Annotated in this window: 67 protein-coding genes and 2 pseudogenes (1 of these 69 running past the window's edge); 32 read left to right on the plus strand and 37 right to left on the minus strand. The window is 55.7% G+C overall.

Annotated features, from left to right (window positions below):
• Both MWC30_RS13815 and MWC30_RS13820 read left to right on the plus strand, forming a co-directional pair.
• Nucleotides 1-452 (plus strand): proton-conducting transporter membrane subunit (locus MWC30_RS13815; RefSeq protein ID WP_260100665.1); only part of this gene is annotated, 452 nt, incomplete at its 5' end.
• A 369-nt stretch (nt 453-821) separates the two neighbouring features.
• Nucleotides 822-1,838 carry a Tim44 domain-containing protein gene (locus tag MWC30_RS13820; RefSeq protein WP_244084782.1) on the plus strand — a complete coding sequence of 339 codons (1,017 nt, stop codon included), beginning with the start codon at nt 822-824 and terminating at the stop codon, nt 1,836-1,838.
• Here the strand turns inward: MWC30_RS13820 and MWC30_RS13825 are convergent.
• From MWC30_RS13825 to rpsB, 10 genes are all read right to left on the minus strand, one after another.
• Nucleotides 1,809-2,471 carry a YkgJ family cysteine cluster protein gene (locus tag MWC30_RS13825; protein ID WP_244084783.1) on the minus strand — a complete coding sequence of 221 codons (663 nt, stop codon included), beginning with the start codon at nt 2,469-2,471 and terminating at the stop codon, nt 1,809-1,811. The two genes, MWC30_RS13820 and MWC30_RS13825, sit on opposite strands and share 30 nt — an antisense overlap.
• Nucleotides 2,464-3,162, minus strand: coding sequence for a tRNA (adenosine(37)-N6)-threonylcarbamoyltransferase complex dimerization subunit type 1 TsaB (gene tsaB / locus MWC30_RS13830; RefSeq protein WP_244084784.1), 699 nt, complete (start codon nt 3,160-3,162; stop codon nt 2,464-2,466). Before tsaB ends, MWC30_RS13825 begins: the two co-directional genes overlap by 8 nt.
• A gap of 23 nt (nt 3,163-3,185) precedes the next feature.
• The gene (rseP, locus tag MWC30_RS13835) at nt 3,186-4,274 is read right to left on the minus strand and encodes an RIP metalloprotease RseP (protein ID WP_244084785.1); all 1,089 of its coding nucleotides are present in this window, start codon (nt 4,272-4,274) and stop codon (nt 3,186-3,188) included.
• Nucleotides 4,268-5,440 carry a 1-deoxy-D-xylulose-5-phosphate reductoisomerase gene (locus MWC30_RS13840; RefSeq protein WP_368860857.1) on the minus strand — a complete coding sequence of 391 codons (1,173 nt, stop codon included), beginning with the start codon at nt 5,438-5,440 and terminating at the stop codon, nt 4,268-4,270. The genes rseP and MWC30_RS13840 overlap by 7 nt, the downstream gene beginning before the upstream one ends.
• Nucleotides 5,441-5,452: 12 nt before the next feature.
• Nucleotides 5,453-6,316, minus strand: coding sequence for a phosphatidate cytidylyltransferase (locus MWC30_RS13845; RefSeq protein WP_306423199.1), 864 nt, complete (start codon nt 6,314-6,316; stop codon nt 5,453-5,455).
• Nucleotides 6,317-6,389: 73 nt separating this feature from the next.
• Nucleotides 6,390-7,136: an isoprenyl transferase gene (locus MWC30_RS13850; protein ID WP_244084788.1), complete on the minus strand. Its 747-nt coding sequence runs from the start codon at nt 7,134-7,136 to the stop codon at nt 6,390-6,392.
• Between the two features lie 2 nt (nt 7,137-7,138).
• On the minus strand, nt 7,139-7,696 hold the full coding sequence (frr, locus tag MWC30_RS13855) for a ribosome recycling factor (protein WP_244084789.1): 558 nt from the start codon (nt 7,694-7,696) through the stop codon (nt 7,139-7,141).
• Nucleotides 7,686-8,426 (minus strand): UMP kinase, encoded by a 741-nt coding sequence (gene pyrH / locus MWC30_RS13860; protein WP_244084790.1) that lies wholly within the window; start codon nt 8,424-8,426, stop codon nt 7,686-7,688. The genes frr and pyrH overlap by 11 nt, the downstream gene beginning before the upstream one ends.
• A gap of 162 nt (nt 8,427-8,588) precedes the next feature.
• Nucleotides 8,589-9,182 carry a translation elongation factor Ts gene (tsf, locus tag MWC30_RS13865; protein WP_244084791.1) on the minus strand — a complete coding sequence of 198 codons (594 nt, stop codon included), beginning with the start codon at nt 9,180-9,182 and terminating at the stop codon, nt 8,589-8,591.
• Between the two features lie 29 nt (nt 9,183-9,211).
• Entirely contained in the window at nt 9,212-10,027 is an 816-nt protein-coding gene (gene rpsB, locus MWC30_RS13870; protein WP_244084792.1) for a 30S ribosomal protein S2, read from the minus strand.
• Nucleotides 10,028-10,339: 312 nt separating this feature from the next.
• Between rpsB and MWC30_RS13875 the strand changes: the two genes are divergently transcribed.
• The 4 genes from MWC30_RS13875 (at nt 10,340) to MWC30_RS13890 (ending at nt 14,234) form a co-directional block, all read left to right on the plus strand.
• Nucleotides 10,340-10,885: a ferritin family protein gene (locus tag MWC30_RS13875; protein WP_244084793.1), complete on the plus strand. Its 546-nt coding sequence runs from the start codon at nt 10,340-10,342 to the stop codon at nt 10,883-10,885.
• A 259-nt stretch (nt 10,886-11,144) separates the two neighbouring features.
• Nucleotides 11,145-11,333: a hypothetical protein gene (locus MWC30_RS13880; RefSeq protein ID WP_244084794.1), complete on the plus strand. Its 189-nt coding sequence runs from the start codon at nt 11,145-11,147 to the stop codon at nt 11,331-11,333.
• A gap of 547 nt (nt 11,334-11,880) precedes the next feature.
• Nucleotides 11,881-13,941, plus strand: coding sequence for a thioredoxin domain-containing protein (locus tag MWC30_RS13885; protein WP_244084795.1), 2,061 nt, complete (start codon nt 11,881-11,883; stop codon nt 13,939-13,941).
• Nucleotides 13,942-13,961: 20 nt separating this feature from the next.
• A complete protein-coding gene (locus MWC30_RS13890; RefSeq protein WP_244084796.1) occupies nt 13,962-14,234 on the plus strand; it encodes a hypothetical protein in 273 nt (90 codons plus the stop codon).
• Between the two features lie 123 nt (nt 14,235-14,357).
• On the opposite strand, the gene MWC30_RS13895 is transcribed toward MWC30_RS13890, so the two are convergent.
• Genes MWC30_RS13895 through MWC30_RS13905 form a run of 3 tightly spaced genes read right to left on the minus strand, consistent with a single transcriptional unit; the run spans nt 14,358 to nt 16,382 of the window.
• Nucleotides 14,358-15,287, minus strand: a complete 930-nt coding sequence (locus MWC30_RS13895; protein WP_244084797.1) for a YkgJ family cysteine cluster protein — start codon at nt 15,285-15,287, stop codon at nt 14,358-14,360.
• 11 nt (nt 15,288-15,298) lie between these two features.
• Nucleotides 15,299-15,568, minus strand: a complete 270-nt coding sequence (locus MWC30_RS13900) for a hypothetical protein (RefSeq protein WP_244084798.1) — start codon at nt 15,566-15,568, stop codon at nt 15,299-15,301.
• Entirely contained in the window at nt 15,525-16,382 is an 858-nt protein-coding gene (locus tag MWC30_RS13905) for a hypothetical protein (RefSeq protein ID WP_244084799.1), read from the minus strand. Before MWC30_RS13905 ends, MWC30_RS13900 begins: the two co-directional genes overlap by 44 nt.
• 260 nt (nt 16,383-16,642) lie before the next feature.
• On the opposite strand from MWC30_RS13905, the gene MWC30_RS13910 reads away from it, so the two are divergent.
• On the plus strand, nt 16,643-16,900 hold the full coding sequence (locus MWC30_RS13910; protein ID WP_244084800.1) for a zinc ribbon domain-containing protein: 258 nt from the start codon (nt 16,643-16,645) through the stop codon (nt 16,898-16,900).
• 27 nt (nt 16,901-16,927) lie between these two features.
• Here the strand turns inward: MWC30_RS13910 and MWC30_RS13915 are convergent, their stop codons facing one another.
• The 3 genes from MWC30_RS13915 to MWC30_RS13925 are packed head-to-tail and all read right to left on the minus strand — an operon-like array spanning nt 16,928 to nt 17,677.
• Nucleotides 16,928-17,083, minus strand: a complete 156-nt coding sequence (locus tag MWC30_RS13915; protein WP_244084801.1) for a hypothetical protein — start codon at nt 17,081-17,083, stop codon at nt 16,928-16,930.
• Entirely contained in the window at nt 17,076-17,402 is a 327-nt protein-coding gene (locus tag MWC30_RS13920) for a type II toxin-antitoxin system RelE/ParE family toxin (protein ID WP_244084802.1), read from the minus strand. The genes MWC30_RS13915 and MWC30_RS13920 overlap by 8 nt, the downstream gene beginning before the upstream one ends.
• Nucleotides 17,402-17,677 carry a type II toxin-antitoxin system Phd/YefM family antitoxin gene (locus MWC30_RS13925; protein ID WP_244084803.1) on the minus strand — a complete coding sequence of 92 codons (276 nt, stop codon included), beginning with the start codon at nt 17,675-17,677 and terminating at the stop codon, nt 17,402-17,404. Before MWC30_RS13925 ends, MWC30_RS13920 begins: the two co-directional genes overlap by 1 nt.
• A 128-nt stretch (nt 17,678-17,805) precedes the next feature.
• Here MWC30_RS13925 and MWC30_RS13930 point away from each other — a divergent pair, with 128 nt between their 5' ends.
• The 9 genes from MWC30_RS13930 to MWC30_RS13965 all read left to right on the plus strand — a co-directional run bounded on the left by MWC30_RS13930 (nt 17,806) and on the right by MWC30_RS13965 (nt 22,943).
• A complete protein-coding gene (locus MWC30_RS13930; RefSeq protein ID WP_244084804.1) occupies nt 17,806-18,144 on the plus strand; it encodes a DNA-binding transcriptional regulator in 339 nt (112 codons plus the stop codon).
• Between the two features lie 99 nt (nt 18,145-18,243).
• Nucleotides 18,244-19,494 (plus strand): ATP-binding protein, encoded by a 1,251-nt coding sequence (locus MWC30_RS13935; protein ID WP_244084805.1) that lies wholly within the window; start codon nt 18,244-18,246, stop codon nt 19,492-19,494.
• Between the two features lie 368 nt (nt 19,495-19,862).
• Entirely contained in the window at nt 19,863-20,456 is a 594-nt protein-coding gene (locus MWC30_RS13940) for a Uma2 family endonuclease (protein ID WP_244084806.1), read from the plus strand.
• Between the two features lie 347 nt (nt 20,457-20,803).
• Nucleotides 20,804-21,100, plus strand: coding sequence for an AbrB/MazE/SpoVT family DNA-binding domain-containing protein (locus MWC30_RS13945; RefSeq protein WP_244084807.1), 297 nt, complete (start codon nt 20,804-20,806; stop codon nt 21,098-21,100).
• The gene (locus MWC30_RS13950; RefSeq protein ID WP_244084808.1) at nt 21,097-21,525 is read left to right on the plus strand and encodes a putative toxin-antitoxin system toxin component, PIN family; all 429 of its coding nucleotides are present in this window, start codon (nt 21,097-21,099) and stop codon (nt 21,523-21,525) included. Before MWC30_RS13945 ends, MWC30_RS13950 begins: the two co-directional genes overlap by 4 nt.
• Before the next feature lie 438 nt (nt 21,526-21,963).
• Nucleotides 21,964-22,149, plus strand: a complete 186-nt coding sequence (locus tag MWC30_RS13955) for a hypothetical protein (protein WP_244084809.1) — start codon at nt 21,964-21,966, stop codon at nt 22,147-22,149.
• Nucleotides 22,116-22,289 carry a transcriptional regulator gene (locus tag MWC30_RS23005; RefSeq protein WP_368860855.1) on the plus strand — a complete coding sequence of 58 codons (174 nt, stop codon included), beginning with the start codon at nt 22,116-22,118 and terminating at the stop codon, nt 22,287-22,289. The genes MWC30_RS13955 and MWC30_RS23005 overlap by 34 nt, the downstream gene beginning before the upstream one ends.
• A gap of 151 nt (nt 22,290-22,440) precedes the next feature.
• Complete coding sequence (locus tag MWC30_RS13960; protein WP_244084810.1) at nt 22,441-22,683, plus strand: type II toxin-antitoxin system Phd/YefM family antitoxin; 243 nt, start codon at nt 22,441-22,443, stop codon at nt 22,681-22,683.
• Nucleotides 22,680-22,943: a Txe/YoeB family addiction module toxin gene (locus MWC30_RS13965; RefSeq protein WP_244084811.1), complete on the plus strand. Its 264-nt coding sequence runs from the start codon at nt 22,680-22,682 to the stop codon at nt 22,941-22,943. The genes MWC30_RS13960 and MWC30_RS13965 overlap by 4 nt, the downstream gene beginning before the upstream one ends.
• A gap of 45 nt (nt 22,944-22,988) precedes the next feature.
• Here MWC30_RS13965 and MWC30_RS13970 read toward each other — a convergent pair whose 3' ends face one another.
• From MWC30_RS13970 to MWC30_RS13995, 6 genes are all read right to left on the minus strand, one after another.
• On the minus strand, nt 22,989-24,005 hold the full coding sequence (locus tag MWC30_RS13970; protein WP_244084812.1) for a transposase: 1,017 nt from the start codon (nt 24,003-24,005) through the stop codon (nt 22,989-22,991).
• Nucleotides 24,006-24,082: 77 nt separating this feature from the next.
• A complete protein-coding gene (locus MWC30_RS13975) occupies nt 24,083-24,397 on the minus strand; it encodes a DNA-binding transcriptional regulator (RefSeq protein ID WP_244084813.1) in 315 nt (104 codons plus the stop codon).
• The gene (locus MWC30_RS13980) at nt 24,387-24,704 is read right to left on the minus strand and encodes a type II toxin-antitoxin system RelE/ParE family toxin (protein ID WP_244084814.1); all 318 of its coding nucleotides are present in this window, start codon (nt 24,702-24,704) and stop codon (nt 24,387-24,389) included. The genes MWC30_RS13975 and MWC30_RS13980 overlap by 11 nt, the downstream gene beginning before the upstream one ends.
• A 1,621-nt stretch (nt 24,705-26,325) precedes the next feature.
• On the minus strand, nt 26,326-26,565 hold the full coding sequence (locus MWC30_RS13985; RefSeq protein WP_244084815.1) for a CopG family ribbon-helix-helix protein: 240 nt from the start codon (nt 26,563-26,565) through the stop codon (nt 26,326-26,328).
• 412 nt (nt 26,566-26,977) lie between these two features.
• Nucleotides 26,978-27,310 (minus strand): type II toxin-antitoxin system PemK/MazF family toxin, encoded by a 333-nt coding sequence (locus MWC30_RS13990; protein WP_244084816.1) that lies wholly within the window; start codon nt 27,308-27,310, stop codon nt 26,978-26,980.
• Nucleotides 27,288-27,488, minus strand: a complete 201-nt coding sequence (locus MWC30_RS13995) for an antitoxin family protein (RefSeq protein ID WP_244084817.1) — start codon at nt 27,486-27,488, stop codon at nt 27,288-27,290. The genes MWC30_RS13990 and MWC30_RS13995 overlap by 23 nt, the downstream gene beginning before the upstream one ends.
• 451 nt (nt 27,489-27,939) lie before the next feature.
• Here MWC30_RS13995 and MWC30_RS14000 point away from each other — a divergent pair, with 451 nt between their 5' ends.
• Nucleotides 27,940-28,287 carry an AAA family ATPase gene (locus MWC30_RS14000; RefSeq protein ID WP_368860858.1) on the plus strand — a complete coding sequence of 116 codons (348 nt, stop codon included), beginning with the start codon at nt 27,940-27,942 and terminating at the stop codon, nt 28,285-28,287.
• Nucleotides 28,256-28,606, plus strand: coding sequence for a helix-turn-helix transcriptional regulator (locus MWC30_RS14005; protein ID WP_244084819.1), 351 nt, complete (start codon nt 28,256-28,258; stop codon nt 28,604-28,606). Before MWC30_RS14000 ends, MWC30_RS14005 begins: the two co-directional genes overlap by 32 nt.
• 228 nt (nt 28,607-28,834) lie before the next feature.
• Here MWC30_RS14005 and MWC30_RS14010 read toward each other — a convergent pair whose 3' ends face one another.
• The gene (locus tag MWC30_RS14010) at nt 28,835-29,074 is read right to left on the minus strand and encodes a CopG family ribbon-helix-helix protein (RefSeq protein WP_244084820.1); all 240 of its coding nucleotides are present in this window, start codon (nt 29,072-29,074) and stop codon (nt 28,835-28,837) included.
• Between the two features lie 496 nt (nt 29,075-29,570).
• A complete protein-coding gene (locus tag MWC30_RS23010; protein WP_368860856.1) occupies nt 29,571-29,819 on the minus strand; it encodes a ribbon-helix-helix protein, CopG family in 249 nt (82 codons plus the stop codon).
• A gap of 677 nt (nt 29,820-30,496) precedes the next feature.
• Here MWC30_RS23010 and MWC30_RS23015 point away from each other — a divergent pair.
• Nucleotides 30,497-30,748: pseudogene (locus MWC30_RS23015) on the plus strand (ISAs1 family transposase); the annotation flags it as partial.
• Nucleotides 30,749-31,075: 327 nt separating this feature from the next.
• Nucleotides 31,076-31,897: a PEP-CTERM sorting domain-containing protein gene (locus MWC30_RS14015; protein WP_244084821.1), complete on the plus strand. Its 822-nt coding sequence runs from the start codon at nt 31,076-31,078 to the stop codon at nt 31,895-31,897.
• Nucleotides 31,898-32,589: 692 nt separating this feature from the next.
• Here the strand turns inward: MWC30_RS14015 and MWC30_RS14020 are convergent.
• Nucleotides 32,590-32,829, minus strand: a complete 240-nt coding sequence (locus MWC30_RS14020; protein ID WP_244084822.1) for a hypothetical protein — start codon at nt 32,827-32,829, stop codon at nt 32,590-32,592.
• Nucleotides 32,830-33,003: 174 nt separating this feature from the next.
• Between MWC30_RS14020 and MWC30_RS14025 the strand changes: the two genes are divergently transcribed.
• On the plus strand, nt 33,004-33,225 hold the full coding sequence (locus tag MWC30_RS14025) for a hypothetical protein (protein ID WP_244084823.1): 222 nt from the start codon (nt 33,004-33,006) through the stop codon (nt 33,223-33,225).
• A gap of 16 nt (nt 33,226-33,241) precedes the next feature.
• Here the strand turns inward: MWC30_RS14025 and MWC30_RS23020 are convergent.
• Both MWC30_RS23020 and MWC30_RS14030 read right to left on the minus strand, forming a co-directional pair.
• A pseudogene (locus MWC30_RS23020) lies at nt 33,242-33,501 on the minus strand (DUF4160 domain-containing protein).
• Nucleotides 33,494-33,778: a DUF2442 domain-containing protein gene (locus MWC30_RS14030; RefSeq protein WP_244084824.1), complete on the minus strand. Its 285-nt coding sequence runs from the start codon at nt 33,776-33,778 to the stop codon at nt 33,494-33,496. The pseudogene MWC30_RS23020 and the gene MWC30_RS14030 overlap by 8 nt, the downstream one beginning before the upstream one ends.
• A 682-nt stretch (nt 33,779-34,460) precedes the next feature.
• Here MWC30_RS14030 and MWC30_RS14035 point away from each other — a divergent pair.
• The gene (locus MWC30_RS14035; protein WP_244084825.1) at nt 34,461-34,691 is read left to right on the plus strand and encodes a DUF4926 domain-containing protein; all 231 of its coding nucleotides are present in this window, start codon (nt 34,461-34,463) and stop codon (nt 34,689-34,691) included.
• A gap of 144 nt (nt 34,692-34,835) precedes the next feature.
• Here the strand turns inward: MWC30_RS14035 and nadS are convergent, their stop codons facing one another.
• Nucleotides 34,836-35,126, minus strand: coding sequence for a NadS family protein (gene nadS / locus MWC30_RS14040; RefSeq protein ID WP_244084826.1), 291 nt, complete (start codon nt 35,124-35,126; stop codon nt 34,836-34,838).
• A gap of 567 nt (nt 35,127-35,693) precedes the next feature.
• On the opposite strand from nadS, the gene MWC30_RS14045 reads away from it, so the two are divergent.
• The 4 genes from MWC30_RS14045 to MWC30_RS14060 all read left to right on the plus strand — a co-directional run bounded on the left by MWC30_RS14045 (nt 35,694) and on the right by MWC30_RS14060 (nt 37,312).
• Nucleotides 35,694-35,960, plus strand: a complete 267-nt coding sequence (locus tag MWC30_RS14045; protein WP_368860859.1) for a type II toxin-antitoxin system HicA family toxin — start codon at nt 35,694-35,696, stop codon at nt 35,958-35,960.
• 5 nt (nt 35,961-35,965) lie between these two features.
• Complete coding sequence (locus MWC30_RS14050) at nt 35,966-36,286, plus strand: type II toxin-antitoxin system HicB family antitoxin (RefSeq protein WP_244084828.1); 321 nt, start codon at nt 35,966-35,968, stop codon at nt 36,284-36,286.
• A gap of 218 nt (nt 36,287-36,504) precedes the next feature.
• On the plus strand, nt 36,505-36,846 hold the full coding sequence (locus MWC30_RS14055) for a nucleotidyltransferase domain-containing protein (protein ID WP_244084829.1): 342 nt from the start codon (nt 36,505-36,507) through the stop codon (nt 36,844-36,846).
• Nucleotides 36,827-37,312: a hypothetical protein gene (locus MWC30_RS14060; RefSeq protein ID WP_244084830.1), complete on the plus strand. Its 486-nt coding sequence runs from the start codon at nt 36,827-36,829 to the stop codon at nt 37,310-37,312. Before MWC30_RS14055 ends, MWC30_RS14060 begins: the two co-directional genes overlap by 20 nt.
• A 54-nt stretch (nt 37,313-37,366) precedes the next feature.
• Here the strand turns inward: MWC30_RS14060 and MWC30_RS14065 are convergent, their stop codons facing one another.
• Nucleotides 37,367-38,548 carry a CaiB/BaiF CoA-transferase family protein gene (locus MWC30_RS14065; protein ID WP_244084831.1) on the minus strand — a complete coding sequence of 394 codons (1,182 nt, stop codon included), beginning with the start codon at nt 38,546-38,548 and terminating at the stop codon, nt 37,367-37,369.
• A gap of 289 nt (nt 38,549-38,837) precedes the next feature.
• Nucleotides 38,838-40,109 carry a signal recognition particle-docking protein FtsY gene (gene ftsY / locus MWC30_RS14070; RefSeq protein WP_244084832.1) on the minus strand — a complete coding sequence of 424 codons (1,272 nt, stop codon included), beginning with the start codon at nt 40,107-40,109 and terminating at the stop codon, nt 38,838-38,840.
• Nucleotides 40,110-40,635: 526 nt separating this feature from the next.
• Here ftsY and MWC30_RS14075 point away from each other — a divergent pair.
• Complete coding sequence (locus MWC30_RS14075; RefSeq protein ID WP_244084833.1) at nt 40,636-41,286, plus strand: class II aldolase/adducin family protein; 651 nt, start codon at nt 40,636-40,638, stop codon at nt 41,284-41,286.
• 269 nt (nt 41,287-41,555) lie between these two features.
• Here MWC30_RS14075 and MWC30_RS14080 read toward each other — a convergent pair whose 3' ends face one another.
• Both MWC30_RS14080 and MWC30_RS14085 read right to left on the minus strand, forming a co-directional pair.
• Nucleotides 41,556-43,565: an acetate--CoA ligase family protein gene (locus MWC30_RS14080; protein WP_244084834.1), complete on the minus strand. Its 2,010-nt coding sequence runs from the start codon at nt 43,563-43,565 to the stop codon at nt 41,556-41,558.
• 70 nt (nt 43,566-43,635) lie between these two features.
• Complete coding sequence (locus MWC30_RS14085) at nt 43,636-44,040, minus strand: thioesterase family protein (RefSeq protein WP_244084835.1); 405 nt, start codon at nt 44,038-44,040, stop codon at nt 43,636-43,638.
• A 587-nt stretch (nt 44,041-44,627) separates the two neighbouring features.
• Between MWC30_RS14085 and MWC30_RS14090 the strand changes: the two genes are divergently transcribed.
• Entirely contained in the window at nt 44,628-45,122 is a 495-nt protein-coding gene (locus tag MWC30_RS14090) for a rubrerythrin family protein (RefSeq protein WP_244084836.1), read from the plus strand.
• Nucleotides 45,123-45,188: 66 nt separating this feature from the next.
• Here the strand turns inward: MWC30_RS14090 and MWC30_RS14095 are convergent, their stop codons facing one another.
• Together MWC30_RS14095 and dtd are read right to left on the minus strand one after the other, a co-directional pair.
• A complete protein-coding gene (locus MWC30_RS14095) occupies nt 45,189-45,722 on the minus strand; it encodes a DUF1285 domain-containing protein (protein WP_244084837.1) in 534 nt (177 codons plus the stop codon).
• Nucleotides 45,723-45,787: 65 nt separating this feature from the next.
• Nucleotides 45,788-46,237 carry a D-aminoacyl-tRNA deacylase gene (gene dtd / locus MWC30_RS14100; RefSeq protein WP_244084838.1) on the minus strand — a complete coding sequence of 150 codons (450 nt, stop codon included), beginning with the start codon at nt 46,235-46,237 and terminating at the stop codon, nt 45,788-45,790.
• A gap of 144 nt (nt 46,238-46,381) precedes the next feature.
• Here dtd and MWC30_RS14105 point away from each other — a divergent pair, with 144 nt between their 5' ends.
• Together MWC30_RS14105 and MWC30_RS14110 are read left to right on the plus strand one after the other, a co-directional pair.
• On the plus strand, nt 46,382-47,782 hold the full coding sequence (locus MWC30_RS14105) for a radical SAM protein (RefSeq protein ID WP_244084839.1): 1,401 nt from the start codon (nt 46,382-46,384) through the stop codon (nt 47,780-47,782).
• A 143-nt stretch (nt 47,783-47,925) separates the two neighbouring features.
• Nucleotides 47,926-48,228 carry a hypothetical protein gene (locus tag MWC30_RS14110; RefSeq protein ID WP_244084840.1) on the plus strand — a complete coding sequence of 101 codons (303 nt, stop codon included), beginning with the start codon at nt 47,926-47,928 and terminating at the stop codon, nt 48,226-48,228.
• Nucleotides 48,229-48,239: 11 nt separating this feature from the next.
• On the opposite strand, the gene MWC30_RS14115 is transcribed toward MWC30_RS14110, so the two are convergent.
• Genes MWC30_RS14115 through MWC30_RS14125 form a run of 3 tightly spaced genes read right to left on the minus strand, consistent with a single transcriptional unit; the run spans nt 48,240 to nt 50,899 of the window.
• Nucleotides 48,240-48,662 carry a hypothetical protein gene (locus tag MWC30_RS14115; RefSeq protein WP_244084841.1) on the minus strand — a complete coding sequence of 141 codons (423 nt, stop codon included), beginning with the start codon at nt 48,660-48,662 and terminating at the stop codon, nt 48,240-48,242.
• A gap of 21 nt (nt 48,663-48,683) precedes the next feature.
• Complete coding sequence (gene larB / locus MWC30_RS14120) at nt 48,684-49,508, minus strand: nickel pincer cofactor biosynthesis protein LarB (RefSeq protein WP_244084842.1); 825 nt, start codon at nt 49,506-49,508, stop codon at nt 48,684-48,686.
• Nucleotides 49,505-50,899: a 3-deoxy-D-manno-octulosonic acid transferase gene (locus tag MWC30_RS14125; protein ID WP_244084843.1), complete on the minus strand. Its 1,395-nt coding sequence runs from the start codon at nt 50,897-50,899 to the stop codon at nt 49,505-49,507. The genes larB and MWC30_RS14125 overlap by 4 nt, the downstream gene beginning before the upstream one ends.
• A gap of 453 nt (nt 50,900-51,352) precedes the next feature.
• Here MWC30_RS14125 and MWC30_RS14130 point away from each other — a divergent pair, with 453 nt between their 5' ends.
• Entirely contained in the window at nt 51,353-52,249 is an 897-nt protein-coding gene (locus tag MWC30_RS14130; RefSeq protein WP_244084844.1) for a transporter substrate-binding domain-containing protein, read from the plus strand.
• 61 nt (nt 52,250-52,310) lie between these two features.
• Nucleotides 52,311-53,183, plus strand: partial view of an ATP-binding protein gene (locus MWC30_RS14135; protein ID WP_244084845.1) — the start only. It continues 1,389 nt past the right edge of the window; the window shows 873 of its 2,262 coding nt (coding positions 1-873); the start codon lies at nt 52,311-52,313; its stop codon lies beyond the right edge, outside the window.

Here is a 53,183-nt window from a genome sequence, read left to right on the forward strand (position 1 = left end):
CCTTCATGAACATCGGGGCCTTCGCCCTCATCACGGTGCTCGGGGGCAAGGGCGAGGAGCGGGTGCGGGTGCGGGATTACCGGGGCCTCGGGTACAGGCACCCGTGGGCGGCCATCGCCATGAGCCTTTTTTTGTTCTCCCTCGCCGGTATTCCCCCGACGGGCGGGTTCATGGGGAAATTTTACATCTTCTCGGCCGCGGTGAAGGAGGGCTACATCGGGCTTGCCGTCATCGGGGTTCTCAACAGCGTCGTATCGGTGTATTATTATCTCCGTGTGACGGTGGCCATGTACATGGAGGACCCGTCGGGTGAGGGCGAGGCGCCGAAGCCGGTCTTTTCCCCGGCCCTGGTGCTCGCCGTCGTCATTTCCGCCTACGGCGTCCTCTCCCTCGGGCTCTTCCCCTCAGGGTATGTCGCCATGGTCAAGCAGTCCTTCCTGGCCCTGCACTGAAGTAAGGGCTGTGCGTAACTGCACGGCCAAAATGATCAGAGCATTCCCTCCCCACCCTCCTGTGGGTGGAGAGGGAATTTTTTTTGGGTCGGCGGCCATTAAGAAAGCAGCAGCAGCCGAATATTGTCATCCGGTGCCAGGTTTGTTAACGTATAGCACAACGCATGATGAATCATTCTGCAGGCATGCCCATGCGTCATTCCCGACCCGACACGGTCGGTCGCCGGCGGGAATGACTCTTGGATAGTCAGGCAGAAGCCAATCCATTGTCTGATTTCAACCAAGGTTTCAGCGTCCCTTGCACGACACACGAAGGGCAGCGAACCCTTAACCTTGAAGTAGATGGTTTCAACAGGAGAAGAGTGAGCCATGAAAAAGCGGTCACCGATGCATCGCGTCATGATTTTAACGAGCGTATTCCTTTTGTTTGCTGCCACGTCCATGGAATCGGTGGCATGGGCCCGAGCCGGCGGAGGCGGCTCCATGGGGAGTCGAGGCAGTCGGAGCTTCTCGAGTCCCAGCATGCCGTCCCGGCCTTCGCCCTATACGACTCCCGGCGGGTCCGGACCAGACTACAACACATCATCACGTCCCGGCGGCTATTCCAGCCCCTACAGCCAACCTTCGGGCGGGTTCACACGCAACCCCTTCTTTCAGGGTTTGGCGGGCGGGCTGGCCGGCGGACTGCTGGGAAACATGCTTTTTGGAAGCCGCGGTGAGGCCGCTCCCGTGGGAGGGTCCGGCGGCGGGGGGATCGGCCTCATGGACATTATCCTCATCGGTGCTGCCATCTATTTTGTCATGAAATACCTGAAGAGGCGCCGCCAGCAGCAAATGGCCGATGCCGGGTATCCCATGGATGCGGGAACGTACCAGCCCGAGAGCCGGGTCTCCTACAGGGATGCCGCTCCCGAAGCCTCCCCGGGAGTGGCAGGAGTAGAAAGGGGATTTCAGCAGATCCGTCAGTTTGATCCCTCCTTCAGCGAGGAAGAGCTGAAGGAGACCTTTCAGGACCTTTTCTTTCGCATTCAGGCGGCCTGGATGCATCGAAGCCTGGATGGGATCGAAGAGTTGCTCACGGGCGAAATGAGGGACCTTTTCAGCACGGAATTCAACCGCATGCAGCAGCAGGGGCGCATCAATCGCCTGGAAAATATCGCTGTCCGCAAGGTGGAGCCCTCCGAGGTGTGGCAGGAAATGGGGAAAGACTATGTGACGGTGCTGTTCACGGCCAATCTCCTGGACTATGTCGTGGATGAAAAAACAGGCGCAGTCATAGAGGGAAATCAGCTGTCTCCCGTCAAGTTCCAGGAATTTTGGACATTCTGCCGCGATGTGGGAACACACCAGTGGCTGCTAGCGGGCATCAATCAGGCGAAGCAATAAGCGATAGACTTTTTTGAGAGCCACCGGATCTGAAAGTTTCTTGAATTCAGGATCGTCCAGGAGAAAGCGGCATTCCTCCGCCTCGAAGATCCTGCAGGGGCGGGAGCGCCAGGGATGAATGGAGCACAGGCTCCCGCCGGAAGGTCGGTCTTCCCATAGAAACGGACAGAAACGGTGGTTCTCACCGAGACCCTCTCCAAAGATGCGCTGCCAGCGGGCGGGAATGATGGATTCCGCCGGAAAATCCGGAAGTCCGCAGGCAATTTCACAGCATCCCCCGCAGTGAATGCAATAGGTATCCACCGAGACGGCATCGTCTTGCCCCCCTTGATTCCCATATCCTTCCGAAAGGTTATCCAGCTTCCCCGTATCGTGGCGGTCCAGCCACTCATGGACTTGGAGGAAAAACCTGCTACGCTCCTGAAGCAGTCTCACGATTTTGATCCGCTTCAGGCGGGGCGGTTTTTGCGCCCAACGGGGCTCGGCTGCGAGGAGCATCAGATTGCGGACGAAGTATCCGACGGGGAACCCGGCGTGATGGAGGCCCTTGGCTGCAATGCGGGGGACCTGTTTCTTCCTGCAGGCGGCCGTAGCCTTCCGTGTGAAGGATCGTATGAAGGAAAGGTTATCCATGGGATGGAGGGTGGTGCAGCTCGGCATCCGAGGGCCGGACGTAGAGGGGAACGCTGCTGAGGGGGTCTTCCCTTTCGCCCGCTTCGAATCGAACCCTGGCCAGTTCGGCCACAAAGTCGGCTCGAAGGACATGGCAAGGCCCTGGAGCCTCCAAAGCCTTTTCGCCGAGAATCTCCTTGATGATATCCCGGTAAGCGAGCCATCCGTCACCGCAAAAAAGGGTGGGCTCCTGAATCCCCGCAGCCATGCGCTCGGGAGGGAGCACACGGTAATCCCCCACCCGCAGCAGGCCTCCCCCTGCCCGGTCAGGGCGGTACAGGGCGCCGTAGACCTCGTGCTTGCGCGCATCGATGAGGCAGCAGACGGGCAGGGAGCAAAAAGAAAAGGGGGCTGCCAGGGCATCCAGGGATGGAATGCCCAGGTAGGGCTTCTTCATGGTCCAGGCAAGGGTCTTCATGGTGGTGAGACCGATGCGGAGCCCCGTGAAGCTTCCAGGCCCCGTCGTCACTGCAAAGGCGTCTACCTGGGAGAGCGCCCATTCCGCCTGGGTCAGCAGGAAATGGATGTTCTTCAGGAGCAGGCGGTTGTGAGTCAGGTTCGACTGGAGAATCCACTCCGCCTTGACGGACAGACCGTCCATCAGGGCAATACTGCCCGAGGCAGTGGAAGTATCTACTGCGAGTATTTTCATGGAATGCGGGGCCTGGAGTGGGCTCAAGGCATGAAATCGGACTGGCGGCCCGGGATCAGACGCATGATGTCGTTGTAAAACACGAACAGCATGAGAAGGAGCAGAATGAACATGCCCACCTTTTGAGCCAGCTCGACTTTTTTCACACTGAGCGGTCTTCCCAGGATGGCTTCGATGGTAAAAAATAGGATGTGCCCCCCATCGAGGACGGGTATGGGAAGGAGGTTCAACACGGCCAGGTTGACGCTGATGACCGCCATGAAATTGATGAGATTGATCATGCCTTCCTGGGCCTGCTGCCCCGCCATCTGAGCGATGAGAATCGGGCCGCCGAGGGTCTTCACGGAAATGACCCCTTCCACCATCTTGACGACCGTCAGGAGGAAAAGCTTGCTGAGGTTCCAGGTCTGGAGCAGGCTGTAGTAACCGGCATGCAGGGGGTTGACGCTCTTGATGGAGACTTTACCCGAAGCGGTGACCCCGATGACCGGTCGCCTGATGGGCTCTCCGAAGAGGTTCTTCACCTCCGTGACGGAAGGAGTCACCTGGACGGTCATGACCTTCTGATCACGCCGGAATTCCAGAGTGAGAGGATTTTCACCCAGCTCCTCGATGCGGCTCGAAAGCTCGTCCCAGGTGGTGATGGGCTGACCATTGATGGTCAGGACCGTATCGCCGGTCTGGAGTCCCGCCTTTTCCGCCGGGGAGCCGGCAGCGACCGTGCCGATCTCGGGGGCCAGCTGCGGGATGCCGGAAAAGGCATAGATGAGAGCAAAAATAACGATGGCCAGAACGAAGTTGGAAAACGGGCCGGCCAGCACGATAGCGATGCGTTTGAAGACCGGCTGAGCAGCAAAACTGTTGGCGAGCTGCTCTTCACTGACCTCGTCTTCGGTCTCCTCCCCGAGCATTTTGACATACCCGCCGAGGGGGATGAGGGACAGTCGATATTCGGTGTCTCCCCGTGTGACTCCGAAGAGCTTCGGCCCAAAACCGAGGGAAAAACGCAGGACCGTCACGCCCGACCATTTGGCCACGAGAAAATGCCCCAGTTCGTGAATGAAGATGAGGACACCCAAAACGACGACTGTGGAAAAGACTGCTGTCAGCAAGATATTGTCCTTTTTTGGGCCAGCCGGCCGGTTTCTTCCCTCGCCCATGCATCGGCCTCGAGGATTTTCGCCAGGGTCAATGCACCCGAAGGCTCATGTCTACGCATCGTTGTTTCGATGAGATAAGGAATATCGGCAAAAGAGATCTTCCCCTCAAGAAAAGCATGAACCGCCACCTCGTTGGCCGCGTTCAAAACGGCGGGCAGTGTAGAGCTTTTCTCGGCCGCTTCATAGGCCAGGCGCAGGCAGGGAAATTTTTCCATGTCCGGCGGGTAGAAAGTCAGCTTCTCCTGTCGAAAAAGATCCAGGGCCGGGCTCCGGACGGGGAGGCGCTCGGGGTAGGAAAGGGCGTAGGCGATGGGGATTTTCATGTCGGGCATCCCCAGTTGGGCGATCACCGAGCCGTCGATGTACTCCACCATGGAATGCACGATGCTCTCGGGATGAATATGCACGGCGATCCGCTCCACGGGGACATTGAAAAGCCACCGTGCCTCAATGACTTCGAGGCCCTTGTTCATGAGGGTTGCCGAGTCGATGGTGATTTTCCGTCCCATGGACCAGTTGGGGTGGCAGAGAGCGGCTTCGGGAGTCACGCGGGACAGCTCCTCGGAGCACTTGTTGAAGAAGGGGCCGCCCGATGCGGTGAGAAGGATGCGCTTGAGGTCCCGGCGGTGGCTCCCCTGGAGGGATTGAAAGATGGCGCTGTGCTCGCTGTCCACGGGCAGGATTTGAACCCCCTTCCGGGCAGCCCGCTCCATGACGATTTCGCCGGCGATGACCAGTGTTTCCTTATTGGCCAGGGCAATATGCTTCCCGGCTTCGATGGCGGCCAGAGTGGGCAGTAGCCCGGCAGCTCCCACCATGGCGGACACGAGCATTTGGGCCTCGGGGATGGTGGCCACTTCCTCGTAGCCATCCGGTCCGAAGACAATTCGCGGTGCATGGGGGGAGGCGCCAAGGGACTCGCGAAGCTGTTCCGCCACCTCGGCATCCAGGACGGAGACCAGCCGCGGGTTAAATTCTTTGATGTGCTCTTTAAGAAGGGAAATATTGCGTCCGGCGGCCAGGGCGCAAATCTTGAATCGAGCGGGGAACTGCCGAACAATCTCCAGGGTGTTGACGCCTATGGAGCCGGTGCATCCAAGGATACTGAGGGATTTCAGTGTCATAATGTTTTAGGGTAATCCTCGATCCACCACCCACTGAAGAAACAGGTACGTGGTTGGAAAAGCAAAAAACAGGCTGTCCAGGCGGTCCAGGAGACCCCCGTGCCCTGGAAGGAGCTCGCTGGAATCCTTCTTGCCGCAGAGCCTCTTGACGAGAGATTCCATCAGGTCCCCCATCTGCCCCACCAGCGCCAGGAATCCACTGAAAAAGAAAACCTCGGCAAAGCCGGGAGTATCGATAAACAAACGAGCGAATAAGGCACCCACCAGCATACTCGCCAGCAGCCCTCCAAGAGAGCCCTCGACGGTTTTCTTGGGGCTGACCCGTTCGTAAAGCTTATGGCGTCCCAGATGCTTCCCCGTGTAGAAGGCCCCTGCATCGCTGGCCGCCATGACGAGAAGAGTAAAAAAAATCCATGTGCTGCCGGCGGCGTCCTGCCCGACCAGCAATATGTAGCTCAGGAGATATGGGATGTAAAGCCAGCCCAGGCTGAATTGAGAAAGTCTCCTGATTCCGCCTGGATCCTCGGGGCTGAGGAAGAGGAGGCAGAGAAAGCCCGCAAAAAGGGAAAGGACAAGGGCACAGTGAAGCCCGACGGTTTCACCCAGTGCCGCAGCGGCGGGAAAAATAAGACCCGTGGCAATGAAGAAGGCGCGCCAGGTTTGAGGCGTTTCCTCGGGAAAGGTCATGCGTTGATATTCCCAGAGGCTGACTCCGGTCATGAGGGTGACAACGAGGCACCAGCTCCAGAAGGGACCGAAGAGGAGCAGAAGTGCCACAGGGATGGCCATCGACAATCCCGTCACCAAACGTTGACTATGAGAATTCCACTGGCGCAGGTTCCACATGGCTCCATCCTGATGGGGGTGCATTGCGCAAGAGAAAAATGATGGAGGAAGTGATCCGCAGGGCGAAGGGGATCCAACCACTCCGAAGCGCGGCAGGTCAGTCGGTCGAATCGCTCTTGAGCTGGTCGCCCGTTTTCCCGAAGCGGCGCTCCCGTCCCTGGTAGTCTACCAGGGCTTCCATGAACTGCTCTTCTCGAAAGTCCGGCCACAGCAGTTGAGACGTGTAGAGCTCGGCGTAAGCCAGTTGCCACAGCAGGAAATTGCTGACGCGGTATTCCCCCCCGGTTCGAATGATGAGGTCGGGATCGGGATAATCCGCCGTGAAAAGATAGGAGGAAAAAACCTCATCCGTGAGGTCTTCCGGGAGGTGTCGACCTTCTTGGACATCCTGGGCGAATTTCCTGGCGGCGAGGAGGATTTCCTGGCGGCCCCCGTAATTGATGGCCAGGCTCAGTGTCAGTTTGTCGAATCCGGAGGTCTCGTCGATGGCCTTCCGCAGCCTTGCCAGCACATCTTCAGGAATCCCTTCGGGATCTCCCAGGTGACGCAGACGAATCTCCTTGTCCACCATCTCGGGAAGCTCTGATTCCAGGAACCTGTCCAGCAGGCTCCACAAGGCGCTGACCTCGGATTTGGGACGCTGCCAGTTTTCTTTGGAGAAGGCGTAGAGGGTCAGGTAGGGAATCTCCAGCTTTCGGCAGCAGCGGGCCACTTCCCGAACGGAATTGGCCCCTTCTTCGTGTCCGAAAATCCGGTTGCGGAATCGCTGCTTGGCCCAGCGGCCGTTGCCGTCCATGATGATGCCCACATGGCGCGGAAGTTTAGCGGGATCGATGGATTGCATCCTCAAATTTCCAGAATTTCCTTTTCCTTGGCGCTGTATATTTCATCGACTTTCTTGATGAAATCATCGGTGATCTTCTGAGTTTCCTCCTGAGCCTTGAAACCCTCGTCTTCGGAGATCTCTTTTTCCTTCTTGAGATCCTTGATCATTTCGTTGACGTCCCGGCGGATATTGCGAACGGCGACCTTGCTTTCTTCGGCCATTTTCTTGGCGAGCTTCACGAGCTCTTTGCGGCGGTCGGCCGTCAGCATGGGAATGTTGATGCGAATGACCTTCCCGTCGTTCATGGGGGTGAGCCCCAGCTCGGATTTGAGGATGGCTTTTTCCACTTCGCCGATGACGGTGGTGTCCCACGGTTGAATCATGATGGTGCGGGGCTCGGGAATGGTGAGGGTGGCCAACTGGCTGAGGGGAGTGGATGCCCCGTAATATTCCACGCGGATTCCATCCACCAGTGCAACCGATGCGCGCCCTGTACGCAGCCTCTTGTAGTCCTGATCCAGGTTTTCCAGGGCCTTTTTCATACGATCCTGAGCGTCTGCATAGATGTCATTCAACATGATCAGATCCCTCCACCACTGTTCCTATGGGGTTCCCTAAAATAACCCTCTTGATATTGCCCTTTTTCAGCAGGTTGAACACAATGATGCGCATGTTCTGATCTCTCGCGAGGGAGATGGCCGTCGCATCCATGACCCCGAGATTCTTCTGGAGAACCTCCGAATAGTTGATCCGGTCGTACTTGATCGCTGTGGGATCTTTTTCGGGGTCCGTTGGATAGACGCCGTCCACGCGGGTGGCCTTCATGAGCACTTCCGCCCCGATTTCAATGGCCCGCAGGGCCGCTGTCGTGTCCGTCGTGAAAAAGGGGAGGCCGGTTCCCGCCGCAAAGATGACGACACGGTCCTTCTCCAGGTGGCGCAGAGCCCGGCGGCGAATATAAGGCTCGGCGACTTCCTTCATGTCAATGGCGGTCTGCACGCGCGTCGGGATTCCCACCTTTTCAAGGGCCTGCTGCAAAGCCAGCCCGTTCATCACGGTGGCCAGCATGCCCATATAGTCGGCAGTGGAACGGTCCATTCCACGGGACGCCCCCGAAACTCCCCGGAAAATGTTCCCCCCGCCGATGACCACGGCCACCTGGACCCCCAGATCGTGAACCTCTCGAATTTGATCGGCCACTTCTCCCAGTACCTGGGAATCGATCCCGTAGGGTTCTTTCCCCATCAGTGCTTCTCCACTGAGCTTCAAAAGAATCCGGTGATACAGAGGTTTTTCCGCTTGAGTCATGAATGGTATCCCTATGGGTTCGTTCTGGATGCTTCCCACCCGGCCTTGACTCGGCCGTGCAAAGGGCTGGACCGTGTGGTTCGTCTGCCAAGGCCGGGAGAAGCATTCCTCAGGAGTGGCGGATTCCTTCCGACGCTGTGATCACGCAGAGAAAGAGAGCGGTTATTCGCCCAGCTGATAGCGCACGAAACGGCGAATCATGATTTTTTCACCGATCTTCGCCACCAGTTCGTTGAGGTAATCCTGGATGGACTTATCGGGGTCCTTCACAAAGGCCTGCTTCATGAGGACGGATTCCTCGAAGAACTTCCGCATCTTGCCGTCCACCATCTTTTCGAGGATATTTTCGGGCTTCCCGGATTCTCTTGCCTGTTCCAGGTAAATGGCGCGCTCCCTCTCCACGATGTCGGCGGGAACGTCTTCTTCGACGATGGCCAGGGGGTTCGCGGCGGCGATGTGCATGGCCACGTTCTTGACAAATTCACTGAAGTCTTCACTCTTGGCGGCAAAATCCGTTTCACAGTTGACCTCGATGAGCACTCCGATGCGCCCGCCGCCATGGATATAAGAATGGATCATGCCTTCGGTGGCCTCTCTCCCGGCACGTTTCATGGCTTTGGCCAATCCCTTCTTGCGAAGCAGATCGATGGCCTTTTCCATGTCGCCGCCGGTGTCCTGGAGCGCCTTCTTGCAGTCCATCATGCCGACATTCGTTTTTTCACGCAGTTCCTTTACCATTCCAGCAGTGATTTCCAAGAGATTCCTCCTTGAGAGTCTATTCGTTCCTACTCGCCTGCGGGCTCCGTATTGACGATTTCCACCTCGGGACCGCTCGCTTCTTCCTTGAGGATCTGTCCGGCAGGAACCTCTTCCAGTTCCACGGCGCCCTTGTCCTGCTTGGCCTGCTGCACTTCGGCGAACCGATCCCGGCCCTCCATGCAGGCTTCGGCCATCTTGGAGGCCATGAGAGTGATGGAGCGGATGGCGTCGTCATTCCCTGGAATGATGTAGTCGATCAAATCGGGGTCGCAGTTGGTATCCACCACGGCAACCACCGGAATGCCCAGGCGGTTGGCTTCGAGTACGGCGATATTTTCCCGGTGCGTGTCCACGACGAAGATCGCTCCCGGCAGGCGGGTCATCTCTTTGATGCCGCCCAGGTTCTTTTCGAGTTTTTCCCGTTCGTTCTGGAGCTTGATGATTTCGATCTTCGGGAAGCGGTTGATGGAACCGTCTTCGACCATGGCGTCGAGCTCTTTGAGGCGATCGATTCGGTTCTTGATGGTCTTGAAATTGGTGAGCATCCCGCCGAGCCAGCGCTGATTGATGTAGAACATGCCGCATCGCCTGGCTTCCTGAGCGATCGTGTCACGCGCCTGCTGCTTCGTGCCGACAAAAAGGACGCTCTCTCCGGCCGCGGCGGTATCCGCCACAAAGCGATAGGCCGTATGGAACAGCCTGACCGTTCGTTGCAGGTCGATGATGTAGATGCCGTTGCGCGCCCCGAAAATGTAGGGCTTCATCTTGGGATTCCAGCGCCGTGTCTGATGGCCGAAATGAACCCCCGCTTCCAACAGTTGCTTCATACCTACTACTGCCATGATGGTCTCCTTCTGGTTGTGACCTCCACTTCCCTTCAGCCCGCCCTGCACACTCAGGGTGGGGCACCAAAAGGTTTGAGAAGTGTGCGGTTTGAGTAAATCGGACCCTTCTAACATGTTTGCTCAAAAGGAGGCAATAGAAAAAGGAGCCGGATTCATGATGGCGGACGGTCCTCGTGACAAGCCATATGGACAGGCAGTAGATGACGTCTTATAAAGTTGCAATGAGTTGGATGCAAACCGCGGGGATCATCGGGCCGAGGGGCTTGAACCGCAGGGAGCGCAATAAGTCGCCTGCCAAAGGAGGGTATCATGAGCACTACTGCATCGGCATCTCTAGACATGTTTTGTACCGCAGTGGAAATGAAAGAGAAGAAGAAGGCGCTGTATCTGGATGCCATGAAATCATGCCCTGATCAGGTGGGCATCGAAACCTTTCGCATGCTCGCTTCGGCGGAGGACGAGCATCTGAACAGCCTGCAAAGTCACTATGAAGAGCTCAAGAAGGGCAAGTTCGACCCGGCGGCGTGCCGCTTTCATCCATTCGAAAGCACCGACAAGAAGGCGCTTCTCCGGAAAGTCGCCAGGGAGCACGGCAAGCTTCCCAAGGCTTGCCTGGATGACGTGGTGGCCATCGAAATGGGAATGAAGCTCGAGAATGCCAGCATCGCCTTCTTTGAAAACGAGCTGAAGAGGGCGACGGATCCTGACGAGCGTGCCCTGCTGGAGGGTATGATCGCCGAAGAGAGAGAGCACTATGTCATTCTCGCCGATCTGGAGCTTTATTATGTGGATACCGAAAGCTGGATGATGGAAAAGGGGGGCTGGAGACTGGACGGAGCGGGGGGAGTCGCCTGATCCCTCCATTCTTTGATGGCACGTTCCATAAATTATATTGAACATTTGATCACAAGAATGGTATTGTGAAAAACAAATGAACCCCATGCGAAGCGTATAGGACGGTTTTTGCGCGTTTGGAATGAGTCCGGTCACGCCGGGGTGATTGCCCCCTGAGAGAACTGCCTGAATGAGGGGGGCGTGCGAGCAGCGTACGACCTCCCGGTGATAGCGCGATGATACAGGAACTCTGAATTGTCAACTTTACGGAGGTAGCGAAATGGCCAAGAAAGAAAGGCATATAGTGAGGGGGGAATGCCCCCACTGTGCGTGCGGCGACGTTTCTTTCATCCCGTCGGAGACCATGAAGGAAAAATACATTGGCCCCGACAACGAGGTTGAAATCCTTTGTCCTACCTGTGGTACGAAGCATAAGGGCAAGCTCGTGATCGAAGAAGAGAAATCCTGAGTCATATACAGCGGATCGAAAGCTTTAATGAAAAGGGCTGCAGCCCCCGGGATGCGTGGCCATCTCTTCTGCAGGGAGCAGGAGGGACGGGGCGTGGGGTTGCCGAACCGGGGACGCCGCCCTCTTCTATAATGGAAGTGTACCGGAGTGCACTTGAACTGAGACAAACTATCATCGACGGAGGAAATCATGGCCAATACACCTGCACATTGCCCTGGCATGGAAAGATTCAAGACGTTGAGCTCTTTTGTGTGTAAGTGCCCTAACTGCGGTAAAGAAAAAGAAATTTTTTCGGATGAATTCGATAAACCCCATATCTGTTCGGGTTGCAAGCAAGAGATCGACTTCACCAAGTGCACCATCGAAACAACGGGGGGAAGTGCTACTCCCTGACCGTCAGCGGTGTTGAAGGTTCACATCGCTGGATCCCCGCTTCATTCTTCTTCCTGAACTGAAACGACCTGAGGGGGGGAGGAGCTTCCGTCTCCTGCCCCTTCATCCACCCCGAGGCTTCCACCAAGACAATTTAAATGAGGGGAGTACACTTATGCCCAACCGTCTCAGTCGGGAAAAGAGTCCCTATTTGTTGCAGCACGCTGATAATCCCGTGGACTGGTATCCTTGGGGGGAAGAGGCTTTTGCAAAGGCCAGGGAGGAAGACAAGCCCATTTTTCTTTCGGTCGGCTATGCCACCTGCCACTGGTGTCACGTGATGGCGCACGAATCTTTCGAAGATGCGGAAGTCGCCAGGCTTCTCAATGAGCACCTCGTCTGCATCAAGGTGGACCGGGAAGAGCGCCCGGATGTGGACCAGATCTACATGACCGTCTGCCAGGCCCTCACGGGAAGCGGAGGATGGCCCCTCTCCGTCTTCATGACCCCCGAGAAAAAACCCTTTTTCGCCGGGACCTATTTCCCCAAATCGGGCCGCATGGGCATGGCGGGCTTCACGGATATCATTTCACAAATCGCCGAACTGTGGCGCGTCAATCGGGAACGGCTTCTCAATGCGGGCGAGCAGATCACCCATGCCATCCAGCCCAAAAAGCCGGACGGCGCGGGGCGCGTCTTGGGACCCGAGGCACTGGAAGGCGCTCACCGGCATTTCAGCCGATCTTTCGATCTCACATGGGGCGGATTCGGCGGGGCACCCAAATTCCCCACGCCCCATCATCTCACCTTCCTCCTGCGCCGGCACCGCAAGGAGCCTCAGTCGGACGCCCTCGCCATGGTGGAAAAAACGCTCGACGCCATGCGGGCGGGGGGGATTTTCGACCAGGTGGGCTTCGGGTTCCATCGCTATTCCGTCGATGAAAAGTGGCTGGTGCCCCACTTCGAGAAAATGCTCTATGACCAGGCGCTCCTGGCCATGGCCTATACGGAGGCGTTTCAGGCCACCGGCAAGGTGAAATACGCCCAGGCGGCACGCGAGATTTTTACTTACGTGCTTCGAGACATGATGGACGCCTCGGGGGGATTTTTTTCCGCCGAAGATGCCGACAGCGAGGGCAAAGAGGGGCTCTTCTATGTGTGGACGCCCGAGCAGGTGAAAGAGGTCCTGGGGGCCGAGCGGGGGGATATCTTCTGCCGCTTTTGCGATATTACCCCGAACGGAAATTTTGAGGACAAGACGAGCATCCCGCACGTCACGCGTTCCCTGGAGAGCATGGCCCCTCAGTTCGGCATGAGCGCCGCCGAACTGGCGGAGCTTCTCGAACAATGCAGGCAACAGCTTTTCGCCGCGCGCGAACATCGAGTCCATCCACTCAAGGACGACAAGGTTCTCACTTCCTGGAACGGGCTCATGATCGCCGCACTGGCCAAGGGTTACCAGGCACTGGGCGAGCCCGCCTATCTTCGGGCTGGCGCAGCCGCCGCGGACTTCATCCTGAGCACGCTGCGGCTGGAAGGGGGGCGGCTTTATCGGCGCTATCGCCACGGCGAAGTTGCCCATCGCGGCTATGCCGACGACCATGCGTTCCTGGTGTGGGGCCTGCTGGAGCTCTACGAAGCCTCCCTGGAGCTGCGCTACTTTCAGGAGGCCCTGAAGGTGCACCGGCAGATGATGGACCTTTTCTGGGACAGGGACGGAGGGGGGTTTTTCTATACGGCCGAAGACAATGAGGCCCTCATCGTTCGGGACAAGGACCTCTATGACGGGGCTCTACCCTCCAGCAATTCCGTTGGGCTGCTCAACCTGCTGCGCTTGTCGCGCATGACAGGGAATACCGAGTGGGAAGAAAGAGCCCAGGACCTGCTGAAAAGATTTTCCGAAATGGTGGGGGATTTCCCCGCCGGCTACACCCAGTTTCTCAATGCCCTGGATTTTGCCCTGGGGCCGGCGCGCGAAATCGTCATTGCGGGAAATCCCGAAGATGCCGCCACACAGGAAATGCTGCGCGCCGTGCATGGCCGGTTCCTGCCCAACCGTGTCCTGATGCTCTGCCCCCAGGAGGACGGTGCGGCGCGGGAGCTCGCCGCCCTGGCGCCCTTCGTGGAACCTCTGCGCGCCGTGGACGGAAAGCCCACGGCCTACGTGTGTGAAAATTATGCGTGCAGCCGGCCCGTGACGGACGTGGACGCACTGAAGGCCATCCTGGCGCATTAGCTCAGTTCTGAAGCACCCTTTTGGGGCTCATCCCGAATGGCGTGATTTTCGGCCTTGGCGGCATCTTTATGGCGGGATTATGGCTTGGGTCTATATTATGGCGGGATTCTGGCGCTAAAAAGCAGTTGGAAACGATTTGGGCGGAAGCCCTTCATGCCGTTCGGAAAAGAATAAAATTCAATGAAAATAGCAAGATAAATATTTATTCGTCTCTGGCTTTGGAGGTTGGCATCATTGTTGCTCTAATAGTCAGCCATCAGATGAAAAAAACTCTTTCCTCCTCTAAAAGCTAACCGGTTCTAGCCCCTCCGGTTAGCTTTTTTTTATCCCTTTTTCTCTGAACCCACTTTGTCGCAAGAATATTTATCAGCGTCATCAGCGCCCGTCTGCGTCCTCAGCGTCCCTCCGACACTCCATCACTTCTCATCCGCCACGAGGCATTTGGTCCCGTCAGGTTCTTCCGTGACGCGAAAGCCGAAGATGGGCAGCATTTCCACGAAGCTCCTTCCCAGGATGAGGTCCAGGGTGTCTTCGGGGATATTCATCTGCTCGGCGATGAAATGGCGGAAATGATCTTCGTAGGCCAGGAGCTTCAGCACTTCATCGACGGTTTCACCCCTGGATTCCTCCAAACGCTTGAAGGCGTTCTGGAGCTGTTCAAAAGAGCAGCGCCGGTCGTGCTCATCCCTCATGTCCAGGAGCACCTGCACGCCGTTCAGGATGTCTCGCCGGGAGAGGTAAGGCTGGCCGGCGAGCTCCCTGGACTGATTGGCGTCCCAGCAGGCCTGGGCGCGGCACTGCAGAGGCCGGTCGGGGTAGATGGTGCACTGGTCCGTGATGGCGTCGAAAAAGACGCATTCCTGAGTCCCCTCCTTTTCACGGAACTTGATGCGCTCTTCCTGCAGGAAGACGAGCTTGTCGTCCATGGGGGAGCGGACGGGCTCTCCCAGCCGCAGGGTGAGGAGCCGGTTCCAGGGGATCCTTTCCTGGCGCAGGATTTCCAGGTCTTCCCGGTGGAGGGTGGGGCCGCTTTTCCGGCAGCATTCGCCGCACTGGACGCAGGTGGGCAGTACTTCACGGATGACCTGCTCGCTGGATTCCAGGAGCCGCTTCCACGCCGTCAGCCGCTCCGACGGCTCCATCCTGGCCCACCGGTTCTCGATTTCCTGGTAGGTGATGCTCTGCTCCATCTGGTATCGAACGCGCTTCAAGGGAAGCGCCGTTCCGCTTTCCTTCATGAAGGAATCCAGGAACTCGATCCATTTTTTTCGAAGGGTTTCCACGTCCCAGTTGCCCGGGTAGCCCATTGCTTCCACTTGATGCTGTATGGTGTCGGAAGAGGTCATGCGGTGTTTTTTCACTCCTTCAGTTTCTTGATATTATTGATCATATAGGGCGTCTGCAGCGTAAGCTTCTGCTTGGGCCAGGAGCCGCAGCACATTCCCTTCCGGACTATATAGCCCATTGCGGAAGAGAGATACACTATAAACAGGTAGTTTTTGGACGCACGCGGAGTCGCGGAGAACGCGGAGAAAACCTGCATGATCTCCACGTCCTCCGCGACTCCGCGTGAGATGAAAAGCTCAGTTCCGAACCGTGCGGACGACTTGGCAAGCCAGTTGCTCAACCTGCTCCTCCAGGCTTTGCGCCCGTTCCAGGGAAACTTTTTCCCATTGGAGCCCCAGGCGCAAAAAATCCCTGAAGTCGTCCTCCAAGGGGAGCCGATGCGTGTAAACCCTGTCGAGGGCGCGGAGCGAACTGGCGCTGGGATGATGCACTTCAGGCAGTGCCACAACGCGCTGCCACAGCTCACGGCAGAGACCTTCCAGCGCACCTGTTCCCGGCTCTTCCTCCACAAACCGCTCCAGGACGAGTCGGAGCAGATATCGCGACCCCTGGGGCTGCCAGAGGGAATCCAGGAGGAATCCGTGGCGATGCAGGAGCTCCGTTTCCGTCCACCCCCGCTCCAGGGCGAGCTTCCGGAGGGGCTCCAGGACGCTTGGACCCCACAGCATGAGGTGAAACAGGGGATTCCCCCGCGGGCTGGAATACAAAAAGGTGTTGAGGCCCGCTGCCATGGGAAGCCAAAAGTCCTGCCCGGCTTCCGGCAGGAGTGCAAACATCCGGGAAGGCAGGCAGCTTTCGCGCCGGCACTTGTCGCCGTAGTCGATGAGGGCGCGCAGCTCCTTCCCGCCGTTCTGGAACGGGTGCAGCATGCACCCCGCCCGGCGCCCCTCGGGATCCAGAAAACCCAATCCCCAGCACGAATACCCCACAATGGGGCGGAAGCGGGGGCCTTCCTCCTGGAGCCGGCGCCGGTTGTCCAGGAGCTCGCGCCTGAGGCTCCGGGCAAAATCCAGGGGATCGTAATGAGCCGGCCGAATGGGCGGGCAGCAGCCGAAGCAGGCGAGCCGGGGGGTGGGTGCGCAGAGGGTTTTCATGGTGGAGAGTATTATAGCGGTTGGACGGGCCAAGAGTCACGTACGAGTTGCCCTGGAAAATGGACTTCGGCCTCCTTCGTTGCCTTCATGCAGGTCGTATGCACCTTCCGTCATTTCACGTCTCCTTTTGGGCAATTGACTCTGTCCACGCCCTTTGTTATTGTTCGAACGCTCTTTTGAGAAATGCGATTCATCCGCGTCCTTCGGGGCACGCCCATCGTCATTACCGCAGGCTTCTTGGCAAAACGAGGAGATTCAAAATGCCCATCTACGAATTTCGCTGTACCGCGTGTGGAAATATTCAGGAAATCATCGTCACCAGCAGCTCCGAGGAAGTGGAGATGAAATGCAGGGAATGCCAGTGCGAGGATCTTGAGCGCGTCCTCAGCCGCGTCAGCTATGCCATGGGGGATTCCGGATCGTCCAGGGCTCAGGCTGCCGGGCCTTCCTGCACCACCAGGAGCTGTGGGTCGGGCAACAGCTGCTCCACCATCGAACTGCCGGGATACAGCAGGTAGTCGCACCGGAAAGCTCCCTCCCGGGGCTTACCCGGCCTCCAGCCAGAGATCGCCCAGGTCGATTTCTATGTCCTGAAAATCGTGCGTTTTGTGGTTCAGAATCAGAAAGAGGTTCATCCAATCCCTGAAAGCCCTCCTGGTGAGGAAAACCCTCTGCCCCCCTGCTTCAGCAAAGTCATGCATGGAGCAGTCTGCGTTCCAGCAGGCTCTGCATGTTGCGGCGGCCGTCGGCAATGAGGTAGATATGGACACAGTCTTTCACGAAGCGGTAAATGATCCGGTAGGGTTTAAAAAAGATCTCTCTGTATTCTCGAATGCCTACTGAAGAAAGTTCGTAGGGGTAGCATCCCCGTTCCGGATATTCCGAAAAACTGGCAATGGCCTTCTCTATTCGGTCGAGGATGTATTCGGCTTTTTGCCAACCATCTTGCCGTGCAATATGGAGGTAGAGCTCCTCGAGATCCTGAGCCGCATCGTCAGTGAGGAGAACCGTGAACGCCATCAGCCATCATCCCGCATTTTTCTCAAACGGTCGATCACAACTGAAGCCGGCTGCACTCTGCTTTCGTCAATCTGCTTGTTCCCAAGAGCAAGAATTTTCAGCAATGCAAGCGTTTCCTGGGTTTCTTCGTAGCTTCTCAAGTCCTGTATTACGGCTTTCCCTTCACCATTTTGAGTGATGATAAGCGGATTGCGCTCTTCCTCGAGAGTCTTGAGGACCTCCGCTGCGTGAGCCTTGAGATAACTGATGGGTTTGATCCGTGTGGACAATTTCATCACTCTCCCCCTTTTCTTGGTCTGAATATAGTCCTTATTCAGTTCAATCGTCAACCGTTGAATGAAGGCTGTGTCCATCGACTTGCATGCGCAGGATTGAGAGGAAGGTATTTTGCAGGAGGTGCACTATGACAACGGGAGCAAAAAAGACTAGCCGGTTGTCTCAAGCCATGCTTGAGACAGCTCGGGATATGCGAAGCATCGGCCTCTTGGACGAGGCGGGGTATGATAAAATTACCATCCGCCATCTCGGTGTGAAGGATAGGCCGGACCTTGAGCCTTTGAATGGTGAGGAGATCCGGGCAGTGCGTGAGCGGGCGAAGATGAGCCAGGCGGTATTTGCCCACTACCTGAACTTGACTGCCGGCTACGTGTCCCAATTGGAGCGTGGGGTGAAGCGCCCGAAAGGCGCGGCGCTTGTATTGCTGGATGTGATCCGCCGCAAGGGCATTGAAGCCATTCTTTAGAAGCTTTTGCACTGTCCCTTTGCCGTCCGTTGAATCGACAGCACTGGATCAACCTGGCAGAGTTTGACAAATTTACCATTCCCTGGTAAATATCTCACCATGTACAGGCGAAATATCCTCCAAAATATCCTGGACGCCTTGTCGGATACTCCTGTCGTTTTCCTGCGGGGCGCAAGGCAAACAGGAAAGAGCACTCTTGTCCAGGAAATTGTGAATGGACCCTATCCGGCCCGTTATGTGACCCTGGATAATGCAGGCGTTCTCTCTGCCGCAAGCGCCGACCCCACGGCGTTCATTGCAGGCATGGAAAAGCCCGTGGTCATCGATGAGGCTCAGAGGGTAAGGGACCTTTTCCTCGCCATCAAGGAGGATGTCGATCGCAACCGTGTGCCTGGACGTTATCTTTTGACTGGGTCGGCAGATGTGTTGACCCTCCCGAGAGTTGCAGATTCGCTGGCCGGGCGGATGGAAGTCTTGACCCTTTGGCCTCTTTCCATCGGGGAAATGAAGGGCGGCGGCGAAAACCTTGTGGACTCTTTTTTCGAGAGAGTGCTCCCGCACCATTTCCATGCGGACCCGGGTTTTGACCTCGCAGCGAGCATTGTAGCCGGTGGCTTTCCCGAGCCGGCGGGGAGGGCGGGCTATCGGCGGAGGCGGGCATGGTTTGAATCCTACATCACGACAATCCTCGACCGGGATATCCGGGATCTTGCTCAAATTCATGACCTCGCAGTCGTACCGAGGCTTCTCAAGCTCCTTGCCGGCCGGGCCGCCACCCTCCACAACCAGTCGGAGGTGTCCAGGACCAGCGGAATACCCAACACCACCCTCTCCCGCTACATGACGCTCCTCGAGATGACTTTTCTTGTGCAGTCACTTCCAGCTTGGTCGTCCAATCTTGGAAAGCGTCTGGTGAAGGCCCCAAAGCTCTTTATGGTGGACACAGGACTTGCCTGTCACCTGGTCGGGATAGATGAAGCGGGGTTTCGAGATGGCGGTGAAATTGCCGGGAGAATTTTTGAGAACTTCGTTGTTCTCGAGTTGTTGAAGCATGCTTCCTGGGCCGATGAGCCCGTAGGGCTTTACCATTTCCGCTCACAGGCCGGGCAGGAGGTGGATGTCGTCCTCGAAGGGCGCGGCGGAAAGGTCGTCGGGGTTGAAATCAAGCTCTCAGCCAGTCCGTCGCCGAGGGATTTTTCAGGGCTCAGAGTCCTGCGGGAGCACCTCGGGGACAAGTTCATCAGGGGCGTTCTCATCTACACGGGAAAAGAGGTCGTACCGTTCGGGGAAGATCTCCATGCGATCCCTGTTTCCGTGTTGAGTGGTGAGATCCTGCCACAACAGGGGTAAAAGCTTCTCTGCAACCCGGAAACATGGGCGGGTTGATCGGCGACCGAACAGGAGATTCAGAGCAATCGCATCAAATCCTGGCACCTCCGCAGAGCTCAGATCTGGACGACTCGTTTTCTTTGTAGGAGCGGCTTCCAGCCGCGACTTATTTTTGTCGCGGCTGGAAGCCGCTCCTACAAAAACCCGGTTGCTACTCATGGATTGCCTCTTGCCTCATGTCAGCGTCTGTTTCGTGCGATTGCCCTGAAAGGAGATCTCCAAAATCTTGAGTTGATTCACCAAATAGACCATAATAAAAAATATGGCGTTGTGGCTCGTGGCGGCGAACGGAGCCTCGGGAATCACCCCCCTGTTTGTGGAGGTTTGAGATGTCGGACCCTGCGGGAAAGTCGGCAACGTACGAGGACCTGTATGGTCTCCCTGACAATGCAACAGGTGAGATCATCGACGGGGAGCTGATCGTCACCCCCAGACCCTCCAGGAAGCACCTGTACGCAGGCTCTTCCCTGGGCGCGTTGGTGGCGCCGCCCTACCAGTTCGGGCGGGGTGGCGGTCCCGGCGGTTGGATCATCCTCATCGAACCGGAGATCGCACTGGGGGAGAACATCCTGGTTCCCGATCTTGCGGGATGGCGCAGGGAGCGGTTTCCCCAGGCGGAAGAGACCAACTGGATCGCCGTCGTGCCCGACTGGATCTGTGAAATCCTCTCACCGGGCACCGTCCGGGTGGACAAATCCAGGAAAATGCCGCTCTACGCGGCGCACGGCGTGCGTCACCTGTGGCTTGTCGACCCCCTGGTCAGGACCCTGGACGTGTTCGAGCTCGACTCCGGCAGGTGGGTGCTGCTCCGCGTGTATGGGGACGACGACAAGGTGACGGCGGAACCCTTCACTGCAGTAGAGCTCGACCTTTCCGACCTTTGGCTGGGATATGAGCCGCCGCCTTCCCGGAGACCGGATTGAATCGCGCCATCGGATGACGCGCACTGGTCGTTCGGCAGCAGCCTGAAATTAAGCCTTTGCTGAGGGGTAGTTTTAAATGGAAGGGACCGGCATCACTGCCATCTGATGATGATGAACTGACCCCTGGCGCAATGCTGGTGGGGGCAAGGGGCAAAGAAGGACTGACACAGAAGCAGCTCTCTAAGCTTACGGGTATCCCGCGGCGACCATCCCATCATAGAAAATTTATTGTGGATTTGACAAATCGTTGTTCCGTGCTAACGTAATCATATAAATGAAATTATGAAATTCAAATTTTATGAAAGCAGATACAACGCGAATCAAAAATCGCCCGGGAGATGAACGAAATGGAGCTCATCAAGGTAAAGCGCCATTTTCAGTTGACCATTCCCGCTGCTTTGCGGGAAAAATTGCGGCTGGCAGTAGGGGATTACGTCCAAGCAGATGTGGAGAATGGCAAAATTGTGATCCGACCGGTTGAGGTGGTAAGCCCTGAAAAAGAAAAGTCGGCAGCGACCGCTGAAGCCAGGCAAAAAGCTTGGGCTATGCTGGATGAGATTTGGACGGAAATGAAGGATCAAGATCCCCGGGAGGTCGAGGAATTGGCTGATGAGGCCGTGAAAGCGGTCAGAAAAAACCAATGAGGGTGGTGCTGGATACCAATGTCTTGGTGAGCGCCATCCTTTCTCCCGGCGGTACGGCGGCGCAAATTCTCCAGTTGGCAAGGGTAGGCCGTCTTGAGCTGGTATTTTCGACCGACACCATTCGGGAGCATTTGCGGGTACTCCGATACCCCAAAATCAGAAAACTCCTGGAAAGAAGAAACCTTTCACTGGATACAGTGGAAAGTTTCCTGGAGCAGCTCACCCGGATCTCCATCCCGGTACCCGCGAAAATAAAAATCGATGCCATCCAAGAGGATCCCTCTGACAATATTTTCTTGGCGTGCGCCGTGGAAGGGAACGCCGACTATGTCGTCTCCGGCGATCATCACCTGAAGGACTTGGGCGCCTACCAGGGAATTGAAATTCTCCATCCGGCAGCCTTTCTGGAAATCATCGAACCATAAGGCAACTCCAAAGAAATAACCTACCAAAGGGTGGCTTGCTTTGTAGGAGCGGCTTCCAGCCGCGACCAAGCGCATGGCGGCTTCTCCGATGTCGCGGCTGGAAGCCGCTCCTACAGTTCTGGTATCCTATTATTTGTGAGCTGCCTAAGCCCGAAATCATCTTCATAAACTGGCCAACCCCCATGATAAAACGGCAAAGAAGCAGGGTGATCGACTGCCTAAGCCGGTAAGACAGAGACTTGCCGTATTGCTTCAAGAGATCGTGGATTACGGCCCGGTTCGAGGAAACCGGCAAAACTACAGTCCACTTGGACGCGACCGGCATCACTGCCATCTCGGGAAGGGAAAGACCGACAGTCGTTGCGGTTTGGGAAGTGAGAGACAAAGAGATCAGATTGGTGGAGGTGACCCATGCGGGCACTCACGAATTAGCCTCCTATGGAAAATGAACCCATAGAACTGCGTTTCCCGGGGCCTTCAGGAAAGCGCAGTGAGGCTGTCGGAGCACTCAAATCCCTGGGGTTTGTAGATGTTTCCGACTCGATCCCCTGGCGGGAATGTTTTGATGATGATGAACTGCCCCTGGCGCAATGCTGGTTGGGGCAAGGGGCAAAGAAGGACTGACACAGAAGCAGCTCTCTGTGCTCACGGGTATCCCGCAGCGCCACATCTCGGAAATGGAGAACGGTAAGCGACCCATTGGCAAAGAGACGGCCAGGAAGCTCGGTAAAGCGTTGCGAGCTGGGTACAAGGTCTTTTTGTAGTCAGCTACTCAAAAAGGGAACAAAACGCATAATTTCATGGGCGTCCCCCACTTCCCCCGCAGGCTTTCCTATGAAACTGCCGCCACCACTTGACATATCGTGCGTGATGGCGTACGTAAGCATTATCACGTTCAGGAAGAAAAGGAAATTCATGGCGACACTTACGGTCAGCGAGGCTCGTTCGAAGCTTTACCGTCTCATCGATGAGACAGCAACTTCGCATCAGCCTATCCTCATTACCGGAAAACGCACCAATGCTGTCCTGGTCTCCGAGGAGGATTGGAGGGCCATACAGGAAACGGTGTATCTACTCTCCATGCCCGGTATGCGAGAGTCTATCAGGGAAGGTCTGAATACGCCCATTGAGGAATGTGCAAAGGAAGTCGACTGGTGAAATGGCAGCTTGTCTTCACAAAACAAGCGCAGAAGGATGCGAAAAAGCTATCTGCTGCAGGCTTGCGCCCAAAAGCCGAACTTCTACTGAACATCCTTCGGGAAAATCCTTATCAGAATCCTCCACCTTACGAAAAGCTGGTCGGTGACCTGGCCGGAGCCCTCTCTCGCAGAATCAACATTCAACATCGTTTGGTATATCAGGTACTCGAAGAACATGAGGTTATCAAAATCATTAGAATGTGGACCCACTACGAATGAGAGAACAGTTCCCATGAAACGGAAAAGCAGGGGACGCCCATGAAATTATGCGTTTCCATCGTCAATAATGGAAAGGCCGAATTCTCTGACAATCTCCTCGCCCCTTCGGACTGCCCTGCTGACTGCGGACTGAGTTAAACTCAATTCGTTGCCAACCTCAGTTCCCGCCATACCGAGCTCCTTGACTGCCCAGTAGGCTGCGACACTCTTGGCTTTCACCCGGTCGGGTTCTTTGCCGGAAGACTTGATTCGCGTCTCCGGAACGTCAAATAACTGCGAAACCCGAGTGACTATCGTCCCCAAATCGCATCCCAGACTCTTGAGACGATATTTCCGCTCCATGGCCTCTCTGGCGCCGACAAGAGCAGATTCAACAAAATCGCTGTCTCCCAGAATCCTTTCGTCACTTTTCATGCGGTCCTTGGTTTGGCGTAACGCCTGCAAGGCACTCCATCCCCCGGCACTTCGAACCAAACCACCGCCGGTCAACTCGGGCCTCCTGCCCATGGAGTGTCCACTTTCTACGAAATCAGCATATCTGGTGCGAGCGCTGCGAACACTTTCGGCAAAAAGCATCAACACCGATTCTGTGTCCTGCCAACCATCATCAATGGTGCCCACCAATCGACTGTGCCCACTGTAAGGATACCGATCAAGCTGGCTCAGGTCAGAGATGATTCTTGCTCGGAGAGGATTCAAGTGAATGTAGCGGACAAGTTCGAGGAGATATGGATCTTGTTGGCACAGGATGGATTTGTAGCGGTTTTGAAACAGATGCCCAGAGCGGTGATGCCGACGGTTGAAGTGGACCGAATAGCCTGTCAGCAACCGCCGCATGACCACCGAAATCGGCACGGATCCCGTTCGAACAAGCAAATGGAAATGGTTGGGAATGAGTGCCCAGGCAAAACAGCTTGTGGAGGTTTCCGACAAAACTGCAGCAAGCCGTTGGACAAAATGATCCCTGTCGGCATCATCAAGGAAGATCTGCCCCCGCTCAATCCCACGGCATATGATGTGGTGCAATGCATCCGGTGCATCAATGCGAGCTTGTCGTGTCATGAAAAAGACCGTATCACAAACGAAAAGAGATAGAAACGCATAATTTCATGGGCGTCCCCTACTTCCCCCGGCCTCCTTTACGACGCCATTTCCTTGAGGATTTCCGGATGCTTCTCGGCAATTTTGATGAGGGTTCTGGCCGCTCCTGACGGTTCCCGTCGACCCTGCTCCCAATGCTCCAGGGTACGCCTTGAAATACCCAGAACTTCAGCAAATTGAGCCTGCGTGAGCCCTGACTTGAGTCGTGCGCGGGCTGCGGCCGTTTTTGGCTCGATGGTGGTCCTCTTGCCGCCGCCAGCCCGGATCTCGTCAACGGCTTCCAATACCTCCGCCCAAATGTCTCTCACTGCTTCGTGCTCGTCCAGGGCCTTCCCTGTAAGTTTACGGGTCATGGGTAAGTTTCTCCTTCAGTGCCTTGAGTATGTGCAGCGGAATGTTCTCTTGTTTGGCTTTTGCATAGATCGTGAGCATCCAGATCTCCCGAGGCCCATGCCGTAGAAAGTAAACGACGCTCGTCCCACCGCGCTTTCCCTGGCCGGGTCTCTTCCACCGGAGCTTCCTCACACCCCCCGACCCCGGGATAACGTCCCCGGCATCGGGATGTATCATGAGGAACAACTGCAGCTCGGCGTACTCGTCATCATCGAGATACACAGGCAGTTCTCGCTCAAAGATGCTCGTTTCAATAAATGTATACATATAAAATATATACGCCTTGGGCGTAGTCAAATCAAGGAGGAATCTGGCACTTGTCAGCAAATCGTGAGGCTTTGAAGCGGGAATTTTGGAAATTGAATTACTCCCATACTTCCAAGAGCAATTAGGCACGCTGTTTGGGACGTATATGGATGACGACAAGGTGGCGGCCGAATCTCCGCAAATTTGGCCCTGGCCCAATCGTGGTATCTGTCCCGAGTGTCGAGGAAGGCAACCAGCGGTCACGTGTCCAGGATAACCTGCCGCATCATTTTTCGTAGTCGTCCATGTGTGTCGGATTTCTTGACAGATCCTCGGGGGTTTGCAGGCATCCGGCAAGATCGCGTGCAAGATCCAGGCAGGGGCCCCCAGACAGGTTCCTGTTACCGGAAAGAAAATCTTCCAGTGCCTCACGCATGACAGCGGAGTTTGTCTAACCTCTCCTGTTCGCAACGTACTCGATTTCGGTCGGCAATCCGTCCGGTGATTTCAATGCGGCCGTTTTCATTCAAATCCTCCGAATAATGCTGTCTTGAAATGAGCGTATTACAACTAAGCGTGAAGGTCGAGACGGAGTGTTCGGCATTGCCGGCGAAGGTGTTCGAAAAGGTGAATCGAGCTTCCAAGTTTCTGCAGAGCCAGGCTGAAGCTCCGGCTTTGGGGTGCGCGCCACGTTCCCGCGTTTCTGAAAATCGCAGGGTGGTCTTACCGATCCCCTCAAGCGAGCCGGGAAAAACGCGCCGATAGGATGCGCCACCATCCCATTGAGGGTGGTTTCGGCAGGGCAGTGTCGAATTATTTTACACTTCTGAAGCAGAAGATGATCGACCCTTACCCCTTCATCCCCGCCGCAATGGAAAAAACTCTTCCATTTCTTAAGGGGATGATTTTAAGGTTGAAAAGGGCGGCTTAAAGCCTAAAATCGGCCTTTATTGGCAATAAAAATAATGGAATACAATTTGCTTGGACAGAGCCCTGTTGCCTCCCTGTGGCCTGCAGGTCCTGCAAAGAAAAGAAACGCATTATTCCATGGGCGTCCCCTGCTTCCCCAGTAAGGAAATCTTCCAGGGCCACATGCATGACAGCGGCCCTGGTCTTACCTTTCTTGTTTGCGGCGTGCTCGATTTTGGTCAACAATTCATCCGGGAATTTTAATGGGATCGTTTTGATTCATATCCTCCGATAATACAGTCTTCGTGTTATGGTATTAGGACGCAGAATGAAGGTAAATGAAGGTAAAGGCGGAGTGTTCGGCATTACCGGCGAAGGCGTTCCGAATGGCGCACTACCTTCCGGAGAAGTGCTGAAGACGACAACCTGCGGCACACGATGATAACAGGAAGGTAAGCCCGGTTTGCCACTCGTGCCGGCCGCAATGGAAAGAACATCGCCATTTCTTAAAGGGATGATTTCAAGGTCAAAAAGGGTCTTTCAAATCCCGAAAACGGCCTTTAGTGGCAATACAAATAAGGGAAAACGGTGGGTTGACTTGGTCCGCGCCCCTGCCTCTGTCTAGTGCAGGATCTGCAAAGGGAAGAAACGCATTATTTCATGGGCGTCCCTCCCTCTCTTCGAGCGTTGAGAAAAGCCACCAGCGGTCCCGTGTCCAGGATAACCTGCCGCATCATTTTCCGTAGTCGTCCATATGTGTCAGATTTGTTGACAGATCCTCGGGGGCTTGCACGCATCCGGCGAGATCGCGTGCAAGATCCAGGCAGGAGCCCCCAGCCAGATTCCTGTTATCAGTAAGGAAATCTTCCAGAACCTCACGCATGACAGCTGACCGGGTCTTACCCCTCTTGTTCGCAGCGTGCTCGATTTTGGTCAGCAATTCATCCGGTAATTTTAATGCGATCGTTTTCATTCATATCCTCCCATAATACCGTCTTGGCGTTATGGTATTACGAGTCAGAATGAAGGTCCACACGGAGTGTTCGGCATTACCGGCGAAGGCGTTCCGAATGGCGTACTACCTCACGGGAAAGTGCTGAAGACGACAACTTGCTGCACAAGATGATAACAGGAAAGTAGGGCCGGTTTGCCACTCGTGGCGGTCGCAATGAAAAGAACATCGCCATTTCTTAATGGGATGATTTTAAGGTCAAAAAGGATCTTTGAATCCCGAAGACGGCCTTTAGTGGCGATACAAATAAGGGAAAACGGTCGGTTGACTTGGTCCGCGCCCCTGCGTAGTGCAGGATCTGCAAAAGGATGAAACGCATTATTTCATGGGCGTCCCCTACTTCCTATGCTCACACGAAGCGCAGGCTGGACCTTCACCTCAGTCCCAGCCACGCCCGCAGTGAACTCTCCAAGCTATTGGCATCCATGGCAGTTAGCCTCCCGATGACCTTCATGACTAAGCTCTGATGCACAGTATAAAGTCCCCGCTTCGCTGCGGAAGGTACATTCAATCCGGCCGCTTTCCAATCAGCAAGCACGAACTCGCCTGTCAGCAGTGAAAATACTTTGCTGGTCACCGGGACGATGATGAAATCCTGCGAAGTATGAGGAGCGTTCACGATCACGGCAGGTCTGATCTTAGATCCCGATGTATTCGAGAAGGGGTAGCGCACTAAAACGACTTCACTTTTCGAGTAACTCGGCATACACGTCATCCTCTGAGTTGTCCCAGACTGAATCGAGGGAGCTTTCGCTGGCCTTCAGCCAGAAACCCGGGTCATCGGACAGCAGCGTCACCAGAACCTCTGACCCTTCGGGAAGGTCGATCTTTTCCAACAACTCGATTCTCCCCTCATGTACAACGGCACGAATAGTATTTCCCATATCTACACCTCCACAGAAAGAGTACTAAACATTTCATTATATATTATTTAACATTCTCACACCATCATATCGGCGAAAGCCGGTATGATGAAAATTTGCCATGCGGTACGATTCAGGCTACAAGCGGGGGAATGACGTTTTCAGTAACATTCAAGACCGTTTTACGCGTTGAAGATTGAAAGCTTGATTTTTGCAGGAGCGGCCCTCTAATTTGTAGGAGGGGCACCATCTCTTTGTAGGACCGGCTTCCTTTTGTTTGTAGGAGCGGCATCCTGCCGCGACTGGCTCACCATCGCGGCAGGATGCCGCTCCTACAGGGATAAAGCCTACAATCCTTAACAAGTTAAATAGAAGAATAACCTGCTTCGATCCAAGGCTCGATCAATCTGTCAGAGGGTGAAATATCGTCAAAAACCTCCTGGACGCCTTATCGGATACTCCTGTCGCTTTCCTGCGGGGCGCAAGGCAAACAGGAAAGAGCACTTTTGTCCAAGAGATTGCCAATGGACCCCATCCGGCTCGCTATGTGACCCTGGATAATGCCGGCGTTCTTTCTGCTGCAAGTGCCGACCCCACTGGGTTCATTGCCGGCATGGAAAAGCCCGAGGTCATCGATGAGGCTCAGAGGGTCCCGGTTCGAGGAAACCGGCAAAACTACAGTGTACTTGGACGCGACCGGCATCACTGCCATCTCGGGAAGGGAAGACCGACAGTTGTTGCGGTTTGGGAAGTGAGAGACAAAGAGATCAGATTGGTGGAGGTGGCCTATGCGGGCACCCACGAAAAAGCCCCCTATTGAAAATGAACCCGTAGAACTGCGTTTCCTGGGGCCTTCAGGAAAGCGCAGTGAGGCTGTCGGAGCACTCAAATCCCTGGGGTTTGTAGATGTTTCCGACTCGATCCCCTGGCGGGAGTGTTTTGATGATGAACTGACCCCTGGCACAATGCTGGTTGGGGCAAGGGGCAAAGAAGGACTGACCCAGAAGCAGCTCTCTGAGCTTACGGGTATCCCGCAGCGCCACATCTCGGAAATGGAGAACGGTAAGCGACCCATTGGCAAAGAGATGGCCAGGAAGCTCGGAAAAGCGTTGAGAGTTGGTTACAAGGTCTTTTTGTAGTCAGCTACTTCAAAGGGGGATCGAGGGGGATTTTCAAGGTAATTCAAGAATGGAGCGCGAACCAGGGGGCGACCCTCTGAGAAGAAAGCAGGCTTCTGAAACCGCAGCTTGGCACGTCAAAAGCCGCGGCTGAATTTCCGCACATTGGGGCCATGGCCCATTCGTGGACCCTGCCCCGAGTGTCGAGGAAGGCCACCAGCGGTCCCGTGTCCAGGATAACCTGCCGCATCATTTTCCATAGTCGCCCATGTGTGTCGGATTTCTTGACAGATCCTCGGGGGCTTGCAGGCATCCGGCAAGATCGCGTAAAAGATCCAGGCAGGAGCCTCCAGCCAGGTTCCTGTGATCGGCAAGGAATTCTTCCATGGCTTCACGCATGACAGCTGATCGGGTCTTACCCCTCTTGTTCGCGGCGTGCTCGATTTGGGTCAGCAATGCATCCGGTAATTTCAATGCGATCGTTTTCATTCAAATCCTCCGATAATACAGTCTTCGCGTTATGGTATTAGGACTCAGAGTGAAGGTCAAGACGGAGTGTTCGGCATTACCGGCGAAGGCGTTCCGAATGGCGCACTACCTCACGGGGAAGTAATGAAGGCGACAACTTGCGGAACACGATTATAACAGGAAAATAAGGCCGGTTTGCCACTCGTGCCTGCCGCAATGGAGAGAACATCGCCATTTTTCTTAAAGAGATGATTTCAAGGTCAAAAAGGATCTTTAAATCCCGAAAACGGCCTTAAGTGGCAATACAAATAAGGAAAAACGGTGGATTGACTTGCTCCGCGCCCCTGCCTCTGTCTAAGGCAGGATCTGCAAAGGGATGAAACGCATTATTTCATGGGCGTCCCGTATTTCCCGAAAACGGCCTTTAGTGGCAATACAAATAAGGGAAAACGGTGGGTTGACTTGGTCCGCGCCCCTGCCTCTGTCTAGTGCAGGATCTGCAAAGGGAAGAAACGCATTATTTCATGGGCGTCCCTCCCTCTCCACATATGCGTCGGATTTCTTGACAGATCCTCGGGGGCTTGCAGGCATCCGGCAAGATCGCGTGCAAGACCCAGGCGGGAGCCCCATACAGGTTCCTGTTATCAGAAAGGAAATCCTCCAGGGCTTCACGCATGACAGCTGACCTGGTCTTACCCCTCTTGTTCGCGGTGTGCTCGATTTTGGTCAGCAATTCATCCGGTAATTTCAATGCGATCATTTTCATTCATATCCTCCGATAATGCCGTCTTGGGGTTATGGTATTGAGACTCAGTGTGAAGGTTAAGACGGAGTGTTCGGCATTACCGGAGAAGGCGTTCCGAATGGTGCACTACCTCCCGGAGAAGTGCTGAAGACGACAGCTTGCGGCACACGATGATAACAGGAAAGTGCGACTGGTTTGCCACTCGTGCCGGCCGCAATGGAAAGAACACCGCCATTTCTTAAAGGGATGATTTTAAGGTCAAAAAGGATCTTTAAATCCCGAAAACGGCCTTTAGTGGCAATATAAATAAGGGAAAACGATGGGTTGACTTGGTCCTCCCCCTGTCTCTGTCTAGTGCAGGATCTGCAAAGGGAAAGAAACGCATTATTTCATGGGCGTCCCCTACTTCCCATAATTTCATGGGCGTCCCCTACTTCCCCTAAAGAGGTAGGGCTACTCTTTCAAAATGCCAGAGAAAACGGATTCAAAGATCTTTCCCATAATACCTATGAAACTACGGATGGCGAGCATGGACGAATTGAAATCCGCCGCTGTACCACCACCGACGAAATTGAGTGGTTTGAGGACAGGCACAAGTGGGAAAAGCTTACCTCCTTTGGCATGGTTGAATCCCAACGAGAGATTGGCGAAAAAATTACGCGTGAGACACGCTTCTACATTTTAAGTCTGTCAGTGATCCCAAGACTTTTGCTCAAGCATCCCGCGGACATTGGGGCGTAGAAAACGGGCTGCACTGGTGTCTCGACATAGCCTTTCGAGAAGATGAGAACAGAATACAAATGGGACAGGCTTCCACCAATTTGGCCATCATACGACATTTTGCCCTCAACCTTATCAAACAGGACAAAACAAGGAAACATGGTGTCAAAGCCTCGCGAAAAAAGGCCGGTTCGGATGAGGGCTACATGCTCCATGTACTCAACCTGTAAGATTTCATGCGATAGCCCTACCCTAACTTCCCTCATGGACGTCCGTCTCTCTCTGTTTGAGAAGTCGGCAATTCAAGAAAAAACGTCGGAATACTTTTCATATTCGAAATAATTATATAAGTTACAGTGATTCTTTGAATTTTTCGATAATCATCGATTGTTTTTTCTGGCAATCGTCGGGAAACTTTACGAAATGTCGATGTATTCTTAAATTCATATTAGGAAATAAATTAATACATTTAGATAGTTGTAATGATTGGCACTGAACATGCGTATTGTGTTGAGTGAAAAGAAGTGTCAAAATCAATATCAAAGGGAGGATTAGAAATGAAAAAGTCACGCTTTTTAGCCTCGATCATGGGAATTTTTGCTGTTTGTCTTTTTAGTTCGATAGCTTCTGCTACACTTATCGACCTGACGACGAAGAATTCTTCGGGAACTGCAGTTGCGGATGTAGGTGGGACGTTTCAAGCCGTATGGATGAATCAACAGTCAACTGGCACAGGTGTGATAGATCCGTTTTTACGCATTCAGAAGACAGGTCAAGAACGCGGCTATAATTCGTCCCTTATTCCGCAGGGCCCGGGCCTGCTTGATGATTTAAAGGGCACCTTTACGCACGCACTTGACCTTTCCACTGTCCCCATTGTAACCATAGATGGGAATAAATACAGGGAGTTTATTCTGGATATTAACCAGAATAAAGGTAGAGATAATGAATTTCTGACTCTGAATCAGATTCAGCTTTTCTTAGGTCCTGATACTCTCGGATACTCTCTTACAGAAGCAACGGCGAGCACGGCGGCACTGATTGCGTTCGGTGGTTACAACGAAGTGTTCCGAATGAATAATATAAATTCTCCCACGCCCTTTAATTCCATTGAGCTTAATTATGCACTCAACTCAGGAAGCGGCGCCGGGGACATGCAGCTTTACATCCGCAATAGCGTGTTTGGAACAGCGGCTGCTGGCAATGTAATATTCTTTTCACAATTTGGCGTGCCAAACGGAACAGCTTCTTCCAATGATGGATTTGAAGAATGGGCCGTGAGGGTACCTTCCACGCCTGTTCCTGAACCAACCACCATTCTGCTTCTTGGCCTTGGGCTAGTTGGCGTGGTAGGAGTCAGGAGAAAGTTTCAGAGGTAAGAAGACATAATCGATTGGTTAAGAGGAAGGCAGGGTCAGAAATGATTCTGCCTTTTTTGATTTCAAAAGCCCACGATTTGGGGAAAAGGAATTATGCGTTTCCATCGTCAACAATGGAAAGGCCGAATTCTCTGACAATCTCCACGCCCCTTCGGACTGCCTTGCTGACCGCGGACTGAGTTAAACTCAATGCGTTGCCAACCTCAGTGCCCGCCATAGCGAGCTCCTTGACAGCCCCAACAGGCTGCGACACGCTTGGTTTTCACCCGGTCGGGTTCTTTGCCGGAAGACTTGATTCACGCCTCTACTAGAACGTCAAATAACCGTGAAACCCGAGTGACTATCGTCCGCCAATTGCATCCCAGACTCTTGAGACGACATTTCCGTTCCAGGAAGAAGGGGCCGCCCATGAAATAATGCGATTCTTTCGTTTTTAGGGCGTGTGCAATGCCCCCTTTTATCACCATGCCCTGAAGGTCAAAACAAGGGGACGGACCAAACCAACATATCGTTACTTCTCGAATTGTTGCTTTGAACTTGGATATTTTCCACCCTAACGTGCCCCCTTTGCCCGCGAAAATCCTTCTTTAAAACTCTCCTGCTCATGGACGTGCATTCTTCGCTGCTCTCTCCTCATGAACCGGGCGCATCCTGGGTGATATATTTTTCCTCCCTGCCCCACGCAGAGTCCCTTATAGATGCATGTAAGGAATTCCGACGGTGCGGTCTTCGCAGCGCCTCGGCGCGATGTCATTGTTGATGACCACGCCCAGGCGGGCGTTATCCTCGGCCGTAAAATCCCGCAGGCTTCGCAGGTCCCGCCCGCCCACCGTTGTGGTGTGTTTGACCTCCACCGCCACGAGGTCGCAATCCACTTCCAGGACCAGGTCCACTTTCCCTTCGGCGCCCGTACGATAGCTCTGGGCAATCATTGACAGGTGTGGACTGTCTTTTTATGATTTGGCATCTCCGATCTTACATGTAGCCGACAGCTCCTCCGCTGTGCTCTAGCGATGCGGCTGCCGCTTACATCAGGCATCCCTCATCCTGTGGTCTCGACATGCTGGGCAGTAAAGGCGTGTAGTATCGTTGTGGAAGTAAGGCAAATGATCAAAACAGTTGAAGCGATCATCGATGAGCAAGGAAATGTACGTCTCCTTGAGCCAGTGCAGCTGGCAGCAGCTCGGAGAGCACTCGTTACCATATTGGAAGATCCACCAGGCATATCCAGTGAGGAGACTGCTCTATGGAGTGAACCAGCTCTTGCCAAGGATTGGAATCGGCCGGAGGAGGATGCCGCATGGTCGCACCTGCAGCAGGAGCGGTAGTACTTATCCTTTTCCATTATTCGAGGGGGGCGATACTGAAAAGATCCTGCTGAGTCTGTGCTCTTTGCCAGTCCTCAAGGAGCTCCTGCTGGTGAATCGTTGCCCATTCGATGACAAACTCCTTCACGCGAGGCGGAAGTGACCCGAAAATAGCGATAAGCTGCGAATATCGAACAGGGCCACGTCGCCGCTGTACTCGGCATGGAAATGAGGTGGGTTGTGATCGTCAAAAAACATCTTGATAACGATTCCGAAAAATCGGCTGATTTCAGGCATAAATGGGCTCGCAACGTAAGGACGGGAAAACTTCTTCCGGTTTCTTGCCCGTTACTTTGAGATACAAGGAGTCAGGGCAAAGATCAATTTTGTCGAGCCAGACAAGCTCGCCGAATGAACCGATTTGAACCTGTTCGAAAACATGTGGGTCACGCCACAACGTGAACACACCTTTGCCGACCAGGTCAGAGAGGTCAACCACCCCACGTACACCGTCATCAAATGCCACTTCAAGGCGATAATTTCCTTTTACGGACACCTTCGTGATTTTGACCATTGTTTACTACCCTCTCGTTACCCTTATGAAAATTTAGGGGCCGCCCATGAAATGATGCGTTTCCATCGTCGACAATGGAAAGGCCGAATTCTCCGACAATCTCCTCGCCCCTTCGGGCTGCCCTGCTGACCGTGGACTGAGTTAGGCCCAATTCTTTGCCAACCCCAGTCCCCGCCGTACCGAGTTCCTTGACTGCACAGTGGGCCGCGATACTCTTGGCTTTCACGCGCTCGGGTTCTTTGCCGGAAGACTTGATTCGCGCCTCCGGAACGTCAAGTAACCGCGAAACCCGGGTGACGATCGTACCCCAATCGCACCCCAGACTCTTGAGACGATGTCTCCACTCCATGGCCTCTCTGGCCCCGACAAGAGCAGATTCAACAAAATCGCTGTCTCCCAGAATCCTTTCGTCACTTTTCATGCGGTCCTTGGTTTGGCGTAACGCCTGCAAGCTACTCCATCCGCCGGCACTTCGAACCAGAATTCAACATATTCAATACGAAGTTTTCAAGGTTCGAGCCAAAAACTCAGATGCAGCCAAAGGCAAGAGTGGCGGCTACCGGATGATCTATCCGGCATCAGAGCACGACTTCGCACTGTGTGGATCATTGAAACGGGCGAGAAACTGCCGCGTTTCGTCACGGCATATCCTGCAGTCGAGAAGACGATAGAGGAGTAGAAAGTGATCAGAGAGTTGGAATCCATTGTACTCACCCGCGGCATTCTTGAGCACGGTCTGCGTCGGGGGGATATCGGAGCAGTGGTACACTGTTATGAGGATGGAGCAGCCTTCGAGGTTGAGTTTGTCACCGCGAAGGGTGATACGGTGGCGGTCATCACGTTGGAGTCAAAGGACGTTCGCCCCATGTACCCCAATGAGATACTCCATGCGCGTGAAATCAAAGCGGCATAGATCCGGGTGTCTACGGGGAAATGAGAGATGCACAGTCGCCATGCCACGTCTCGAGCTCCGCACGCAAGACATGGAGCACATACAAACAAAGCGCCTCCTTGCTCTGAAGAGGGCTGAGGAAGCCTGTCGGTATCTGTGTCGCCTTTATGAATTGAGAGCGTCCATGACCGCTTTTGGATTCTTGAACGCAACTTTCAAGAGGGCCTTTGCGGGTCCCTCCGGTTTTCTTCTGCCTTGTTCCCAGTTTTGGAGTGTGGAGACGCTCACGCCTATCATGAGGGCGAATTCGGATTGGGATTTATGCAGTTTCTCGCGTACCGTCTTGATGTCGAGAGGACTGAGCTCAAAGCGGCGGCTTGCCGGCAGCTCCCCGGCTTTGATTTTCCCAGCCTCCTGGATGCTTTCAACCAAGTTATCGAAATCTTTTTTCTTCATTTCAGCCACTCCGTGACAAGTCTGCTCAAGATTTTTAGCTGGTCCGGGGTGAGGTCTTGCTGTCTGCTCTTCTTGTAAGCCAGAAGCATGTAAACCGTATCCCCGGGCGCGTCCCAATAATAAATGATTCGAAGACTTCCTCGCTTACCCGCCTGTGGAAGATTCCACCGGAGCTTACGCAAGCCTCCACCCCCAGGAATCAGGCTCCCGGCCTCAGGGCGAAGAACTATCGCCTGCTGCAGTTTTCGATAGGAATCATCAGGCAACAGGGCTTCTATTTCCCTCGTGAAAATCGTTGTCTCAATGAAAATCATAATTCAATATACGCCAATGACTGATATTCGGCAAGTTGGAGCCTGCATGGGCCTATTTTTGTTTTGGTTCCTCGTTCCCGGCGGCTGGTTCCGGCATCTTGAGTCCGCTCCACTCTCTACACCGTCAAGCGTTGAGGCGTAGTTGAATGACGGTACACTCTTGAGTACCGCGGTCAGCAGCCATAGCGAATGCCGTATATTCCCGCATCAGTTCGGACTTCCTCTCTGGAGGGTGATGCCATATAATGACACTATGAAGCTGAGCAGCAAGCACCTAAAAACACTGCATGCCATCTTTGAAGATCCTGTTCGTTCTGATGTTGAATGGGCAGGTATCGAAAGTCTTCTCGTTGCCTTGGCAGCTGAACTGAGCGAGGGGCTGGGCTCAAGAGTACGCGTCTATCTGAACGGGGTTCGAGCTGTTTTTCACCGTCCACATCCACAGAAAGAGACTGACAACGGGGCTCTCAAGTCACTGAGGCGGTTTTTGACAGAAGCAGGTATTCAGGCAGAGGAATAAGACCCATGCTGACGTACAAAGGGTACACGGGACATGTAGAATATGATGACGAAGCAGGTATCTTCCACGGAGAAGTCCTTGATCTGAAGGATGTCATCACTTTCCAGGGAAAGAGCGTTGAAGAAATAGAACAGGCTTTCCGAGAGTCCCTTGATGACTATCTGGAGTTTTGCGAGCAAAGGGGGGAAGAGCCTGATAAATCATTCTCTGGGCGGTTGATGCTCCGCCTGCCGCCGACCTTGCATCGAAAGGTATATGTTCTTGCCCTCAGAGAGGGCAAGAGCTTGAACCAATGGATTGCAGAGAGGCTTGAGAATGCCTGCTAATGGGGTAGTCGGGGTTTTTTCTTGGGGGGAAAGGGGTCAGGCTGAGCCGGCATATTGTTTCTTCTTGGATGTTTGTTGCAAGAGTGAAGTGTTTCGGCCACAAAACGCCCTTTTTAACCTCTAAAATGCTTGTTTCAGGCTTCCGTGTTTTTGAGAATATTTTGTCCGCCGAAAGGGTCGCATGATCGTGGCGGGAAAATGAAGGATACACAGTCGCCATGCCACGTCTCGAGCTCCGCGCGCAAGACATGGAGCACATACAAACAAAGCGCCTCCTTGCTCTGAAAAGGGCCGAGGAAGCCTGCCGGTACCTGTGTCGCCTTGGGGCGAGGGAGTCCTTCATCTTCGGGTCGCTGGTTACCGGGGGGTTCGGGGAGCACTCCGACATAGACCTTGCGGTCTCAGGGCTTCCCCGAGAGCACATCTACAGGGTGGAATCCGAGATAGAGGAAATTGTGGGGGGAATGCGCTTTGATCTCGTCTACCTGGAAAATGCGCCGGCCTACCTGGTGAAGAGAATCCGGGAGAAGGGGAAACGTTATGCTTGCGATCTTTCTTGATGTTCAAAACGAGATCCTGGAGATCACCCGGGAGCTCGAGGTCATGCAGAGGAAGATGCAGAGGTTCGAGGCGGCTCAGGACACAGAAGACAAGGATTCCCACATGAGGGCTATCGCCGGATGCATCCACAGCGTCTTCAGTGGGATGGAAAAAATTCTCAAGGATCTGATCCGGCACATCGATGGGGTGCTCCCGACCGGGGAAGACTGGCACATGCAGCTGCTGCGCCGAGCGAAATATTCCAATGAAGGAGTGCGGCCCGCCCTGATTTCAGAAGCAACGTTTCTTTCCCTCAATGTGCTGAGAGGTTTCAGGCATGTCTTCAGGGGAGCCTATCACACGAATCTGATCCCGGAGCTCGTCATCGAGAGGGCGAATGAGACCCTCAAGGCCTGCCCGAGGTTCATTGACGACATCAGGCTCTTTCAGATGAAAATAGAGCAGATGGAGGTGCGTGAGAGCTGAAGTAATCATAACCGAAATCGAAGGCCAAGCGTCAGTGTCCGAGCATTTTTCAGGTCAGATGGCCCCCCTGACCCGCAGCGCATCCAACTCCTCCTCCGAGTACTGCAACCCCTTCAAAATCGCGTCCGTGTGCTCCCCCAGTTCGGGGGCGTGGGTGCGGAGGCTCCCGGGAGTCAGGGAAAACTTGGGGGCGATGCCGAGTTGCCGGTATGCTCCCCAGCTTTCGTGGACGAGGTCCACCACCATCCCCCGCGCCTTCATCTGGGGATCTTCCATGACTTCGGCCAAGTTGAGAATGGGTTCGCAGCAGCAGTCGCTCCCTTTGAAAATCTCCGTCCATTGGGCCAGGGTCTTTTCCTGGAAGAGGGCCGCTACGGCTTCCTGCAGAACTTTTTGATGCGGGCCGGGTTCGAAATAGTCCGGCTGATCCCATTCGGGGTGTCCCACCGTCCGGCAGAAAGCCTTCCAGAACTGGGGCTCGAGAGCGCCGAGGGACATGTGCCTGCCGTCGCGGGTTTCGTAAATGTTGTAGCAGGCGTAGCCGTGGTTGAGAAAATCGTCGCCGGGGGACGGCGTTTGGCTGTCGCCCAGGAACTTGCCCCAACGCAGGCAGTGCCAGGTGAAAGCCCCTTCGGTCATGGAAATATCGATGAACTGACCCTTTCCCAGCCGTTCGCGGGCGAGGAGCGCCGTTACGATGCTGAAGGCCGCGTAGAGGGCGCCTCCCCCCAGGTCGGCGATCTGAACGCCCGACAGGGTGGGGAGGCCGTCCCTGCCGCAGTAGGAGAGCACGCCGTTCAAGGCCAGGTAGTTGATGTCGTGGCCGGCCTTCAGGGCCAGCGGGCCGTCGCTGCCGTAGCCGGTGATGGCGCAGTACACCAGGCGCGGATTGATGGCCGCCAGGGTGTCGTAGCCCAGTCCCAGCTTGGCCATGACGCCGGGCCGGAAGCCTTCCAGCACCACGTCGGCGTCCCGCACCAGCTTCAGGAAGATATCTCTGCCTTCGGGCGCCTTCAGGTTCAGGCTCAAGGAGCGTTTGTTGCGATTCAACACGACATGGAATCCGCTGTTTTTGCCGACCCTGGGCGGCCACCAGCGGATGTAGTCCCCCAGCTTGGGATCTTCCACCTTGATGACATCCGCGCCCATGTCGGCCAGGAGCATGGAGCAGAAGGGACCGGGAAGGAGGCGGGACAAATCGAGAATTTTGAAACCGGAAAGTGCACCTGAGGTCATGGTTGTCCTTTCGTGTGTGAGGCTGAGCTGGAGCGATGGAGCGAACAGGGGACGCTGAAAACGCTGACAGGCGCTGACTCACGCTGATGAAGCGAGGTGCCTGGCAGGGTTCCTAAAGCCATCTACATTTGGTGAAGTTGAGATCTTTCGATTTGATAGCGCCGTTTTCTTTGTAGGAGCGGCATCCTGCCGCGACGAGCCCGCCCTCGCGGCAGGATGCCGCTCCTACAGGAAGATGCTTTGAATCCTCAAAAAGTCCTCTTTAAAGGTGCAGGTTGTTGCCGGTCCCTTAAAAAAGGGCGCGGGCGAACTCCTCGGGGTCGAAGGGGCGGAGGTCTTCGGTGCTTTCTCCGATCCCGATGTAGCGCACGGGAACCTGAAGCTCCTCGCAGATGGCCACGACGATGCCTCCCTTGGCCGTGCCGTCCAGCTTGGTGAGGATGAGGCCCGTGATGCCGATGGCTTCCTTGAAGAGGCGCGCCTGGGAGAGGGCGTTCTGGCCCGTGGAGGCGTCCAGCACGAGGAAGATTTCATGCGGTGCGGCGGGCATTTTCTTCTGGATGGTCCGCTGCACCTTTTTGAGCTCTTCCATGAGGTTCACTTTCGTGTGCATACGCCCGGCCGTATCGACAATGACCACGTCCATGTCCCGGGACACGGCGGCGTCCATGGCGTCGAAGGCCACGGCCGAGGGGTCGGAGCCGCTCTTCTGGCGCACGACGGGCACGCCCACCCGTTCTCCCCACAGAGTCAGCTGTTCGGCGGCGGCGGCTCGGAAGGTGTCTCCCGCCACCAGCATGACCTTCAGTCCCTCCCGTTTCAGCTGGTGCGCCAGCTTCCCGATGGTCGTGGTTTTGCCCACGCCGTTGACACCGATGACCATGATGACCAAGGGGTGGTCGGCCCTGTAATCCAGGGGCGTCATGGACTGGGAGAGGATGCCGTCGATTTCGGCCCGCAGCTGCTCCTGCAGCATCTGGGGATCTTTCAGCTCCTTGCGCTTGACCCTGTCCGTCACTTTCTGTAGGAGCATTTGAGTCGTGCGCACGCCCAAATCCGACGTGATGAGGATCTCCTCCAGTTCGTCCAGGAGATCCAGGTCGATGGTCTTCTTGCCGAGGACCAGCCGGTCCATGCGCTTGGAAAGCTGTTCGCGCGTTTTGTGGAGGCGTTCTCGAAGCTTTGCGAAGTAGCGGCGCTTTTGCCGTTCGGGTTCTTCTTCCTCATCGGCCGGAAATGCTTCCTCTGGAGCCTCGAGTTCACCCGTGGGCATCTCCATGGGCTCGGGAAGGTCGGGGGATGCGGCAGGGGCTGCGGCTTCCGGTGCCGCGTCCCCCGGGGGAGGGGCTCCTTCGGCTACCGGGGTGGGGCTCTCCTTGGGTTCCTCACCGGGGAGAGGCGATGCGGGTGGAGCAGCGGGAGAGGGTTCTTCCGCTCCCCCTTGGAGGTCCAAAGTGCTCTCCAGGGGCTCGCGGTCCTCCGCCTCTTCCCTTCGGGCTTCCCGGTCCGCCTCCGGAAGGGCTTTCTCTTTTTTGCTCTTGCGTTTGAACCATTTGATCATGGAGCCGGTTTTCCTTTTTATCGTGTCAGTGAAAAAAGCCTGTGGGATCCTCAAGGACCGCGGGAATAACGCCGTTGAGTTGTTCGACCCGCCAAGGATTCATAGCGTTCCTTTTTGTAGGAGCGGCATCCTGCCGCGATGTGCACGCTGTCGCGGCAGGATGCCGCTCCTACAAGGAAAGCGGGGTCATCCAAGAGTATAAGAGGCTGTCTGAAAATTTGTTTGCTCGTCATTCCGGCAGTCTTTGAGCCGGAATCCAGCCCAGCGAAAACCCTGGATTCCGGCTTAAAGACTGCCGGAATGACGAAACAATGTGAATGCTTAGAGTGATTGACTCATTTTTTAGACAGCCTCTAAGGGACCGGATCCCCTCCCCCCGACCGGCTCGCACAGTGGGATTTTTCCCGCTCCTGTGCTACACATTGTGCCGCAAGTATAGAGGTTCAGTTCCCGGAAACACAAGGCAAAAAGATGACGCTCACGCCTCTGGGGCGCATCGGGGGGCAGGGCGGAGAGAGGGGAAAAGATGCAGGAAGAAAATCGACTGCGGTGCCAATTGATCGCTGTTTGCAAGAGGTTGGAACAAAAGGGCCTGGTGGCGGCTGCCGACGGCAATGTGAGCTGCAGGCTGGGACGGGGCCGTCTGCTCATCACCCCGAGCGGGCGCGCCAAGGGGGATCTTCAGCCCCTGGACCTGCTTCTGGTGGATGACCGGGGTGAGGTGCTCGCCGGGGCGGGACGGCCCTCCAGCGAAATCCGCCTGCACCTCCTCGTCTACGAAAAGCGCCCCGACGTGCAGGCCGTCGTGCATGCGCATCCTCCCATGCTGACGGCCATGACGCTGGCGGGAATGCCCTTTCCGGCCGACGCCCTGCCCGAGGTGTGGATGGGATTCGGCCCTGTGCCCACGGCGCCCTATGCGACGCCCTGCACCCGGGAAGTGCCCGATTCCATCGCGCCGTTCGTGGAGGACGCGCAGGCCGTTCTGCTGGAGCGGCACGGATCCCTGACGGTGGGGCGGGACTTGGGGGAAGCCTGTTCCCGCCTGGAAAAACTGGAGCACGCCGCTCACACGCTCTTTTATGCCCACCTGATGCGACAAGGTCCTCCCGAGCCTTTAACCCGGGAGGACCTTCGAAAGCTCGACCGCATCGTCGGGCGCAGACCTGCTGGTTGAGGATGAAACGATGCGTTTTGCGTAGGAGCGGCTTCCAGCCGCGACACCGGATGCTGCAACATCCCGGAAAAGTCGCGGCTGGAAGCCGCTCCTACAGTGTTAGCAGGGATATCCAAGGGGTGAAGGTTTCATTCTTGCGGACGATAGCATCCGTCCCCAGCCCAGTAGGGTGGGCTTTGCCCACCGTTCTGCGCCGAAAGCACTGGTTGGTGGGCAAAAGCCCACCCTACGCGGGAGAGCAATGTCTTGTTGTTGCAGTAGGCCCAGCATCACGCCTTGATGATGCGGGCGTCCACCACCACGATCCCTTCGGAATAGGCGAAGATGGGGTTGAGGTCGATTTCCACGATGTCTTCGTGCTCCTCTGCAATCCGCGCCAGCTTGAGGAGCCCGTCGGCGATGGCTTCCACATCGATCTTCTGCTGCCCGCGGTATCCCTTGAGGAGCGCAGCCGCCTTGATCTCTCCGATCATCCGCAGTGCTTCCGCACGGTCGATGGGCAGCATGCGCAGGGAAACATCCCGGAAAAGCTCCACCGTGATGCCTCCCAAGCCGAAAATGACGACAGGACCGAACTGCGGGTCGCGGTGCATACCCAGGATCAATTCCAGCCCTCTGGTGGCCATGGAGCTGACCACCACGCCGTCGATGCGGGCATGGGGGTGGCTGCTTTTGACCAGCTTCATGACTTCCGTGTAGGCCGAGCGCACATCCTTGGCCGACTGGAGGTTGAGCCATACGCCGCCGCAGTCGGATTTGTGCAGAATGTCGGGGGAATCGATCTTGAGGGAGACGGGAAAGCCCAGCTGGTGGGCCAGGTGCACCGCCTTGCCGGAGCTGTCGGCGGACCGGCTGACGATGCAGTCAAACCCCTTGGACTCCAGGAATTTGAGGCTCTCGAACAGACCCACCTGGGAGCGGCCTGCGGCGGTGGGAAAGGTGTACTTTGCCCGCTCGGCTTTTTTGTCGGCGGGGATCAGCTGGGCGAGCGCCCGGATGGCCCGTTCGGGCGTGGGAAAGACGGGAACGTCCCTCTGGTGCATTTTCAGTTTTTCCGCCCGTTCCACGTCGGCCCCGCCCAGGTAGATGATGAGCTCGTTGGCATTGGGTGTCACCACCTGGGAGGCATCGAGGATGGGGTCCCCGAAGATGATCCCCAGCGTATCGTAGTAGGGCCGGGCGCGCTGGATGACCTCGTGGAACATCTTGGCATTGGCGTCCCCCGTGAGATCCAGGGGGTTGGCGTGGATGGCGTGGGCGGGAATGACTCCCTGGATTGCATCGGCCAGCTCCGGAGGGAGAGGCGAGACCTGCAGCCCTTCCTGTTCGGCTGCGTCGGTGGCCAGGATGGCCGAGCCTCCCGACGTCGTGATAAAAAGGATGCGATTGCCCTCGGGTGGTTTCAGGTAAGCGAGGCCCTTGGCGAAATCGTAGAATTCCTCCAGTGTCTCGGCTCGATGCACCCCGTGGCGACGAAAGAGGGAGGAGTAGATGGCGTCCGCACCCGCCAGGGATTTGGTGTGAGATTCGGCCGCCACACGCCCGCCGGGAGTGCGTCCCGACTTGAGCACCACGAGGGGCTTTTTCAATGTCTTGAGGACGTTCTGAAACCGTGCCGGGTCCTTGACGCCTTCCAGGTAAACGGCGATGACGTGCGTGTTGGGATCCTCTTCCAGGTATTCGATGAGATCGATTTCATCCACATCCGCGCGGTTTCCAAGGCTTACGAAGCTGGACACCCCGAGCTGCTCCTGGGAAAACCAGTCCATCATGGCTGCCGCCACGGTGCCGCTCTGGCTGATGACGGCTACACGGCCTTTGCGGGTGAGCAGGGGCCACGACGCACACAGGGGATGGTAGGGGTTGTTGATTCCCTGGCAGTTGGGGCCGATGATCCTCACGCCACATTCCCGCCCCACGGCGGTGAGCTCCTTCTGCAGGGCATCGCCCTCGGCTCCCGCTTCGCTGAATCCTCCCGTGATGATGACCGCTCCCTTGACTCCCTTCTCGCCGCAGTCCCGGATGGCGTCGGGCACCAGGCGGGCCGGGATGATGACCACGGCCATGTCCACACTGTCGGGGATGTCCTTGACATTCTTGAAGCACGTCAGGCCCAGAATGCGCTCAGCCTTGGGATTGATGGGGTAAAGAGCCCCGGGGAATCCTCCTTCCACGAGGTTCTTCAGGACCACGTGGCCGAGCTTGTCGGGGCTTTCGGAGGCTCCGATGACGGCGATGCCGCTCGGGTGGAAAAAAGGCCATAATTCTCTGGAAGGCATGGGATGATCCTCCTGTGGAAGTTGCGTCCAGTCCAGATGCCCGAAGAGGGACCCTTCAGCGCACGGTGGATTATTTCATCTTGGCGGCTTTATCGGCTACGCGGGCGTTGAATTTGTCGGCCTGGATGATGAACCGTTCGTGAGAGGCTTCTCCGATCTTTTCGACTTCATCGAAGGCTTCCAGCTGGAAGGTCAGCTTTCTCCCGTCCACGGCGGTGACTTCCGTTTTGACCCGCACTTCCATCCCCAGGGGTGTGGCCGCCGTGTGCCTCAGGTCCATGGAAATGCCGACGGACTGCTCCCCGGGCTGCAGATGCTCGTCGATCAATTCGGCCGAAACCCTCTCCATGAGCCCTCCCAGGGCGGGTGTGGCAAACACGTCCGGGAGATTGGGGTAAAAACGCTGTGCAGAAAGCTCGGGGGAAGATTTGATTTTCAGCTCACGGGTCATGCCCGGCTTAAACGGTGTGCTCATAATACCTCCTCCTGTGGGTAGAAAGATTGCATCCAGTCCAAGTACATTAATGCATCGTTTGCCAATAATCAAAGTGTAAACGCCCGTGAGGAAGGGCCAAGGAATGAAGGACATGCATTCTGTAGGGTGCGATCTACGCACGAGTATCAGCCGGTGCGTAAAACGCACCCTACCCGTGCTGGAGATGGGGGGATGTCCTTTTCACTGGAGAGCGACTGGAAATTCGAGAACAAACATCGATTGACTTTGGATTCCCTGTTTCTTAACTTTTGCCTACCACAAATCGGGGGGCGTCCTCATTGGGTCCCATCCTCGTCAGAGATACATTTTGCAGAAGAACATGGTGCGTATACTCAGTACAGCGCTGCATAAGTGGGTGTCCCAATCACCATCCGTCATACCGGAGTGCTTTTAGCCGGTATCCAGTCAGTTCTTGTGGATTCCGGCTAAAAGCATGCCGGAATGACGCTGGTGAACAATGGCCATCTTATTCTGAACAGCTGTATTCAGTATACCCAAACGATGGAGCCGTTCCCGGATGACGGCGGAAGGGCACTTGAGCTGAAAACAATCAAAAGGAGAATAGAATGTCCAAGACGGAAAAAGCTTTGAGGGAAGCGTTTGCAGGGGAATCACAGGCCAATCGCAGGTACCTGGCCTTTGCGGAAAAAGCCGAAGACGAAAACATGTCGGGCGTGGCCAAGCTCTTTCGTGCCGTGGCCGCTGCTGAAACCATTCATGCCCACAAGCACCTTCGGACCCTCGGCGCGGTCAAGAGCACGAAGGAAAACATTCAGGAAGCGATTTCAGGGGAAACGCACGAATTCAAGGACATGTATCCCCAGATGATCGCCGATGCCAAGGAAGAGGGCAACAAGTCGGCGGAAATCAGCTTCACCTATGCCAACGCCGTGGAACAGGTGCATGCGGACCTCTATTCCAAGGCTCTCCAGGATCCTGCTAATTTTCCCGTCCAGGATTGGTATGTGTGCAAAATTTGCGGCTACACGGTAGCTGCTGCGCCCCCTGAAAAATGCCCCGTCTGCGGCGCCAATCCCAAAGCCTTTTTCAAGGCCGATTGATCCAGCACCCTGACTACCGGCGCGGAATGGGGGAAGCACAACGATCCCCATTCCGCGCCAACCGGTTCAGGCTGCCTGCGTTATGGGGTAGCGCCTGCCATTGAGCTCCAGAACAAACCCTCCGGTCGAAGCGTCTTCTTCGATCCATTCCGCCAGCTGGTAATAGGCGGGTCTTGAAAAGCGCGCCGGAAAGACTCCCCCACGGATGCGGCAGTACAGTACATTGTCCCTGCCCACGCAGAGGGTGGAAGGATCCAGGATTTCCCCCGTGGAAAGGTGCTTGAGGGACAGAAGGATGGCCTCTTCCTTCGGGCTTTCCTCGGGATTTTGAAGGATTTTGTCGACCCTGGCAATGACGAAGGGGGTATCGGCCACGTCCAGGCTGCAGAGACTTTGTTTCCATTCAATGCAGAAGGGGCTTTTCCCTTCGGAAGGCCCGCCGGGATTGAGGCGCACGCAATTGAGGAACAATTCGATAATGTCTTCTCTCACCAGTTTCGCGCCCCTGTAAAACCATTCTCCCTCCACGTCCACGGCAATGTCAGTGGGATAAAGCTCGCCGGATTGTTCAGGTAGATCTGGAATGTCGCTTGGATGCATGATGGTTCTCCCTGTGTGCGGTGGAAGTCTTCGGGACAGCTCCTGTTGGTTTTGAGTCCGTTTGTCTAAAATAGCTTCCGGCTGTCCAGGAGCAGGGTCACGGGTCCGTCGTTGACGAGGCTCACCTGCATCATCTCCTGGAATTTGCCCGTGGCCACGCGAGGCGAGTACGCCCGGATCTCTTCCACGAACTTTTCGTAGAGGACAAGGGCGAGATCCGGTGGAGCGGCTCCGGCGTAGGAAGGCCGTCTGCCCTTGCGGCAGTCCCCCCAGAGGGTGAATTGGGAAACCACGAGAATGCCTCCGCCCACATCCAGGACGGAATGGTTCATCTTGTCGTTTTCATCGGAAAAGATTCGGAGGTGAGCGATCTTTTCCGCCAGGTATCGCGTGTCCTGTTCGCTGTCGTCGGGACCGACACCCAGAAAGACCAGGAGGCCCTGCCCGATCCTTCCGACCTCTTCCCCTCCAACTCGGACGGTCGCTTCCAAAACCCGCTGCACCACGGCTCGCACGGTGTAACCTTCTCCTTCAGGCAAAAGAGGATCTTCACGGTTTGACCCGTGAAACCGAAAGGGGTATAAGAACCCTTCGTCGGACGATGGCCCCCGTGAATATTCCACAAGGCCGTGACACTTCATATCTCATTGACAGGCATTATGTCAAAAGCCCCTTTTATCCTCCTGGTCAATCCCTGGATTACGGATTTTGCCGCGCACGACCTGTGGTCCAAGCCCCTGGGGCTGCTCTCCCTGGGCGCCCTCCTGAGGGACGGGGGATGCGGGGTGGGACTCATCGATTGCGTCGAGCGCCATGATCCTTTCCCTGAGGAGGGGCCGGGAATCCTTCCCGGAACGGATCGGGAATACGGTACGGGAAAGTTCCCTCGAACCCCGGTGGAAAAGCCCCCGGCCTACCGTGAAATCCCCCGCCGCTACTATCGTTTCGGCATTCAGCCCGATAGCCTTCGCAGGCGATTGCGCTCCCTGCCCCGGCCGGACCTCATTTGGGTGACGTCCATTATGACGTACTGGTACCCTGGGATCCATCAGACCGTGGACATCCTGCGCGAGGTTTTTACCGACACGCCCATCTGGCTGGGAGGGATCTACGCGCGCCTTTGCCCTGAGCATGCCGCCGCAACGAGTGGAGCGGACGAGGTGGTGACGCTTGCTCCTGCCCTGCTTCCCGCGAAACTGGAAGCCGCCACGGGGTTTCGGGTCAGGAATGCCGGGTGCTGGAAGCACCTCGGGACATCGCCTTTTCCCGCCCTGGACTTGCTGGATCATCCCACTTATGCTCCGCTCCTCACCAGCGTCGGGTGCCCTTTCCGCTGCCCGTATTGCGCTTCGGCTATTTTGCAGCCCGGGTGGGAACGCCGAAACGCCCCCGACATCTACGATGAGATCCTCCATTGGCACCATCGATTGGCCGTTGTAGACTTTGCCTTCTATGACGACGCGCTCCTGCTTCGGGCTGAAGAGACGTTGCGGCCCGCCCTGGAACGTCTGGTCCGGGAAGGCTGCCGCTTTCGGTTCCACACGCCCAACGCCGTGCATGTGCGGGCTCTCAGCCCGGATTGGTGTCGTTTACTGTACGAAAGCGGGTTCACGACCCTTCGCCTGGGCTTGGAAACGACACGCCCGGACAGGCAGCGGGAGTGGGGAGGGAAGGTTGGAAACCAAATGTTTTTGGGGGCTGTGAAAAATCTGCTCGGTGCGGGATTTTCCCGGGAGCAGCTGGGCGTTTACCTCCTGTGCGGACTCCCCGGGCAAACGCCCGAAGAGGTTGCTGAAGCCATCCGGGTCGTGGCTGGAGCCGGAGCCCAACCGTACCTCTGTGAGTATTCTCCCGTCCCGGGAACCCCCATGTGGAAGGAAGCGTGCGCCGTATCCCCCTACGATCTCGCGGGTGAGCCCCTGTACCACAACAACACCTTTTTTGCCTGCAGACGCCCGGATTTCGCCTACGAAGACCTGTTGCGCCTGAAGGATTTGAATCGGGCATCGCGCCGGCGCCCGCTCGAGGCGGGTGCGATGCGACCCGGCCGTGAGGCATGACCGGATGCCCGCTGGAGACGTGGCTGCAGTTTTCCCTTGACGGAGTCGATATTTTGGTATTATTCTGAGAATTATCTTAACCCATTGTTATCGTTGTAGATTCTAAATGCTCAGCTTCGTGTGCAGAAGAGGTGCCGTGCTCCATGTTGTTTGATCCGGAAAATGGTTTGTATGTTTTTGAGGTGGCTCTGGGGTTTAGAGCCAACGGGCAAAAGCAAAGCAGCGCATCCTGCCTGATCCAGGCGGATGATCCTGAAGAAGCTGAGGAAAAGGTGATGGAATACCTGGCCAACCAGGATGCCGCCGAGAGATTCTGGATCGAAGAGATGAGCGATCCATATACCCTGGAAGAGTACCAGCAGCAGCTCGATGAAACCGAGAATGAGCCTTTTCCCATTCTGGATGAAATGACGGAAGACGAATTTGTTGATTTTCTAGGGTTCTAGCGCTATGCCTCCTACACGGTGATCAGCCGTGTGACCTGCTTGTTGACACATTCGTAAATGTCCTCATCGGTCCCATAAACTTCGACGATGCATTTGTGGTTGATGAGCGTCCGGATGATAAAAGACGTTACGTAAAGGCTGATGAAATTGGGACGCGCCACCAGGGTCCTCAGGTCTGCGGTCTCCAGCTGCACTTCGAATTCCTCTGCATTGAGCAGGGTTTCCAGGTTGAAATGAATCTGGTTTTCCATTTCGGCCCTGTTGGTCGTTTCCACCAATCGCTCTTCCAAGAGCTTCATGACGATGCGGTCGCTCAGTTCGTCGATTCGCTCGCGCAGCAGGTTCAAGGCATTGGCTCGCTGCGACTCCTTGGCATGGTCGAGCTTTGAAATGACGGCCGATTCTCTCACGTTGGGTCGATATTCTCTGGCCACGGGGTGCTCCTTTTCATTCTCTTAAGATGATTCGATCTTTTTCCCAGCAGGAGGGGCATCTCCCCCGACGGCATCTGCTGAAAATCTCATGGCTTCAGTCATGGTATTCTGATTGATGATGGCAGCCAGATAACCCGCCCCAAAACCATTGTCAATGTTGACGACGGCGACTCCCGGTGCACAGCTGTTGAGCATCCCCAGCAGAGCCGCCAGGCCGTTGAAGCTCGCTCCATATCCTACACTCGTGGGTACTGCGATGACAGGACGCTCCACCAGTCCGCCCACGACGCTGGGGAGAGCCCCCTCCATGCCGGCTGTCACCACGTAGACGGACGCCTCCTGCAGTTCATCCCAGATCCCCAGCAGCCGGTGCAGGCCGGCCACTCCCACATCAAAAAATCGCTTCACCCGGTTGCCCATGAATTCAGCCGTGACGGCTGCTTCTTCGGCTACCGGAACGTCGGATGATCCGGCGCAAAGCACGTGTATGGCTCCCTGGGACAAAATCGGTAACGGCTCCCGTTCCCAGGAGAGCAATCTCGCCTCGGAATGATACACCATGCCGGGAATGGCGGTCATGATGGCCGCTGCCTTTACCGCATCCACCCGGGTGATGAGAGCTCTGCTGCCGAAATCCGCCATGGCCTGGACGATGCTCACCACCTGATCGGCCGTTTTGCCTTCGCCGTAGACGACCTCCGGGTACCCCCGGCGCAGCCGCCGGTGGTGATCCACGCGGGCAAAGGAGAGGTTTTCATAAGGAAGCTTCCTGAGGAAATGCAGCACCTCCTCCAGGTCCTTCCGCCCGTCTTTGTATTCCCGGAGAAGTTCTTCGAGTTTACTCATGGCCGGTGCTCCGTCCCCTTCTGCCTTTCCGAGAGTGTGTCCAGGATCAGCGCTGCCTGGCGGTCTGCCGCTCCCGTCAACCGCTGGAGCGCCTCGCCGGCTTTGTCGCCGTGGGCTTTCAGTTCCTGCCGGTGCTGTATCCAGTAAGTCCACTGGTGCAGCAGATCCTCTGTGCTCCGGACCGGAAAGCTCCCTCCCAGGGAATGGAGGATATTATGTTCATCAATGACTTTTTGCAAGGAAGGACCGTAGAAAACCGGTTTTTTCCATGCCGCCGGCTCCAGGATGTTGTGGCCGCCAATGGGCTCGAGGGTTCCCCCGCAAAAAATGAGGTCGCCCAGGGAGTAGAGCTCGAACAAAATCCCAATGCGATCCACCAGCACGGCAGACGCGCGCCTCTTTTCCCGCCCCTTTTCGATGTCCGTGAGGAGCTGATGGGGGATCCCCTCCTTTTCCAGCCATTGGGCCATCTCCGGGATGCGATGGAGATGCCTGGGAGCGAAGATCCCCACGGTTTCGGGCTCCTGGCGGAGCAGTGACTGAAAAGCCTCGAGGATTCCGATGCATTCGGACCGGCGCAGGCTGCCGCCGACCACCACGGGGAGGTGCTGGGGAATGTCGAGGAGCGTCCGCCAGGTGTCGGCGCTTCCCGGGCGAGCCCGGAGGGGCAGCCCGTCGTATTTGGAGCTTCCCAGGACGGCGACGCGCTCGGGAGGAGCGCCCAACTGAATGACGTTCTGCCGATCGGTTTCGGAGAGCATGGCGAGAAATCGAAATTGCTGAAAAACAGGGAGGAAGAGGGGTTTGAAGAGGGCGTAGCGCCGGGCGGAGCGCTGAGACAGGCGTCCATTGAGGAGCAGGGAAGGAATTTGTCTTTCTCTGAGTATTCTGAAGAGATTGGGCCAGAATTCACTTTCCATGGCCACGTAGAGGTCCGGATTCAGCGCCTGGAAAGCTTTGTTCAAGACTGCCGGAAGATCGAGGGGAAAAGGAAAGACGAAAACCTCCCGGGGGAGTTGGTCCATGGCGAAGCGAAATCCCTGGGGCGTTCCCGTCGTGAGGAAGAGGGCTGCCCGGGGAAGGCGGCGGCGAAGCGCATGGATCGTTGGGACGGCTCCCGCCACCTCGCCCACCGATACGGCATGGAACCAGATGCGCGGGCTTCCGGTTGTCATGGGCGGGTATTCATAATGCCCCAGTCTTCCCCTCCAGAATAGAGTGTCTTCGGCGGTTCTATTTCGGAGGAAGGAAATCACTCCGTACCCGACGGTGCTCCAGACGGCGTTGTAAATATGCTCCAGGGTCTGCAAAGGCAGGTCTCTCGTGAACAGGCATCGGTCGATCGGTCTCCGAATGCCCGATTGAAAGGAATGGATGTAACTCGTCGTCATGGCTGTGCGCATCCAGGCCATTACCGGATGGCCACACTGAGAGCGTAAAGCATAAAAACAGTCCGGGTCAAGAGCCATCTCCTGCAACGGAGGCTCTTACCTTCTCAAACCAGCCGGGGGGCGAACAAGGAACAAAAAAGCCGAGCGGGCAACCGCCGTATGGGTATAAAATCCTGTTGGTTTTTCTTCGTGATGTGGTTTATACATAGGGGACCGTTGAGCAGTCCCTCTGCCATTTCGTCCGATCCTCATTTTCCAATGATTTGAATAGTTCCTGAAGATCTCTTTCATGCTGCCTCGACGGGATGTGCCGACGCACGGAAAGCTCGTCCATCCTGATCGTCGGGTCGCGGCGGTTGTAAAGGGCTCTGATTGCTTCATTCAGTGTTTTGGTGTGTTGAATTCAATGAAGGGTATGCGGCTAAGAGTCAAATTTCAAACTTAGGGCTGACTATGAGATTGAAAAAGAGCAATCACGTTTTTCCGGCCTTTTGGGCCGGGGCTCTCACCCTGTTTTTGGCACTTTCCATGGCTTCCGCTTTTGCTGGAGATCTTTCGGAAATCAAGGAACGGGGAGTCCTGCGGCACCTGGGGGTGGTCTATTCCAACTTCGTGACCGGCAGTGGAGACGGCCTCGATGTGGAAATGGTCAGGCTCTTTGCCGAACATCTGGGAGTCAAATATGAATTTGTCGAAACCACCTGGGTCGACGCGGTCTCGGATTTGATCGGAAAGAAGGTTGTTCCCAGGGGGGACAACATAGAAATCTCCGGAGACGCCCCTACCAGGGGAGACATCATTGGAACGGGGTTCACTATTCTCCCCTGGCGGGAGAAGATCGTGGAGTTCTCCGTTGAAAGTTTTCCCACTCAGATCTGGCTCGTCACACGGGTCGATTCCCCTCTGGTTCCCATTCAGCCGAGCGGCGACATGGAAAAGGATATCAGTGCGGTGAAAAGGCAGCTGGTGAACCAGAGCGTTCTGGGGGTCGAGAGGACCTGCCTGGATCCCAACCTGTACGGCCTCAAGGAGGCGGGCGCCTCCACCATCCAGTTCACCATGACCCTGAATGCTCTTGTCCCCGCCGTCATCAACGGAGATGCTCAAACCACGATCCTGGAAGTTCCCGACGCACTGGACGCTCTGCAAAAATGGCCGGGAAAGATCAAGGTCATTGGCCCGTTGTCTCCCATGCAGAGCATGGCCTATGCTTTCCGAAAAAATTCGCCCGAACTGCGCGACTCCTTCAACGCCTTCCTGCAACAATGCAAAAAGGATGGGAGGTATTCCAGTCTGGTGAAGAAGTACTACCCTCTTGTATTCAACTATTACCCTGATTTTTTTCAATGAGCCCGCGTTGATGATGCGGAAGCACCGTTGTTGACCGTCATGACCCATGCAGGTCAGGCAAATGATTTTTCGTAAAAAAGAAAGTCTGGCTGCTCTTTTTGCGGGCGTAGTCCTGGTGGGCTACATCGGTTTTTTACTGGTTGCCAACTATCTTTCGCAGGTAGAGCTTCGCAAGTCCGCCGTGGAACGTCTGATCGAAGATATGAAGAGTCGTGCCGCGGCTGTGAGCTATTTTGCTTCCGAGAGGATCAACGATTTGAAGGAACTGGCTGCCGGTAAGGAGCTGGCGTTTTTTTTCGCAAACAAAGCGTTGGGCATGTCCATGCAATATGGGTTGTCTTCCAATCTACAGGATATCGCCAGCAGCTTCGACCGCCTCATCAGCGAGAAGAAGCTTGGCACGGATCCCATTTATGACCGCATCGATTTCATCAGCACCATCGATGACCTGCACGTGAAGCGGACGACCGATCGCGGCCCCCTGGTCATGGAAAATGGGCTCCAGGAATTTCTCTTTGCCAATCATTCCGGTGTCGGCATCAAGGTGCACAGCCTCATGGGCAGGTCCACCATGACCTTCTCCCTGCCTTATGTATACAAGGACGCGCTCGTTGGGCATATTGTGACGTGGGTGGGGACGGACGTCATCTACAGGCATCTCATCCAGGTGGGGGGAGTCTCCCTCAAAAAGGTCATCTACATTGGATACGAAGGCGGCTACTTACCGCTCCCCGCGGGTGTGGAGGATTTTGTCAGGGTGTCGTCGCTGCCCCCTCCTTCCGAGGTCTTGCCGCGCGATCTTTACCCTTTCGTTGGAATGACACAGGACGACCACCGCAGCGATTTTCTGGCTCTTCGGATACCGGTTGAAAATACGCCTTTTTTCCTCCTGGCAGTGATGCCCCACAGTGAGGTTTTCGGACGAACGAGCCTC

Source organism: Desulforhabdus sp. TSK (genome assembly GCF_022836495.1).
Lineage (GTDB): Bacteria > Desulfobacterota > Syntrophobacteria > Syntrophobacterales > Syntrophobacteraceae > Desulforhabdus.

Coding starts and splice junctions, on each gene's coding strand:
- MWC30_RS14075 (WP_244084833.1), top strand. CDS start 40,636: ATGCAGGAAGAAAATCGACTGCGGTGCCAATTGATCGCTGTTTGCAAG.
- nadS (WP_244084826.1), bottom strand. CDS start 35,126: ATGAAGAAAAAAGATTTCGATAACTTGGTTGAAAGCATCCAGGAGGCT.
- MWC30_RS13895 (WP_244084797.1), bottom strand. CDS start 15,287: ATGACCTCTTCCGACACCATACAGCATCAAGTGGAAGCAATGGGCTAC.
- MWC30_RS14045 (WP_368860859.1), top strand. CDS start 35,694: ATGAAGCTGAGCAGCAAGCACCTAAAAACACTGCATGCCATCTTTGAA.
- MWC30_RS13970 (WP_244084812.1), bottom strand. CDS start 24,005: ATGACACGACAAGCTCGCATTGATGCACCGGATGCATTGCACCACATC.
- MWC30_RS14065 (WP_244084831.1), bottom strand. CDS start 38,548: ATGACCTCAGGTGCACTTTCCGGTTTCAAAATTCTCGATTTGTCCCGC.
- MWC30_RS13935 (WP_244084805.1), top strand. CDS start 18,244: ATGTACAGGCGAAATATCCTCCAAAATATCCTGGACGCCTTGTCGGAT.
- MWC30_RS14080 (WP_244084834.1), bottom strand. CDS start 43,565: ATGCCTTCCAGAGAATTATGGCCTTTTTTCCACCCGAGCGGCATCGCC.
- larB (WP_244084842.1), bottom strand. CDS start 49,508: ATGAGTAAACTCGAAGAACTTCTCCGGGAATACAAAGACGGGCGGAAG.
- MWC30_RS13845 (WP_306423199.1), bottom strand. CDS start 6,316: ATGCACCCCCATCAGGATGGAGCCATGTGGAACCTGCGCCAGTGGAAT.
- MWC30_RS14105 (WP_244084839.1), top strand. CDS start 46,382: ATGTCAAAAGCCCCTTTTATCCTCCTGGTCAATCCCTGGATTACGGAT.
- MWC30_RS14025 (WP_244084823.1), top strand. CDS start 33,004: ATGATCAAAACAGTTGAAGCGATCATCGATGAGCAAGGAAATGTACGT.
- MWC30_RS13915 (WP_244084801.1), bottom strand. CDS start 17,083: ATGCATGACTTTGCTGAAGCAGGGGGGCAGAGGGTTTTCCTCACCAGG.
- MWC30_RS13905 (WP_244084799.1), bottom strand. CDS start 16,382: ATGAAAACCCTCTGCGCACCCACCCCCCGGCTCGCCTGCTTCGGCTGC.
- MWC30_RS13820 (WP_244084782.1), top strand. CDS start 822: ATGAAAAAGCGGTCACCGATGCATCGCGTCATGATTTTAACGAGCGTA.
- MWC30_RS13990 (WP_244084816.1), bottom strand. CDS start 27,310: ATGCCGAGTTACTCGAAAAGTGAAGTCGTTTTAGTGCGCTACCCCTTC.
- MWC30_RS13975 (WP_244084813.1), bottom strand. CDS start 24,397: ATGACCCGTAAACTTACAGGGAAGGCCCTGGACGAGCACGAAGCAGTG.
- MWC30_RS14015 (WP_244084821.1), top strand. CDS start 31,076: ATGAAAAAGTCACGCTTTTTAGCCTCGATCATGGGAATTTTTGCTGTT.
- MWC30_RS13960 (WP_244084810.1), top strand. CDS start 22,441: ATGGCGACACTTACGGTCAGCGAGGCTCGTTCGAAGCTTTACCGTCTC.
- rpsB (WP_244084792.1), bottom strand. CDS start 10,027: ATGGCAGTAGTAGGTATGAAGCAACTGTTGGAAGCGGGGGTTCATTTC.
- MWC30_RS14085 (WP_244084835.1), bottom strand. CDS start 44,040: ATGAGCACACCGTTTAAGCCGGGCATGACCCGTGAGCTGAAAATCAAA.
- MWC30_RS14095 (WP_244084837.1), bottom strand. CDS start 45,722: ATGCATCCAAGCGACATTCCAGATCTACCTGAACAATCCGGCGAGCTT.
- MWC30_RS13825 (WP_244084783.1), bottom strand. CDS start 2,471: ATGGATAACCTTTCCTTCATACGATCCTTCACACGGAAGGCTACGGCC.
- MWC30_RS13885 (WP_244084795.1), top strand. CDS start 11,881: ATGCCCAACCGTCTCAGTCGGGAAAAGAGTCCCTATTTGTTGCAGCAC.
- MWC30_RS14125 (WP_244084843.1), bottom strand. CDS start 50,899: ATGACGACGAGTTACATCCATTCCTTTCAATCGGGCATTCGGAGACCG.
- pyrH (WP_244084790.1), bottom strand. CDS start 8,426: ATGACTCAAGCGGAAAAACCTCTGTATCACCGGATTCTTTTGAAGCTC.
- ftsY (WP_244084832.1), bottom strand. CDS start 40,109: ATGATCAAATGGTTCAAACGCAAGAGCAAAAAAGAGAAAGCCCTTCCG.
- MWC30_RS13940 (WP_244084806.1), top strand. CDS start 19,863: ATGTCGGACCCTGCGGGAAAGTCGGCAACGTACGAGGACCTGTATGGT.
- MWC30_RS14005 (WP_244084819.1), top strand. CDS start 28,256: ATGCGGGCACCCACGAAAAAGCCCCCTATTGAAAATGAACCCGTAGAA.
- MWC30_RS13950 (WP_244084808.1), top strand. CDS start 21,097: ATGAGGGTGGTGCTGGATACCAATGTCTTGGTGAGCGCCATCCTTTCT.
- MWC30_RS13910 (WP_244084800.1), top strand. CDS start 16,643: ATGCCCATCTACGAATTTCGCTGTACCGCGTGTGGAAATATTCAGGAA.
- MWC30_RS13985 (WP_244084815.1), bottom strand. CDS start 26,565: ATGAAAACGATCGCATTAAAATTACCGGATGAATTGCTGACCAAAATC.
- MWC30_RS14090 (WP_244084836.1), top strand. CDS start 44,628: ATGTCCAAGACGGAAAAAGCTTTGAGGGAAGCGTTTGCAGGGGAATCA.
- MWC30_RS13930 (WP_244084804.1), top strand. CDS start 17,806: ATGACAACGGGAGCAAAAAAGACTAGCCGGTTGTCTCAAGCCATGCTT.
- MWC30_RS13995 (WP_244084817.1), bottom strand. CDS start 27,488: ATGGGAAATACTATTCGTGCCGTTGTACATGAGGGGAGAATCGAGTTG.
- MWC30_RS14050 (WP_244084828.1), top strand. CDS start 35,966: ATGCTGACGTACAAAGGGTACACGGGACATGTAGAATATGATGACGAA.
- MWC30_RS14020 (WP_244084822.1), bottom strand. CDS start 32,829: ATGATTGCCCAGAGCTATCGTACGGGCGCCGAAGGGAAAGTGGACCTG.
- MWC30_RS13880 (WP_244084794.1), top strand. CDS start 11,145: ATGGCCAAGAAAGAAAGGCATATAGTGAGGGGGGAATGCCCCCACTGT.
- MWC30_RS14060 (WP_244084830.1), top strand. CDS start 36,827: ATGCTTGCGATCTTTCTTGATGTTCAAAACGAGATCCTGGAGATCACC.
- MWC30_RS13875 (WP_244084793.1), top strand. CDS start 10,340: ATGAGCACTACTGCATCGGCATCTCTAGACATGTTTTGTACCGCAGTG.
- MWC30_RS13980 (WP_244084814.1), bottom strand. CDS start 24,704: ATGTATACATTTATTGAAACGAGCATCTTTGAGCGAGAACTGCCTGTG.
- MWC30_RS13955 (WP_244084809.1), top strand. CDS start 21,964: ATGGAAAATGAACCCATAGAACTGCGTTTCCCGGGGCCTTCAGGAAAG.
- tsaB (WP_244084784.1), bottom strand. CDS start 3,162: ATGAAAATACTCGCAGTAGATACTTCCACTGCCTCGGGCAGTATTGCC.
- MWC30_RS14010 (WP_244084820.1), bottom strand. CDS start 29,074: ATGAAAACGATCGCATTGAAATTACCGGATGCATTGCTGACCCAAATC.
- MWC30_RS13850 (WP_244084788.1), bottom strand. CDS start 7,136: ATGCAATCCATCGATCCCGCTAAACTTCCGCGCCATGTGGGCATCATC.
- MWC30_RS13945 (WP_244084807.1), top strand. CDS start 20,804: ATGGAGCTCATCAAGGTAAAGCGCCATTTTCAGTTGACCATTCCCGCT.
- MWC30_RS13925 (WP_244084803.1), bottom strand. CDS start 17,677: ATGAAATTGTCCACACGGATCAAACCCATCAGTTATCTCAAGGCTCAC.
- MWC30_RS14110 (WP_244084840.1), top strand. CDS start 47,926: ATGTTGTTTGATCCGGAAAATGGTTTGTATGTTTTTGAGGTGGCTCTG.
- MWC30_RS14055 (WP_244084829.1), top strand. CDS start 36,505: ATGCCACGTCTCGAGCTCCGCGCGCAAGACATGGAGCACATACAAACA.
- MWC30_RS23005 (WP_368860855.1), top strand. CDS start 22,116: ATGCTGGTTGGGGCAAGGGGCAAAGAAGGACTGACACAGAAGCAGCTC.
- frr (WP_244084789.1), bottom strand. CDS start 7,696: ATGTTGAATGACATCTATGCAGACGCTCAGGATCGTATGAAAAAGGCC.
- MWC30_RS14030 (WP_244084824.1), bottom strand. CDS start 33,778: ATGGTCAAAATCACGAAGGTGTCCGTAAAAGGAAATTATCGCCTTGAA.
- MWC30_RS14130 (WP_244084844.1), top strand. CDS start 51,353: ATGAGATTGAAAAAGAGCAATCACGTTTTTCCGGCCTTTTGGGCCGGG.
- MWC30_RS13920 (WP_244084802.1), bottom strand. CDS start 17,402: ATGGCGTTCACGGTTCTCCTCACTGACGATGCGGCTCAGGATCTCGAG.
- MWC30_RS23010 (WP_368860856.1), bottom strand. CDS start 29,819: ATGAAAATGATCGCATTGAAATTACCGGATGAATTGCTGACCAAAATC.